Below are 41,247 nucleotides of genomic sequence, written 5' to 3' on the forward strand. Positions count from 1 at the left end.
AGCGTAAAGAGTACCGGAGGGGTATAGCTCAATTGGCAGAGCGTCGGTCTCCAAAACCGAAGGTTGTAGGTTCGATTCCTACTGCCCCTGCCACCTAGGTGGCGCCCCGAAAAGCCCATCGTTGACCCGATGGGAGGCTAAAAAAGCCCATCGTGACCCGATGGGCTTCGGCGTCTCAAGAAGACGCATTGAATTGAAGGCCGGAAGGCCGCAGGAAATCAGCCAAACATGGCCACTTCTCAAATCGAAACCGTGAGCACGGGTGCCGACAAGGCCAAATTGGCTGTGTCGGTGCTGCTGGCAGTGGGCGCCATCGTCGCGTTCTATCTGCTCGCGCGTCAAGGCTCGCTGGTGCAATGGGCTGCGCTGCTGGTCGGCCTGGCCGCGGCTGTGGGCGCGTTCGGCAGTTCGGAGAATGGCCGCCAGTTGTGGGCTTTTGGCCGCGACTCGTGGCGCGAGGTCAAGAAGGTCGTCTGGCCGGCCCGCAAAGAAGCAATGCAGATGACGGCTTACGTGTTTGCCTTCGTGGCAGTCATGTCCGTCTTCCTCTGGCTCACCGACAAGACGCTCGAATGGGTGTTTTTCGACCTCATTCTGGGCTGGAGAAAATAAATGACTGACGACGCTGTTGAAACCACGCCGAGCAGCCCGGAAGAGGAAAACACCTCCGTGCTGGCTCCTGCCGCCAACCCTGATTTGCGTTGGTACGTGGTGCATGCCTACTCGGGCATGGAAAAGGCCGTCGAACGCAACATCACCGAGCGCATCAACCGCGCCGGCATGCAGGACAAGTTCGGCCGCATCCTGGTTCCGACCGAAGAAGTGGTCGAAATCAAGAACGGCCAGAAGCGCACCACCGAGCGCCGCTTCTTCCCGGGCTATGTGCTGGTCGAAATGATCATGGACGACGAGAGCTGGCACCTGGTGAAGCACACCAACAAGGTGACGGGTTTTGTCGGTGGCGCCAAGAACCGCCCGGCCCCGATCTCGCAGAAAGAGGTCGAGGACATCGTCAGCCAGATGCAGCAGGGCACCGAGAAGCCGCGCCACAAGGTCGAGTTCACCGTGGGCGAATTCGTGCGCGTCAAGGAAGGCCCGTTCACCGACTTCAACGGCACCGTTGAAGACGTGAACTACGAAAAGAGCAAGGTCAGCGTGTCGGTCATGATTTTCGGCCGCGCGACGCCTGTGGAGCTCGAATTCGGCCAGGTCGAGAAGACCTGAGTCCTCCGGTCTCCGGACCGGAACCATTTCCGGCTGCGCGTTGTCCGACTCGGCGCGCGGCCTTGATCGAAGAGTCGTTTAACCCCGGGGAGCCGAGGCGAGAGCCAAGGCGATATCACCCGCAAGGAGCAAAAACATGGCGAAAAAAATCGTCGGCTTCGTCAAGCTGCAAGTACCAGCTGGCAAGGCCAACCCATCACCACCCATCGGTCCCGCACTGGGCCAGCGTGGTTTGAACATCATGGAGTTCTGCAAGGCGTTCAATGCGCAAACGCAGAGCTACGAGCCGGGTCTGGCGCTGCCGGTGGTCATCACCGCGTTCGCCGACAAGAGCTTCACCTTCATCATCAAGTCGCCCCCGGCTGGCGTGCTGATCAAGAAGGCGATCAAGCTGGACAAGGGCTCGGCCCGTCCGCACACCGACAAGGTCGGCAAGATCACGCGCGCTCAGCTCGAAGAAATCGCCAAGACCAAGATGAAGGACCTGACGGCCGCCGATATGGACGCCGCGGTTCGCACCATCGCCGGTACTGCCCGTTCGATGGGCGTGAATGTGGAGGGCGTGTAAATGTCCAAGATCACCAAGAAGCAAAAAGCGCTCGCAGGCAAGGTCGACAGCAACAAGCTGTACCCGCTGGCTGACGCCATCGGCCTCGTGAAGGAAGCCGCCACCGCCAAGTTCGACGAATCGATCGACGTGGCCGTGCAGCTCGGCATCGACGCGAAGAAGTCTGACCAGGTCGTGCGTGGCGCCGTCGTGCTGCCCAACGGCACCGGCAAGACCAAGCGCGTGGCCGTGTTCGCCCAAGGCGCCAAGGCTGACGAAGCCAAGGCTGCCGGCGCCGACATCGTCGGCATGGACGACCTCGCTGCAATGGTCAAGGCTGGCGACATGCCTTTCGACGTCGTGATTGCCGCCCCCGACGCAATGCGCGTGGTCGGTACGCTCGGCCAGATCCTCGGCCCGCGGGGCCTGATGCCCAACCCCAAGGTCGGCACCGTGACCCCGGACGTCGCCACGGCCGTGAAGAACGCCAAGGCTGGCCAGGTTCAGTTCCGCGTCGACAAGGCCGGCATCGTGCACGGCACGATCGGCCGCCGTTCGTTCGACACCGACAAGCTGCAGGGCAACCTCGCCGCGCTGATCGACGCTCTGGTCAAGGCCAAGCCGGCGACGAGCAAGGGCGTGTACCTGCGCAAGGTGGCTGTTTCGTCGACCATGGGTCTGGGTGTCCGCGTGGACACGCAAACCATTTCGGCGAGCTAAAGAGATTTGCCCGGCTCTGAAAAGAGCAGGGCGAATGTGGTGGGTCGCGGCAGCTTCGGTTGCCGCGAGCCATCCAAGACCGCTGGTGTGCAGGGCGCTGCACTTAATCGCCGGATCGATCCTTCCGGTATCCAGCGCAGATGGCGACCCCACTGCAAGGAATTTGATTTTTGTTCCGAAACAGTTGGTCGCTGCATGAAGCGCGATCCGAGGCCCTGGCCGAAGGTCGCATTAAAAGGAGTAGACCTTGAGTCTGAATCGCAGTGAGAAAGAAGCGGTCATCAGTGATGTGACCAGCCTCGCCGCTAAAGCTCAAACGCTCGTGATGGCGGAATACCGTGGCATCACGGTTGCCGATATGACCAAACTGCGCACCGAAGCTCGCAGCAAGGGTGTGACTCTCAGCGTGTTGAAGAACACGCTGGCACGCCGTGCTGTGGCTGGTAGCGCATTCGAAGTCGTCGGTGACCAGATGACCGGTCCGCTGATCTACGGCTTTTCCGAAGACGCAGTGGCCGCCGCCAAGGTGGTGGCCGACTTCGCGAAGACCAACGACAAGTTGGTGATTCGCGGCGGCGCGTTTGGCGGCAAGGTCCTGGACGTCGAGGGCGTGAAGCAACTGGCCAACATCCCTTCCAAGGAAGTGCTGTTGTCGCAATTGCTGGGCTTGATGCAATCCCCGATCTCTCGTACCGCTCGCGTGCTCGCGGCGCTGGCCGAGAAGCGCGGTGGTGGCGAAGCTGCACCCGCCGATGCACCGGCAGAAGCGCAGGCCGCTTGAGCCTTGCGTTTGAAATATTCAACCCAATTGTTAGGAAACAAAAATGGCATTCGATAAAGACGCATTTCTGACCGCGCTCGACAGCATGACGGTCCTGGAACTCAACGACCTGGTGAAAGCCATCGAAGAGAAGTTCGGCGTGAGCGCCGCTGCAATGGCTGCCCCCGCCGGCGCTGGTGGTGGTGCTACCGCCGCTGCTGCCGAAGAGCAGACCGAGTTCAACGTCATGCTGATGGATGCAGGCGCGAACAAGGTTTCGGCCATCAAGGCCGTGCGCGAAATCACGGGCCTGGGCCTCAAGGAAGCCAAGGACCTGGTGGAAGCCGCTCCCAAGGCTGTCAAGGAAGGCCTGTCGAAGGCTGACGCCGAAGCCGCCAAGAAGAAGCTGGAAGACGCTGGCGCCAAGGTGGAACTGAAGTAATTCAGACCCCCTAGAGGGCTGGAGGTGCCTGAAAAGGCCCTCCAGCCTTTGCCGCTTTCAGAGCGCACCCAAAAGACGCCGTCTCTATGCGTTTTTTGAGTGTCTTCTGACCCCGACTGCAGAAGACCCCTTGGTTCGGGCGATGTGCAACGCATCGCTGTCCGCCAACGGCTGGTAGTGGCCAGCCGCCAAGCAGTAGTGCCTCGGCATTGCTGACAAGTCGCTGAAGATCTCAAGCTCCGGAGCTCTCATGGCCCAATCGTCCGCGTACAGTTACACCGAACGCAAGCGCATCCGAAAAAGTTTCGGTAACCGCGACAGCGTCGTCGAAATCCCCTACCTGCTGCAGATGCAAAAGGACGCGTACACCGCGTTCCTGCAAGCCGGCATTCCGCCCAAACAACGCACCGTCGAAGGCCTGCAGGCCGCGTTCGACGCAGCCTTCCCGATCGTCTCGCACAATGGTTTTGTCGAGATGAAGTTCCTCGAGTACAACCTCGCGAAGCCGGCCTTCGACGTGCGCGAATGCCAGACCCGCGGCCTGACCTTCGCCTCGGCCGTGCGCGCCAAGGTCCAGCTCATCATCTATGACCGCGAGTCGTCGACGTCGCAGTCGAAGGTGGTCAAGGAAGTGAAGGAACAAGAGGTCTACATGGGCGAAGTGCCGCTCATGACCGAAAAGGGTTCGTTCATCATCAACGGCACCGAGCGCGTGATCGTCTCGCAGCTGCATCGTTCGCCCGGCGTGTTCTTCGAACACGACAAGGGCAAGACGCACAGCTCGGGCAAGCTGCTGTTCTCGGCCCGCGTGATTCCCTACCGCGGCTCGTGGCTCGACTTCGAGTTCGACCCGAAGGACATGCTGTACTTCCGCGTCGACCGTCGCCGCAAGATGCCCGTGACGATCCTGCTGAAGGCCATCGGCCTGAACCCGGAATCGATCCTCGCGAACTTCTTCGTGAACGACAACTTCCGCCTGATGGACAGCGGCGCGCAGATGGAATTCGTTCCCGAGCGCCTGCGCGGCGAAGTCGCGCGCTTCGACATCACCGACAAGTCGGGCAAGGTCGTGGTCGCCAAGGACAAGCGCGTCACCGCGCGCCACACGCGTGAGCTCGAGCAGTCGGGCACCACGCACATCAGCGTGCCGGAAGACTTCCTGGTCGGCCGCGTCATTGCCCGCAACATCGTCGACGCCGACTCCGGCGAAATCCTGGCCAAGGCCAACGACGAGCTGACCGAAGCGCTACTCAAGAAGCTGCGCACGGCAGGCGTGCAGGACATCCAGGTCATTTACACCAACGAACTCGACCAGGGCGCGTACATCTCGCAAACCCTGCGCATCGACGAAACGGTGGACGAGTTTGCCGCCCGAGTGGCCATCTACCGCATGATGCGCCCCGGCGAGCCGCCGACGGAAGATGCCGTGCAGGCCCTGTTCCAGCGCCTGTTCTACAACCCGGACACGTACGACCTGTCGCGCGTCGGCCGCATGAAGTTCAACGCCAAGGTCGGCCGCGACGAATCGACCGGCCCGATGGTGCTGACCAACGAAGACATCCTGGCCGTGGTCAAGATTCTCGTTGACCTGCGCAACGGCAACGGCGAAGTCGACGACATCGACCACCTGGGCAACCGCCGCGTGCGTTGCGTCGGCGAACTGGCCGAAAACCAGTACCGCACCGGCCTCGCCCGTATCGAGAAGGCCGTGAAGGAGCGTCTGGGCCAGGCGGAGCAAGAGCCGCTGATGCCGCACGACCTGATCAACAGCAAGCCGATCTCGGCCGCGCTGAAGGAATTCTTCGGTGCCTCGCAGCTGTCGCAGTTCATGGACCAGACGAACCCGCTGTCCGAAATCACCCACAAGCGCCGCGTGTCGGCCCTTGGCCCGGGTGGTTTGACGCGCGAGCGTGCAGGCTTCGAAGTGCGCGACGTGCACGTGACCCATTACGGCCGCGTGTGCCCGATCGAAACGCCTGAAGGCCCGAACATCGGCCTGATCAATTCGCTGGCCCTGTACGCCCGCCTGAACGAATACGGCTTCATCGAGACGCCGTACCGCCGGGTGGTGGATGGCAAGGTCACGATGGACATCGACTACCTGTCGGCCATCGAAGAAGGCAAGTACGTCATCGCCCAGGCCAATGCGGTGCTGGACAAGGACGGCAAGCTGATCGGCGACCTGGTCTCCGCGCGTGAAGCCGGCGAATCGATCCTGGTGGGGGCAGAGCGCGTCCAGTACATGGACGTGTCGCCCGCGCAGATCGTGTCGGTGGCCGCCTCGCTCGTTCCGTTCCTCGAGCACGACGACGCGAACCGCGCGCTGATGGGCGCCAACATGCAGCGCCAGGCCGTGCCTGTGCTGCGTCCTGAGAAGCCGATCGTCGGTACCGGTATCGAGCGCGTTTCCGCGGTCGACTCGGGCACCGTGGTCACGGCCACCCGCGGCGGTATCGTCGATTACGTCGACGCGACCCGCATCGTGGTGCGCGTGAACGACGCCGAAGCGGCTGCAGGTGAAGTCGGTGTGGACATCTACAACCTGATCAAGTATCAGCGTTCGAACCAGAACACCAACATCCACCAGCGTCCGATCGTCAAGCGCGGCGACAAGATCGCCAAGGGCGACGTGGTGGCCGATGGCGCATCGACCGACCTCGGCGAACTGGCTCTCGGCCAGAACATGCTGATCGCGTTCATGCCCTGGAACGGCTACAACTTCGAAGACTCGATCCTGATCTCCGAACGCGTCGTCGCGGAAGACCGCTACACCTCGATCCACATCGAGGAACTGGTGGTGATGGCTCGCGACACCAAGCTGGGTGCCGAAGAAATCACGCGCGACATTCCGAACCTGGCCGAGCAGCAGCTCAACCGCCTCGACGAATCCGGCATCATCTACGTCGGCGCCGAAGTGCAGCCGGGCGACACGCTGGTGGGCAAGGTCACGCCGAAGGGCGAGACCACGCTGACGCCTGAAGAGAAGCTGCTTCGCGCCATCTTCGGCGAGAAGGCTTCCGACGTGAAGGACACCTCGCTGCGTGTGGATCAAGGCTCGCAAGGCACCGTGATCGACGTGCAGGTGTTCACCCGCGAAGGCATCACGCGCGACAAGCGCGCCCAGCAGATCATCGACGACGAGCTCAAGCGCTTCCGCCTCGACCTGAACGACCAGCTTCGCATCGTCGAAGCCGACGCGTTCGACCGTATCGAGAAGCTCCTGACCGGCAAGGTCGCCAACGGCGGCCCGAACAAGCTGGCCAAGGGCACCAAGCTCGACAAGGCTTACCTGTCGTCGGTCGAGAAGTTCCACTGGTTCGACATCCGCCCGGCGGACGACGAAGTGGCAACGCAGCTCGAGTCGATCAAGAACTCGCTGGAGCAGACGCGCCACAGCTTCGACCTCGCGTTCGAAGAAAAGCGCAAGAAGCTCACGCAGGGCGACGAGCTGCCCGCGGGCGTGCTCAAGATGGTCAAGGTCTACCTGGCCGTCAAGCGCCGCCTGCAACCCGGCGACAAGATGGCCGGCCGCCACGGCAACAAGGGTGTGGTGTCGAAGATCGTTCCGGTCGAAGACATGCCTCACATGGCTGACGGCACCCCGTGCGACATCTGCCTGAACCCGCTGGGCGTGCCTTCGCGGATGAACGTGGGCCAGGTGCTCGAAGTGCACCTGGGCTGGGCCGGCAAGGGCATCGGCCAGCGCATCGGCGACCTGCTGCAGCAAGAGGCCAAGGTGGCCGAGCTGCGCAAGTTCATGGAGCAGCTGTACAACGGCTCGGGCCGCAAGGAAGACCTCAGCAAGCTGAGCGACACCGACGTGCTCGAAATGGCCGCCAACCTGCAGAGCGGCGCGACCTTCGCCACGCCGGTGTTCGACGGCGCCTCGGAAGAAGAAATCCGCGGCATGCTGAAGCTCGCCTACCCGGACGACATCGCCAAGCTCAAGGGCCTGACCGATACCCGTACCCAGGCGTACCTGTTCGACGGCCGCACCGGCGACCAGTTCGAGCGTCCCGTCACCGTCGGCTACATGCACTTCCTGAAGCTGCATCACCTGGTGGACGACAAGATGCACGCACGTTCGACCGGCCCGTACTCGCTCGTCACTCAGCAACCGCTGGGCGGCAAGGCGCAATTCGGCGGCCAGCGTTTCGGTGAGATGGAAGTGTGGGCGCTGGAAGCTTACGGCGCCGCCTACGTCCTGCAGGAAATGCTGACCGTGAAGTCCGACGACGTGCAAGGCCGTACCAAGGTGTACGAAAGCATCGTCAAGGGCGAACACACGATCGAAGCCGGCATGCCGGAATCGTTCAACGTGCTGGTCAAGGAAATCCGTTCGCTGGGTCTCGACATCGAGCTCGAGCGTTCGTAATCAGAAGAGGAAAGAGTCACATGAAATCGCTACTCGACCTGTTCAAGCAGTTCACACCCGATGAGCATTTCGATGCCATCAAGATCGGCATGGCTTCGCCCGAGAAGATCCGTTCGTGGTCTTTCGGCGAGGTGAAGAAGCCAGAGACGATCAACTACCGCACGTTCAAGCCCGAGCGCGACGGTCTCTTCTGCGCCAAGATCTTCGGCCCCATCAAGGACTACGAGTGCCTGTGCGGCAAGTACAAGCGCCTGAAGCACCGCGGCGTGATCTGCGAGAAGTGCGGCGTTGAAGTCACGCAGACTAAGGTGCGCCGCGAGCGCATGGGCCACATCGACCTGGCCGCGCCCTGCGCGCACATCTGGTTCCTGAAGTCGCTGCCGTCGCGTCTGGGCCTGGTGCTCGACATGACCCTGCGCGACATCGAACGCGTGCTGTACTTCGAAGCCTACGTGATCACCGACCCCGGCATGACCCCGCTGAAGAAGTTCGGCATCATGTCCGAGGACGACTATGACGCGAAGCGCAAGGAATACGGCGACGAGTTCGTCGCCAAGATGGGCGCCGAAGGCATCAAGGACCTGCTCGAAGGCATCGAACTCGACAGCGAGATCGAACGCCTGCGCGGCGACCTGACCGGCTCCGAAGTCAAGGTCAAGAAGAACTCCAAGCGCCTGAAGGTGCTCGAGGCCTTCCGCAAGTCGGGCATCAAGCCCGAGTGGATGGTGCTCGACGTGCTGCCCGTGCTGCCGCCGGACCTGCGTCCGCTGGTGCCGCTGGACGGCGGCCGCTTTGCGACGTCCGACCTGAACGACCTGTACCGCCGCGTCATCAACCGCAATTCGCGCCTGCGCCGCCTGCTGGAGCTCAAGGCTCCGGAAATCATCGCGCGCAACGAAAAGCGGATGCTGCAAGAGGCTGTCGATTCGCTGCTGGACAACGGCCGTCGCGGCAAGGCCATGACGGGCGCCAACAAGCGCGCGCTCAAGTCGCTGGCCGACATGATCAAGGGCAAGAGCGGCCGCTTCCGCCAGAACCTGCTGGGCAAGCGCGTCGACTACTCGGGCCGTTCGGTCATCGTGGTGGGCCCGACGCTCAAGCTGCACCAGTGCGGCCTGCCCAAGCTGATGGCGCTCGAGCTGTTCAAGCCTTTCATCTTCTCGCGCCTCGAAGCCATGGGCATCGCGACGACGATCAAGGCGGCCAAGAAGGAAGTCGAATCCGGCACGCCGGTGGTCTGGGACATCCTGGAAGAAGTGATCAAGGAACACCCGGTCATGCTGAACCGTGCGCCTACGCTGCACCGTTTGGGCATCCAGGCGTTCGAGCCGATCCTGATCGAAGGCAAGGCCATCCAGCTGCACCCGCTGGTTTGCGCGGCGTTCAACGCCGACTTCGACGGCGACCAGATGGCCGTTCACGTGCCGCTGTCGGTGGAAGCGCAAATGGAAGCCCGCACGCTGATGCTGGCCTCCAACAACGTGCTGTTCCCGGCCTCGGGCGAACCGTCGATCGTTCCTTCGCAGGACGTGGTGCTGGGTCTGTACTACACGACCCGCGACCGCATCAATGGCAAGGGCGAGGGCCTGATCTTCTCCGACATCGGTGAAGTGCAGCGCGCGCTCGACGCCAACGAGGTCGAGCTGACCGCCAAGGTTGCCGTGCGCATCACGGAGTACACCAAGGACAAGGAAACGGGTGAATTCACGCCGTCCACGTCGCTGGTGGACACCACCGTGGGCCGCGCACTGCTGTCCGAGATCCTGCCGAAGGGCCTGCCGTTCTCGAACATCAACAAGGCGCTGAAGAAGAAGGAAATCTCCAAGCTCATCAACGTCTCGTTCCGCAAGTGCGGCCTGAAAGAGACCGTCGTGTTCGCCGACAAGCTGCTGCAAAACGGCTTCCGCCTGGCAACCAAGGCCGGTATCTCGATCGCGATCGACGACATGCTGGTGCCTGCTGAAAAGCACGGCATCATCGAGCGTTCCGCCAAGGAAGTGAAAGAGATCGAGCAGCAGTACGTCTCGGGTCTGGTGACCTCCGGCGAGCGCTACAACAAGGTGGTGGACATCTGGGGCAAGGCCGGCGACGAAGTGTCGAAGGTGATGATGTCCAAGCTGTCCAAGCAGAAGGTCGTCGACCGCCACGGCAAGGAAGTGGAGCAGGAGTCCTTCAACTCCATCTACATGATGGCCGACTCCGGCGCCCGCGGTTCCGCAGCGCAGATTCGCCAGGTGGCCGGTATGCGTGGCCTGATGGCCAAGCCGGACGGCTCGATCATCGAGACGCCCATTACCGCGAACTTCCGCGAAGGCCTGAACGTGCTGGAGTACTTCATCTCCACCCACGGTGCCCGTAAGGGTCTGGCCGACACGGCACTGAAGACCGCGAACTCGGGTTACCTGACCCGTCGTCTGGTCGACGTGACGCAAGACCTGGTGGTGACGGAGCAGGACTGCGGCACGCACGGCGGCTACCTGATGCGCGCCATCGTCGAAGGCGGTGAAGTCATCGAATCGCTGCGCGACCGTATCCTCGGCCGCTCGGCTGCGGATGACGTGCTGCACCCGGAAAACCGTTCGGTGCTGCTCAAGGCCGGCGAGATGTTCGACGAAGACAACATCGAACTCCTCGAAGCCGAGGGCGTCGACGAAGTCAAGGTCCGCACCGCGCTGACCTGCGAAACCCGCTTCGGCATCTGCGCGACCTGCTACGGCCGCGACCTGGGCCGCGGCGGCCTGATCAACATCGGCGAAGCCGTCGGTGTGATCGCGGCGCAGTCGATCGGCGAACCCGGCACGCAGCTCACGATGCGTACGTTCCACATCGGTGGTGCGGCATCGCGTGCGGCAGTGGCCTCGAGCGTCGAAGCCAAGTCCAACGGCACGATCGGCTTCAACGCCACGATGCGCTATGTGACCAACAGCAAGAACGAGCTGGTGGTGATTGCACGTTCGGGCGAGATCGTCATCCATGACGAGCACGGCCGCGAGCGCGAGCGCCACAAGGTGCCGTACGGCGCGACCCTGGCCGTCAAGGCCGACCAGCAGATCAAGGCCGGCCACGTGCTTGCCAACTGGGATCCGCTGACGCGCCCGATCATTACCGAGTTCGCCGGCAAGACGCAGTTCGAGAACGTCGAGGAAGGCCTCACGGTCGCCAAGCAGGTGGACGAAGTAACCGGTCTGTCGACCCTGGTCGTGATCGACCCGAAGCGCCGCGGCGCTGCCAAGGTCGTGCGCCCGCAGGTGAAGCTCATCGACGCCTCCGGCGCCGAAGTGAAGATCCCGGGTACCGACCACTCGGTGACGATCGGCTTCCCGATCGGCGCCCTGGTGCAGGTGCGTGACGGCCAGGACGTGGGCCCCGGCGAAGTGCTGGCGCGCATTCCGGTCGAAGGCCAGAAGACGCGCGACATTACCGGCGGTCTGCCGCGTGTTGCCGAGCTCTTCGAAGCCCGTTCGCCGAAGGACAAGGGCATGCTGGCCGAAATGACCGGTACCGTGTCGTTCGGCAAGGAGACCAAGGGCAAGATCCGCCTGCAGATCACCGATCCGGAAGGCACGGTCTGGGAAGACCTCGTGCCGAAGGAAAAGAACATCCTGGTGCACGAAGGCCAGGTGGTGAACAAGGGCGAAAGCGTAGTCGACGGTCCGGCGGATCCGCAGGACATCCTGCGCCTCCTGGGTTCGGAAGAACTCGCGCGCTACATCGTGGACGAAGTGCAGGACGTGTACCGTTTGCAGGGTGTGAAGATCAACGACAAGCACATCGAGGTGATCGTTCGCCAGATGCTGCGCCGCGTCGTGGTCGACAACATCGGCGACACGAGCTACATCTCCGGCGAACAGGTCGAACGCAGCGAAATGCTCAACACCAACGACGCCCTGCGCGCCGAAGGCAAGATCCCCGCGACGTTCACCAACCTGCTGCTGGGTATCACGAAGGCATCGCTCTCGACCGACTCGTTCATCTCTGCCGCTTCGTTCCAGGAAACGACGCGCGTGCTGACCGAAGCCGCGATCATGGGCAAGCGCGACGAGCTGCGCGGCCTGAAGGAAAACGTCATCGTCGGCCGCCTGATTCCCGCAGGTACCGGCATGGCTTACCACCAGGCCCGCAAGGTCAAGGACCAGATGGACGAGGCCGAGCGCCGCGCCATCGCCGAATCGGAAGCTGCAGAGCTGGCCGGTTCGACCAGCGATGTCGACAGCACGGCCGACGCCAGCGAAGGCGCCGCGTCCGAATAACTGGTTAGCATCACCGGTCATGACCGGTATCCGACGCCCCCCGACCGCTTCCGGTTGGGGGGCGTTTTTCTTTGAGCTTTCCATGAGGCGTTTTCGTCGATGAGCGTATTGCCCGACTCGCTGGCCGGCTGGATCGCCACCGCGGTGCTGTTGTTCTGGTTCGTGGGCGCCTATAACCGGCTGGTGCGCTTGCGCGCGGCCGTGCTCCAGGCCTATGCCACGCTCGACGCGGCGCTGCGAAAGCAGCTCGACTTCGTTCAGGCCAGCATCACGGCCACGGCACCGAAGGAGGCGCCGCCGGACAGCCTGTCTTCATCCGTGGCGCCGCTGCAGGCCGCCACCACCCAGCTTGCCTCGGTACTCGGTGCAACCCGGCTGCGTCCGCTGGACCCGGGTGCCATGGCCGCGCTGGCCACGGCGCTGCAGGTGCTGATCAACGCATGGCAGCGTCAGCATCCGGACGCGGCGGTCACCGTGTTCGATGCGGACGGCACGCTCTCGCGGCCCGCGCCGCTGCTGTCGGCCGGAATCGGCGCCGAGGTCGCACTGCCCAGTGCGGTCGAGCCCATGGCATGGCCCGAGCCTTCGGCCTCGGCGGAAATTGCGCGCAGCCAGTTCAACGTGGCGGTAGGCCAGTACAACGCCGCGATCGTCCAGTTCCCGGCCCTGCTGGTGGCATGGTTGGTGCGATTGCGTCCTGCCGCGCCTCTGCTCTGAGGCCGGCTGCGCGAAGTCGTATTTTTTTCTTAAAGCCTGTGCGGCGCTGTGCGTCACGCGGGCCCGTTACCATCGCCCCAACTTGCCAGAACTATCTTCCGATCATCCAGGCGGCAGCGCGCCGCTGCTGCAACCGCCGTTGTGGCGCCAACTGCAATTGACAGCGGTGGCGCTCGCGTCGATTCGCGCCGGCAGCTCGGGCACCGTCGCCTTCGAATCCGTGGAGCCCGCCATGCGCCCCGGCGTGCAGGCGCTCGGCTTTCAGGTGCTGCGCTGGCTTGGCCGCGCCGAAGCACTGCGCCGCCACTTGGCCAAGCGCACGCCGCCGCCGCTGCCCGACGCCTTGCTGTGCACCGCGCTGGCGCTGGCCTGGGACGCGCAGCAGGCGCCGTACGAACCCTTCACCCTGGTCGACCAGGCCGTGGAGGCCGCCAAACGCAACCCGGCCACGCGCGCGCAGGCGAGTTTCATCAACGCCTGCCTGCGCCGCTTCCTGCGGGAGCGCGACGAGCTCGTGGCCGCGACCGACCATGAGCCGGTGGCGCAGTGGAACCATCCGCGCTGGTGGATCGAGCGCCTCAAGCGCGACCATCCGCGCGACTGGCAGCGCGTGCTCACCGCAGACAACGCACACGCGCCGATGACCCTGCGCGTGAACGTGCAGAAGATCACTGTTCCGGCCTATCAGCTGGCGCTCGAAGCGATCGGCCTGGAGTCCGTTCGCGTGGGTGCGTCCGGCCTGCAATTGGCGCGTGCCCGGCCGGTGCAACAGCTGCCCGGCTTTGCCGACGGCGATTGCTCGGTGCAGGATGCCGCCGCGCAAATGGCGGCGCCGCTGCTGCTCGAAGGGCTGCTGCCCGCCGACGGCGCCGCACCGCTGCGAGTGCTCGATGCCTGCGCCGCTCCGGGCGGCAAGACGGCCCACCTGCTCGAGGTGGGCGGCCCGGGTGCCATCGAAGTCACGGCTCTTGAGGTGGACCCTGTTCGCAGCCGCCGCATCGACGAGACCCTGAGCCGGCTTGGACTGACCGCTAAAGTAGTAGTGGCCGATGCCGCGCGCCCGTCCGCGTGGTGGGACGGCACGCCCTTCGACGCCATTCTGCTCGATGCGCCGTGCACGGCCTCGGGCATTGTCCGGCGCCACCCCGACGTACGCTGGCTGCGCCGCGAGAGCGACACGGGCCAGCTCGCGGTGCAGCAGGCCGCGCTGCTGGCGGCGCTCTGGCCCTTGGTCCGGCCCGGCGGCCGGCTGCTCTATTGCACCTGTTCCGTGTTCCGCGAAGAGGGCTCGCAACAAATCGATGCGTTTCTTGCGCACAACACCAACGCCCGATTGAAGGCATCGCCGGGCCATTTGCTCCCCCAAAGCGGGGCGAATGCCCGCGCCGTCCCGGACAATCCCTCAGGTGATCACGACGGCTTCTTCTACGCCCTGCTTGAAAAACGTCCCGGTTAAAACTTGGGCCCGGCGCGGCTTGGCGCGGATGGCGGCGCTGCTGCTGGCGGTGGTGATGGTCACGCTGCTGGGCTGGCTGCCCCTGACCGCTACGGCGCAAGGGCGCAACGGCCCTTCGGTCACCCAGATGCGCCTGGAGCAGGCGGACGACGGCGTGTATCTCACGGCGGCCGTGCAGTTCGAGCTGCCGTCGCTGGTCGAAGAAGTGCTCGACAAGGGCATTGCCATCTACTTCGTGGCCGAGGCCGAGGTCTTCCAGGAGCGCTGGTACTGGACCGACCGCAAGGTCGCCCAGGTCACGCGCCACATGCGGCTTGCCTACCAGCCGCTCACGCGCCGCTGGCGGCTCAATGTGTCGCCGGTGCCGATCACCGGCACCGGCGGGTTCGGCGTTTCGCTGAACCAGAACTTCGACAGCCTTTCCGACGCCATGGACGCCGTCAAGCGCGTCGGCCGGCTGCGGCTGGGCGACCTGGCCGACATCGGCGACGAGGCGCAGCACCAGGTCGTGTTCCGTTTCCGGCTCGACACCTCGCAGCTGCCGCGCCCGTTCCAGATCGGCGTGGTCGGGCAGGCGGACTGGAACATCGTCGCCGAGCGCAGCGCCAAGCTGCCGCTGGAGAAGCAGCGGTGAGCACCAAACCGCGCAGCGGCGCAGCGGCCACACCCGCCGCTCGCCGCTCGCGCGCGGTCCGCTGGGCCGTGGGCGTCGGCGCCGCGCTGGTCACCGCCATCGGCCTGGTGCTGATGTTCCTGCTGGCCCAGGCCACCAACAACCGCGCGCTGTACGAGCGTTACTACGTGCGGCTCTTCGGCATCAACGTGGTGGTGGCGGTGCTGCTGGTGCTGGTCATCGGCTGGGTCGCTTTTCGCCTGCTGCGGCGGCTGCGCCAAGGCAAGTTCGGCAGCCGCCTTCTCATCAAGCTGGCCGCCATCTTCGCGCTGGTGGGCGTGGTGCCGGGCGCGCTGGTCTATGTGGTGTCCTATCAGTTCGTCGCGCGGTCGATCGAAAGCTGGTTCGACGTCAAGGTCGAGGGCGCGCTCGATGCCGGCCTCAATCTTGGCCGTGCCACGCTCGATTCGCTCTCCGACGACCTGGCCGCCAAGACCCGCGCGGCCAGCGCGCAGCTTGCACAGGTGCCCGATGCGAGCGCGGGCCTCGCGCTCGAGCGCATTCGCGACCAGCTGCAGGCCAGCGATGTGGTGCTCTGGACGGGCACCGGCCAGCTCATTGCAGGGGCAGGCACCTCGCGCTTTCAGCTGAACCCCGAGCGGCCGACCATCCAGCAATTGCGGCAAGTGCGCGCGGACCGCGCCATCGCCCACATCGAGGGCCTGGACGAAACCGCGCCGCCGGGTGCCAGCCTGCCGCCCGCCACGGTGCGCGCCATTGCCATGGTGCAGCGCCCCGGGTTCGACTTCGACACCGCGCCGCGCTTTCTCCAGGTGACGCAGCCGCTGCCGCCGGCCGTGGTGGCCAATGCGCTTGCCGTGCAAGAGGCCAACCGCGAATACCAGGAGCGCGCGCTGGCCCGCGAGGGCTTGCGGCGCATGTACATCGGCACGCTCACGCTGAGCCTGTTCCTGGCCGTGTTCGGCGCCGTGCTGCTCGCGGTGCTGTTCGGCAACCAGCTGGCGCGGCCGCTGCTTGTGCTGGCGGAAGGCGTTCGCCAGGTGGCCGCCGGCGACTTGCGGCCGACCGCCGTGCTGCAAGGCAAGGACGAGCTTGGCGGCCTGACCCGCTCCTTCGCCGTCATGACCCAGCAGCTGGCCGATGCCCGCGGTGCGGTCGAAAAGACCATGGGCCAGCTCGACGCTGCCCGTGCCAACCTGCAGACCATTCTGGACAACCTGACCTCAGGCGTGATCGTGCTCGACGCCAAGGGCACCATCCTTTCGACCAATCCCGGCGCCACCCGCGTGCTGCGCGCGCCGCTGGCCGCCTATGAAGGGCAACCCCTCGCGCAGGTGCCCGGCCTGGCCGACTTTGGCAACAGCGTGCAACAGCAGTTCGACGAATTCCAGGTCGAGCGCCTGCAGCACGGCCTCGACCACTGGCAGCATGCCTTCGAGCTGCACGCCACCGGCACTGACCTGCCGCAGCAGGGCAGCGCCATCAACATCGTCGCGCGCGGCGCCGAGCTGCCCGGCGCCGCGCGGCTGCTGGTGTTCGACGACATCTCCGAAATTGTCTCGGCCCAGCGCGCACAGGCCTGGGGCGAGGTCGCGCGCCGCCTGGCTCACGAAATCAAGAACCCGCTCACGCCCATCCAGCTCTCCGCCGAGCGGCTGGAGATGAAGCTCTCCGGCAAGGTCGCGCCGCCCGAGCAGGCCGTGCTCGTCAAGTCGGTCAAGACCATCGTCGACCAGGTCGATGCGATGAAGCGGCTGGTCAACGAATTCCGCGACTATGCCCGCCTGCCCGCGGCCGACCTGAAGCCAGTCGACCTGAATGCGCTGCTGACCGACGTGCTCCAGCTCTACAGCGCCGAGAACGCGCCCATCGCACTGCGCTCCGAGCTGGACGAGCGCTGCCCGCCCATCCGCGGGGATGCGCAGCAGATCCGCCAGGTCATTCACAACCTGCTGCAAAACGCGCAAGACGCCGCCGAGGCCGCGGCCAGCAGCACCGGCAGGGCGGGCGAGGTCGTCATTCGCACCCGCCTGGGCGATTCGGGCCAGCGCGTGCGACTGACCGTGCAGGACAGCGGGCCCGGTTTTGCCGAGAACATTCTCAAGCGCGCCTTCGAGCCCTACGTCACCACGAAAACAAAAGGTACTGGTTTGGGGCTGGCCGTGGTCAAGAAGATCGCGGACGAACACGGCGCCCGCATCGAGCTTTCCAACCGCGTTGTCGATGGGGCTGTAGCGGGGGCGCAAGTCTCGCTATCATTCGCGCTGGCAGGCGAGTCGCAAACAGCGGTCGCTCACACCGAAGATTCGAAGTCTTCCGCCGCCTGAGCGCGAAAGAAATCCATTGCGCTCAGTCGATGGATCGGCTGGCGGACCATACACACCATTGCAGACACCGGCGCATACAACAAGCAGCACTCATGGCAAACATTCTCGTGGTCGATGACGAGCTGGGCATTAGGGACCTGCTCTTCGAAATTCTCAATGACGAAGGCCACAACGTGGAGCTCGCGGAAAACGCCGCCGAAGCACGCGCTGCCCGGCAGCGCGCACGGCCCGATCTCGTGCTGCTCGACATCTGGATGCCCGATACCGACGGTGTCACGTTGCTCAAGGAATGGTCCACCGCCGGCCTGCTGAGCATGCCCGTCATCATGATGAGCGGCCACGCCACCATCGACACCGCCGTGGACGCCACCCGCATCGGCGCCTTCGCGTTCCTCGAAAAACCCATCACGCTGCAGAAGCTGCTCAAGGCCGTGGAGCAGGGCCTCGCGCGCGAAAGCGCCAGGCGCGCGGCCGCGGGCGTCGTGCCGCCGGCCTCGGGCGTCAACCCGGCGGCTGCCATCACCACCACCGGCGACAGCCTGCTGCTCGCCTCGCTGGCTTCAGTGCCCGTGCCCGACGCCGGCCCGCAGTCGACCCAGAGCTTCGACCTGGACCGCCCGCTTCGCGATGCACGCGACGGTTTCGAGAAGGCCTACTTCGAATTCCATCTCGCCATGGAGAACGGCTCCATGACCCGCGTTGCAGAGAAGACCGGACTGGAACGCACCCATCTTTATCGCAAGCTCAAACAACTTGGCGTCGATCTTTCGAGAGGCCGCAGAAGCGCTGTATAATTTAAGGCTGCACACCAAGGCCCGGTAGCTCAGTTGGTAGAGCAGCGGATTGAAAATCCGCGTGTCGGTGGTTCGATTCCGCCCCAGGCCACCAGTATTCGTAAGGCGCTACAACTATCAAAGTTGTAGCGCCTTTTTCGTTTTATCCCCCCACGGGGTTCGCGCCTGTTGCTGAGGTCCCGCAGCGCCATTGCTGAGGTCGATCTACGCGCCGCCAGCCCAGACTCAGTGCTGCCGGCTCGAATAGATAGGCCGACTTTTAATGTGCGTGATCCAGGTGAGCACACGCCGGTACCCGATCACGATACCCGTCAAGCTGACCAGCAGCCCTCCCAGGCTGAAGACGATCAGCACGGCCTCCCGCAGGGCTGACGCGCGCAGCATCGCCGGCAGGTCCCAGCTGTGCAGGAAACTGAAAAGCCATCGGCCCACGCGCTGCGATCTGTCCGCGCTCAGCACTACGTCCCCGGTTCGCACGTCCAGGTACGCCCAGGTGTCGTGAGGATCGCCGAAGCGAAGCTTCACCACCGGCAGACCGCGCTCCGCGGCACCCATCATCGCTTCGGGCTGTCTCTCGTAGTAGTACGCGTCGTAGCGCTCGAGGTCCTCCTGCGTCAGGATGGGCGCGGCAAGCAGCCGCGTCGCCGCATGCACGAGGTCCGCCCGGGGCCATCGGTCGAGCACGCGATACCGATCCTTCTCCTGCACGACCAAACGAGTGTCGTTGGCGGCATTGCGCGCAAGAATGAACGGGCGGCCGTCGAGGACCCGCCATTCCAATTCGCTTGCAGCAAAGCGCGAGGCTTCCAGGAGCCTGAGGGCCTGTGCGACCGGAATATCCAGCCGCGCCGTCCCGGGAACATTTCCGCGGTACTGCGCCATGTCGGGACGGAGCCCCCTGGCATCGAAGATGCCTGCCGGGTTCATCGACATCAGGCCGCTGAAGATCCATGTGAAGACAATCGACGCGAAGGCCAGCCCCAGCACATGGTGCCAATGCAGATGGAACTCGCGGTAGGGAGAACGCGAGCCGGACTTGTAGCGGCCACTGAAGCGCCAGCGCCAGATGCCGGCCACGGTGCCCGTGACCGAGGTCAGAACGCACGCGGCGGACAGCACGATCACGATCCAGCTCCAGCCCGGGTCGATGGACCGGTCGCGGAACATGTAGGCCCAGTGCAGCCATGCGCCGACGTAGTTCCACATCCGCTGCGCGCGCGGTGCGTCCATCACGACCTGGCCGGTGGCGGAAGAAACGTACAGCAGCGTGTGCGCCGTGTCGTCCATCTCGACGACATGCAGCGGGCGGTGTGCATCGAGGCCGCGCGAGTGCGTCCATCGGTCCTCACTGACGAGGCCCACGTATTCACCTTGGCCGCCGCCGACGAAGAGCCGCGCTGCGTTCAGCGCCGAACCGGCATTGGCCGGTGGCACCGGCTTTCCTTCGGCCGCGTCCACCAGCAGGTACTTGCCCTCGGCCGTGCGGACGCGGTAAGCCGGCCTTCCACTCACGCGGGTCAGGACGACCTCGTGCGCGCGTCCGCTTGCGGCGGCCGCGGACAGCGCCACGCCGACCGGCACGCAGCACCGCGCGGGATCGAGCGCGGGCAGTGCCCGCATCCGCTCCCACGGCGTGAGCTTCGGATAACCCACGAACAGCATCACCACACCGCTCACAAACCAAAGTGCCATCAGCACGCATGCCCCTACGCCCGTCCAGCGGTGGACGAGATAGGTCAGGCGCTTCATGCGCTTGCCCAGCGACATCTTGAAGCTCCCGTGCTCAGAACCGGTGATGGGCGGTCAGCTCGACCCGGCGCCCCTCTCCGACGAACCACTGCGTGTTGGTGTAGTACGCCGTCGTGTAGTAGCGCTTGTTGAAGAGATTGAAGCCGCGCAGCGTCACTGTGGTGTCGGGCGTGACCTGCCACCGGAGCGCCAGGTCCGTCGTGGTGTAGGCAGGCAACGTCAAGGTGTTGGCGTTGTCCGCATACCGCTTGCCCACGTAGCGCAGGCCGGAGCTCAGCGTCCATTTCGGCAGGAAGTTCCAGCTCACCCACACATTCGCAAGCCGCTCGGGCACATCGGTCGGCACATTCCCCGCGCGCGAAACGGCAATGCCCCCCGCGGTTTCCGAGAAGTCGTCGTACCGCGCGCGCAGCACGGCCGCGTTGGCATCCAGCTGCCAGCCGGCAGCGAAGGCCATGGCGACGTTGGCTTCGAGGCCCCGCGACGAGCGCTGGCCGACCTGGATGCGCTGTGCCGGATTGTTCGGGTCCCGCGTGACGAGGTTGTTCTTGGTGATGTGGTAGGCCGCCAAGCTCCATTCACCGCGCTGGTCCCAGAACGTCTGCTTCACGCCGACTTCGGCCTGCCTGCCAGCGGAGAGATCGAACTTGCTGTTCGCCGGCGACAGCATGAGCAGCCCGCTCACCGGGTCCGCGGCCTTGGCGTACTGCGCGTACAGCGCAAGGTTCGGGACCATCTCGAACACGGTCCCGATGCGCCACCCGGTGTGGGAGAAAGACCTGTCGAACGCCGCCGTGCCGGCCACCAGATCGCGGCGCGAGATGCGCGCGTGGTCGTGGCGCAGGCCCGCGACGAGGGACCATCGATCGCTCAGTTCGAGCCGGTTCTCCGCGAACACCGCCGATTGCCTCGCTTCGTTGCGGTAGCGGGGAATGAAGGGCACCCCGCTGACGAAGTAGCCAGGAATCGGGTTCAGTGGGTCGACGGACGGCGACGAGCCGACGTAGGTGTTGTTCGTGTGCGTGAATGAGCTCGAGTTGATGTCGAACCCCACGGAAGCCTGGTTGTTCAGGCCGAACAGAGTGCCCTTGAAAGTCGCATCGGTCGTGTTCCCCGTTTGCGACTGGTCGTGCCGGATCTGCGTGTTGCCGGACCGGTCGATCAGGCCTGTTCGCGGGTTGTAGGCATACGACTCCGCGTTGCGCCAGTAGCGCTGGCTGTCGATGCGGTACAGGCGGCTTCGCACCGTGGTATCCGCGCTTGGCGTCCATTGCGCCGCCAGCTCGGTCCAGTGGTCCCGGTACTGGATGGTGCTGTCGCCGACGTTGTAGTTCTTCTCGCGCAGTGCCGGGAGCTGCTGCCCGTTGACCAGCGGTGTTCCGAAGTAGCGCATCGGGTTCTGCCTGCCCTGGGCATGGCTGAGCCGCAGGCTGAACTCGGGAGAGACCTTCAGTTGAACCGCGCCCGAGAAGGTCCGGTTGCGCGAATCGCCCCTGTCCACCCAGCTGTCGGAACGGTCGCCGCTGACATCCAACCGGTACGACAGCCTGTCGTTGATGGCCCCGCCGCTGCCGAAGCCGAGTCTTTGCGTGTTGTCGGTTCCGATGGTGGCTTGCACCTCGTTCTCGATGGGACCACGGTGGGGCTTCTTGGGGATCACGTTGACCACGCCGCCGATGGCGCCGTCGCCGTAGATGACCGATGCCGGCCCACGAAGAACCTCGATGCGATCGATCGACCAGGTGTCGAACGGAAAGGTCACGCCGACGCCGCCGTACTGGCGCGTGCCGTCGTACAGCCGCATCACGGAGGTCGAATCGGTGAATCCGCGTGCGGCCAGGGAGGAGCCTCCGTTGCCGGGATGGGCCAGGCTGCTGATGCCGGTCGACCGCGTGATGGCGTCGGCCACGTTCGCATCGCCGCGCTGCTCGAGTTGCTCGCGCGTGATGGTGCCCACGCTCGCCGGTGTCTGGAATGGCGTAATGCCCAGGTTCGAACCTGTTGCGACGGGCGCGCCAAGGCCGCTATCGTGGGTGGCAGTGACCGACACGACGGGAAGCGCGGGTTGTTGTTCGTCCGCGGCATGGGCCGGCGTGGCCAGCCAGGGAAACGCCGCGCCCAGCGCGAGCGGAAAAATGGTCTTCTTCATGGATGCTCTCTGCGGCGCCCATCGGGGTGCCGGCTTGTCTGCGGAAACGAAAGAGGCTGCGCGCGCCGCAAGGGTCTGAAGACCGGTGCAGGCGTCACGCGCGTCGGAAGCTCGATCGGGTCAGCAGAGAGCGGGAGGGCCGCGCGCGGGCAACGGCGCGGCGGTGGCTGCGGCGAGACGCGCGGCCGGAATCGACTGGACCGCGTGGCCCAGCGGCAAGATGCCAGGGAGATCGGCCGCGTGCGCCACGGGCGGCGGTGCGCCGGTCAGCACGCACATCGGGCAGTCGAGGTGACTGGCGCCGAGCTCGCGTGCGCCGTCATCGGTCTGCACAACGACCTTGATGGCGCCCGCAGCCGAACACACCAGTTCCATCTCTTGTGGATGGACCATGGGCGATGCCACTGCCACGCCCAGCGACAACACGAACCAGGCCAGCACGAAGCGGACGAGATTGCGGACATGACGCAGGGCAGGCATGCGCTGGATTATGAGTCAGGTGAAAGACTGGTCGGAACGGGTTGAGGGAATTCCGCGCGGGCAAGTGGGATGCCCGCATTTCCTCAATACCGGAATGTCTGTGGCACTTCACTCCCGGCTGCCAGGCGCTCTCGGTAGAAACAACCGAAATACGCAGCCCATCCCTTCGGCGCTATAGAGCGAGACCCGCCCACCGTGGCGAGCAGCCACGGTCTTGACGAACGCAAGGCCGAGCCCGGCGCCGTGACTCCGGCCGCCGCCATGGTCACCGCGTTCAAACGGCTCGAAGACCGCGGCTTGCCGATCTGCCTCGATGCCGGGCCCCTGGTCTTGGATGCGGACTGCCCAGCAATCCCCGTGCAGCTCGATGGCGCACCCGATCGTCGAACCGGGCGGAGAGTGTTTGATGGCGTTGTCCAGAAGGTTGTCGATTGCGCGCGAGACCAGGTCGCGGTCGATGCGGCAGAAAGCTCTGGTTGCGCTGCTTGGGTCGAGCACCACCTGAATCTGATTGCTTGCATGCGCTTCCCAAGCGTCATCGATGCATTCGTTCAGAAGAGCCGGAAGGTTGCGCAGTTCAATCCGGTAGGGCTGCGATCGTGCACGCGCCAGTTGAATGAATCCCTCCGATAACGCCAGCGCCTTGTGCGCATGCCGGGCGATCCGTTCCCGCAGCTGCGCTGCGGTCATGGCCGCGGGGTCGTGCCGATTGAGTTCAAGCAGGGTGACGATGGCTGTCTGCGGCGCGCGAATGTCGTGGCTCAGAAAGTGGATTGCATCGTCATGCTGGCGCTGGGCCCGCCGCAGTTCGCTCACGTCGACAAGGCTGAAGATCCACCCGGCATGTTGTCCATCAATGCTGAGCGACGGCGCATGTTTCACCAGCAGATCGCGGTCTGCCTGATCCCGTGCCTGCACCGCGCCGGCAAGGGGGTGGCGCGCCAACGAGGCTGGCGTGGCCACAGGCTGGTTGTCGTCGACAGACCGCACCTGCTGCATGAGCTCAACGATCGACAGGTTCTGCAACGCTTCGGCCGAGTCCGCGTTGAAATAACGTGCCGCGGCCGCATTGGCCAAGCGTATGTCACCGTGCTTGCCGCATACGAGCGTCGCATCTGGCAGGTTGTCGAGGCTGTCGCTCACCAGTTGATGGACGTTGCGCAGGTGCTGTGCGGCAACCGCAAGTCCCTTGATGCGCCGGTCGAGGAAGTCGCCGGACGAATGCATTTGCATCGCAGGCACTTGCGCGATGCTCGCGCTTGCGCGCAAGTGTGCGGACGCCTCAATCAGGTACCTTGTCGCTGCGTTCAGTCGGCCCCAGCTCCACAAGGTGTATGCCGTGCCCAGGCCCAGCATTCCCGCGGCGGGAGCGAACTGCAAACGGAACGCAACGGTGCCGATTCCAGAGACCACCAGCAATGCCAAGGCCAGCGCGCCGGTCATCAGCAACGCGGAAACCGGTTCGAGAACAGCCATGCCGACAAAGGCAAGCAATACCATCGATGCGTTAACGCCCGTGTTCAACCAAGGTGGAGCGTTCGTCACTTCACGACGGTCCAGCAGGCTGTCCAGGATGTTGGCGTTGACTTCAACGCCCGGCATCAAGCCGGCGTCGTCGGTCGCAGGCGTTTCATAGAGGCCACCCAGCGACGCGGCGGTGGTGCCCACTAGAACATACTTGCCGCGAAACGTGCCCGGCGGAACCGTCCCCGCGAGCACATCGATGTACGAGATGCGCCGGAAGTGCCCGGCCGGTCCGGCGAACGGCACCATCAGTTTGTGCGAGCGCTCCCAATCGAGCCACTTGCCGGAGGGCGGCGTGTGAAGGTGGTCCTCTCCTTCCGGACTGCCAGGCAAATCCTTGGAGAAGCGTGACGGGTCGCCCACCCGAAGCACTGCGAGACTGAAATGGTCCATCTCGAAACCTCGCAAGCCTTCGCGCAGATAGATCTTGCGCAAGAGGCCGTCATCGTCCACAGGCAAGCGGTCCAGCCCCACGCGGTTTGCACTCGCCACAAGCGGGCACACAGGTTGCAGGGTCAGTGGACTGCCACCTTCGTACATCTGGATCGGCAATACGACCTTCCCGCTCTGCTCCAGCGCCGCCGCCAGTGCCCTGCTGTCTTCAACAGAATGGGGGTCCGACTCCGAGATCGGAATGTCGAAGCCGATCGCAAGCGGCGCGTCTTTCGTGAGGCGCTCGATCAACGCGGCGTGAGTCGACCGGCGCCAGGGCCAGCTTCCCAGCGCCGCAATACTCCGTTCATCGACAGCCACCACGATCACGCTGCTTTTGCGCACATCGCGGCCTTGCAATGCGACGAGCGCGTCCTGCCAGACGCGGTTCGGCTGTCGCACGACTCCCAGTGCATCCAGTCCCAATACCAGCATGAGCGCAAAACCCGCGAGGCCCGCCCATCGGATCCAGCGCCTGTACCGGTGTCGGGCGTGAGTGTTCGGGTTGGAATGCCCAGGCCGACGCGCGTGCATATCCATGCCTGCATACGGCCAGAGGTACTCGGGTATCGGCGCTTTCAACAGCCTTCAGCTCCCGCAGCCATCGGCAACCCATGGTCGACCCTCCGAGAGGCGCTAGAACGGTGCGTGAAATGCACCTCAAAGGGGAGTGGGTGGTTCAAATTCGGCCATCAGTCTTGTATGCAAGACTGGAAGATTCAGGGGTGTACGGCAGTCGTGCAAGCTGCGTGCCACTTGGGATGTGCTGCTGTTGGGTCAGCTCGGCTGTGTCGCTCAGACACGAGCTGCAAGGGCTTGGAGGGGGTGAGAGTCCCAGTGGAATCGTGCTATGGAGAAATCAGGCCGCGCAAGCCATCTTTCCAATGTCTGCTCTAGGGGCCCGGACGGCCTCCAGGCGATAGCCCTGGCCATAGACCGCCGTCAGTCGAAAGCCGTTCTCCGGCCGCAATCCCAATACCGTTCTAACCCGAGAAATATGTGTATCCAGTGAACGTGACATCAACTCAGTGCCGGCTGGATTGTTGGTTTTCCATATGGTTTCCAGCATGTGCCCGCGCGAGAGCAGTCGACCGAGGTTTCGGAACAGAAAGAGTGCCAAGTCGAATTCCCTTTGCGTCAGCTGTACGGGATTGCCGTCGATCTCGAGCTGCGTCAGGGCGGGAATGAACCGGTAGCGGCCCCAGATTTCCTCTTCGGTCCGAACCTGTGCATAGGAGCGGCGCAGCAGCGCTCGCACACGCGCGGTCAGCTCACCGACGCCCACGGGCTTGCTCATGAAGTCGTCCGCGCCAAGCATCAAGCCTTCGACGATGTCGCGCTCGTCTCGCCGGTTGGTCACGAAAAGGATCGGGATGTGCTCCGTCACATTGGCCCTTACCCATCGCACGATATCCAGCCCTGATATGCCGGGGAGTTCCCAATCGAGCACCAGCAAATCGAAGGACTCGCGGCGCAGTTCATTCACCAATGCAGCACCGTCCGTGAAGAGGTGGCACTGATGGTTCATCGCCTTCAGGATGCTCTTAATCAGGTCAAGCTGGTCAGTATCGTCGTCAAGAGCTGCGATTCGCATGATTTCGGTTGCTTCGATCGGGTTGCGGATGCAGGAAGCGCGCACGCAGCCGGGCGCTTGCTGATGCAATTTTAGGTAGCAACCAATTTCAAGCCGCGGACCAAAACTCAAAAACTGTCAAATCCGGGCGCGTCGGAAACGCGCGTGTCCGCGGCGCTGGATGCTGCGCTTCTCGGAAGTGCGAAAACTTCCGGAGATCCGCTTGGGATGCTCAGCAATTGTCAAAAGTCTGGACGGGCATTCGTCTGTTCTCTAGCCTCGCACCGAGTTCATTGGATGACCTGCCGGTCAGTTCTCGGGCAGTCATGAAAAAGATCAGTCGCGCGAGCCGGAAGCCGCCCAAACCAACGCGGCCGAGCCAGGGCTTAGCGCCGCGGAAGATAAGGCGCAACGGACGAGTTTGCCCAACCCGCCGCCGCTTTGACACGGGTTGCAGCATCACATGATTTTCAGAGACGACAGTGGTGGATTCGCGTTTTCCTGCGACGACGCGAAGATGTCCGTCTGCACCAGCACGTGGAACAAGCGCCTTGCGCAAATTGCACGCGTCACCGGTCCCGTCCTGATCATGACCGGGTCTCTTCCGGACCCGGAATACATTTCTCAAACCTTGGGTAAGCGCCCGCGAGACATCTTCATCATTGCCAATGTGGACGCGCAAAAGGAAGCGCGGATGCTCAAGCGCCGCTTCCCCGGGATACGCATCGCGCTGCACAGCAACAACAACGCCAAACTTGTGCTCGTGGCGCCGGACACGGTCTGGGTTTCCAGCGCCGACTTTGGCAAGACAACGCGGATAGAGTCCGCTGTCGGCCTGCACTCGAGGGTCGTGTTCAATAAAACACGGGAGTCGTTCTTCAACCGGATATGGGCGAAGGCGACCGAAATCGTTTGAATCGTTCCATGGATTCGTGTGTTCGGAATGGCGTGCTCGAAGCGCGCAGTAGCAGGCGACGCGCGGTTCCACATCGGCGTAGCAAACCGCATCTCCCTCGGCATCTGTCCGGAGACATCCGTGATCCGGCCGGCGCTCGCGGGCCGTTGCGGGTTTATCCCTAGATCCCACCCCTCAAGTTTCCGCGACCGCCTGCCGATATCCCTGGATACCTGGCCTCCGCACCGGCGGCCGTCACGGAAAAGCACATGCGCAATTGGAAGATCGGTGCCCAGCTGGGCATGGCATTCGGGATCGTGTTGCTGTTGATGGCGACGGCGCTTGCCATTGGCATTGCATGTCTGCACGACATTGCGGCCGGCGGCGGCATCGCCCCGGAGCTCGCACGTCGTATCGAGTCGACTCGGAGCTTCATGCTGGGCTTCGGATTCGCCGCGGTGGTGGCCGGCGTCGGCGGCAGCATCTGGCTCTCGCGCAGCATCATGCAACCGTTGGGTGAAGCGATCTTCATCGCCGAGACGGTGGCCTCGGGCGACCTCAGCAAGGAATTCGAGACCGAGCGCGGCGGGGATTTCGGGCGGTTGTTGCGTGGCATGGGCGAGATGGAAGACACGCTGACCGACGTGGTAACGCGCATCAAGGCATCGACCGACTCGATCGTGGTCGCATCGGGGCAGATCACCGCGGGCAATCACGACCTGTCTTCGCGCACCGAGCAGCAGGCCAGCTCGCTCGAAGAGACGGCGGCTTCGATGGAAGAGCTCACCTCCACCGTCAAGCAGAACGCCGACAACGCAAAACAGGCAAATCAGCTGGCGCTCTCGGCCTCGGAGGTTGCGGTGAAGGGGGGAGGCGTGGTCAACCAGGTGGTCAACACCATGGCCTCGATCAATGCCTCGTCCAAGAAGATCGTCGACATCATCGGTGTGATCGACGGCATCGCGTTCCAGACCAACATCCTCGCGCTCAATGCTGCAGTGGAAGCCGCGCGTGCCGGCGAGCAGGGCAGGGGCTTTGCGGTGGTCGCTTCCGAGGTGCGCAACCTTGCGCAGCGTTCGTCTGCGGCGGCCAAGGAGATCAAGGGCCTCATCGAAGACTCGGTGGGCAAGGTCGACGTGGGCAGCGCGCTGGTGAGTGAAGCCGGCAAGACCATGGAAGAGATCGTGGGCAGCGTGAAGCGCGTGACGGACATCGTCGGCGAAATCACGGCGGCGAGCCACGAGCAGGCCCAAGGCATCGAGCAGGTCAACCAGGCCATCGCGCAGATGGATCAGGTGACGCAGCAGAACGCCGCGCTGATCGAGGAGGCCGCGGCGGCGGCGCAATCGCTGCAGGAGCAGGCGGGCAGCCTGTCGCAGGTGGTGGCCACCTTCAAGCTCGACGAGGAGGATGACGAACCTGCGGCGGCACCACCTGTGCAGGTGCGGCCTCTTGCCCGGCCGGTGCGCGTGATTCAGCTGGCCCGGCGCACAGCTGAGTGACGCCACGCGTCACTCTTTCTTTCAAGATGCAACGCTGCACTGCGCCTACGCGAATGTGGGCATCACCCTACAGAAGAACAGCCGCAAAAAATTAAGGTGACCGATAGCAGGGTCGGCGGACGACGTCGAGCCCTCGCGCAAAGGAAACCGAATGACTGTCGAGATGTTCCGAATGCCAGCGGCTGCCGGCGCGCATGGAACACGCCCTTCGCAAATCTCTTCTGCGGGGGCGTAGCCTTGGACTCCGCATCCAGACCCGTGGAGCAGCGTGCGCTCCGCGTTCCGCTGCGTTCTTCTTCCGCCTCCATCACGCTGGAGGCGGACCTGAGCTTGCCCGCCGCATGCAGCGGCATCGTGCTGTTTGCGCACGGCAGCGGCAGCAGCCGCTTCAGCCCGCGCAACCGCCAGGTTGCCGAAAGCCTCAATGCGGCAAAGCTGGCCACGCTGCTCGTCGACCTGCTGACGCCCGACGAGGAAGCCGAGGACGAACGCACGCGCGAGCTGCGCTTCGACATTGCCATGCTGGCCGATCGGCTGGTCGGGCTGACCGATTGGCTGCGCAGCCATGAGCAAACCGCCCGCTTGCGAATCGGCTACTTCGGCGCGAGCACCGGTGCCGGTGCCGCGCTGGTGGCCGCAGCGCAGCGGCCCGATGCGGTGGATGCAGTGGTGTCTCGCGGCGGCCGCCCGGACCTGGCCGGCGCGTCATTGGAGCGCGTGCGCGCACCCACGCTGCTGATCGTCGGCGGCAACGACGGGCCGGTGATCGACATGAACTGGCAGGCCGCTGCGGCGCTGCGCTGCGAGAAGCGGCTGTCCATCGTGCCGGGTGCGACACACCTGTTCGAAGAGCCCGACGCGCTCGGCGCCGTTTCCACATTGGCTCGCGACTGGTTCAAGAGCCATCTCAACCAACCCAGGAACCACGCAAAGGAGTAACGCGAAATGAGCGGCAAGTCACCAGGGCATCAGAAGTGGCCCGATCACAAGGTACGCGAAGAACCGGTTGAACAATCGATGGAGGTCGAAGTCGAAGGAGCCATCGTCGCCAGCTCGAAGAACGTCATCAAGGTTGTCGAAGACAAGTCGCCGGTGCGCTACTACTTTCCGCGCGCCGACGTCCGCCTGGAGAAGCTGAAGCGCTCGCAGACCACCACCGAATGTCCCTTCAAGGGCCATGCGAGCTACTACAGCCTGAACCTGGGCGAGCGGCAACTCGACGATGCCGTGTGGGCGTACGAGGATCCGTACGACGAACACCAGGCGCTGAAAGAGCGCGTGGCGTTCTACGACGACAAGTATCCGGAGATCCATGTCCGCCCGAAGAGCTGAGCCGATGGGACAACGCTCCCGCTGTAGTTCAACGGACAGAATGCGGCCTTCCGAAGGCCGAGATCCAGGTTCGATTCCTGGCGGCGGGGCCACGTGTGTGCGGCAAGATTTGCCGCACAACTCGCAGCGGCCCGCCCCGCGCACCAGCGCACGGCCGCGGCAATCATCGAGTCGCCCCAGACAAGCGCCCCGACGGGCACCACGCTTGCCGCACACCTGCCAACGATATCGAGAAGGAGCCCCCTATGCCATCAGCCGGCACGTCCGTGAAAGCACCGCATCCAGGAACACAAGGCGCTGCCGGCACCCGGTTGCATGGCAAGGTCGCGCTGGTCACCGGCGCGGCGCAGGGCATCGGGAAGGGAATCGCCTTGCGGCTTGCGCAGGAAGGCGCGGACATCGTCCTGCATGTGCGGCACGACGATGAACGTGCGCGCGAAGCCGCTGGAGAAATCGGCGCCTTGGGCCGTGCCTGCGAGGTCGTTCCCGCCGACCTCGCCGGCACCGCCGCTGTAGAGCAGTTGATGCAGCGCGCGCTCGCGCGTTTTGCGGCGATCGACGTCCTCGTCAACAACGCAGGCATCGAGCGGCATGCGGGCTTCCTTGCAGTGAGCGAAGAAGACTACGACGCCGTGCTCGATGTGAACCTGAAAGGTCCGTTCTTCCTGACGCAGGCCTTTGCCCAGGCGCTTGCTTCAACAGGCCGGCCCGGCAGGATCATCAACATCAGCTCGGTGCACGAGGAGCTGCCCTTCCCCAATTTCGCGGCCTACTGCGCAAGCAAGGGCGGCTTGAAGATGCTGATGCGAAACATCGCGGTCGAGCTCGCGCCGCTCGGCATCACGGTCAACAATGTTGCGCCGGGCGCAATTCGCACGCCCATCAACGCCGATCTGCTGGGCGAGTCTGAAAAGCTGCAGCGGCTCATAGGCCAGATTCCCCTCGGCCGCATGGGCGAGCCGGGCGATGTGGCGGGCGCCGTCGCCTTCCTGGCGTCGGACGATGCCAGCTACATCACCGGCAGCAGCCTGGTCGTGGACGGCGGGTTGCTGTGGAACTACCAGGAGCAGTGACGGGAGCAGTGTGCCCGTGGGCCGCACTAGCGGCGGTTGTTCAGCACCACCAGCTTCGAAAGGCCGAACAGGTTGACCGGCTCGACGCTCAGCACCTGCCAGTCATGGGAAAGTATCTGCTCGTCATATCTGAAGTCGGAGCGAAACCCCACGTGCTCGGCCGCCGAGTGAACGGCGCGCTCCAGAAGCCACCACAGCTTGCTGCCGCTGAAGTGGTTGAGCACCACGATGGTTCCACCTGGCTTGCACACGCGGCGGATCTCGCGCACGAGTTCGGCCGGCCGCGGCGTCACGGACAGCACATAAGGCACGGTCACGCAATCGAAAGCGCCATCGGGAAAGCGCATGCGCTCGGCATTCATGTGCTCGATGCTGATGTCGTGGTGCGGCAGGTGGGCCGCGCGCTCCCGCGCGCGGTCGAGCATGTCATGCGAGAGATCGATGCCCACGATCTTGCATTGGGGCGGATAGCCCGCCAGCGCCAAGCCGGTCCCCACGCCGACTTCGAGCAGCGATGCCGGCTGCAGCATGCGAACGACCTCCGCCATGCGCTTGCGCCCGGGCTCCAGCACCTGGCCGAACAACGTGTCGTACAGCGGCGCGAGCCGGTCGTAGGTACGTGCGACGCCGGCCTCCGACACCGGTGCTTGCGGTTGCGAGCGATCGTCGTCGCGCGTTGCGCCATGGTCACCGGATCGTGCTCTGCTTTCCGTCATCTTTTTCAGTTCCTGGGTGGGCGGAGTTCCGCCTGGTTACGCTTCCGGCGTACACGGCAAGCGGGGTGCCCGGCGCGGGGCAGAGTTTGCGGGCATGCGGGTTGCCTCGAAGCGCCCTGGCACGGCAAGAGAGGCCGATTGCACGCCGAGGATTTTTCGATGACCCAGAATATCAACAACCCTGCGCCGTCTCCCTTATCTCCCCGCTCCCGCAAGGGCCACAAGAGCCATGCGGAGCACGAGGGCGACGAGGCGCCGCCAGGCACGGCCCAGACCGCCGAGGGCATCTGTCCGCGCTGCGGCGGCTCGGGGCAAGCCGGCAATGGGCCTTGTCCGGACTGCGATGGCACCGGCACGGTGACCGTGAACGTCGGCGACGCCTGAAGCCCTGGCGCGAGTCGCTCGCCTGCAGAAGCTGCGCGAGCACTAGCCGCCCGGAGCCTCCCGGCACTGGGCGACGGACGCCAGCAGATCGGCCGGATGCAGCATGGCCGCGCGCGCCTTTCGCGCGGTGTCGTATTGATGCAGCGCAGCCCGCAGCCGCGGCTCTGTTGTGAGCGCATTCCATACCTGTTCGAGAGAAGCGGGCGATGGCAGCTCGCCTGCAAGGAGCTGGTGCGCGAAGGCGAGGCTCGCGGGCTCCCCAAGCAGCACGGCCTTGCTTGCCGCGCTCAACAACGGTGGATACGCTTCGGGCGGCTGCCGAGCAGCAATAGATCACGTGCGGCGGCAATGAGTCGCCGTCGGGCTGCAGCCGTTGCAGCGATGCGCCATGGATGCGCGCGACCCCATCGACAGATGCAAAGGCGTAGGTCGTCTCGGAGCGTGCCTCCGCCAGGCGCCGCAAGCCGCGCAGCAAGCGCGAGAAATCGGCTGTGGCAGCAGCAGGGGAGGCCTTGATCTCTGCAAGAAGAACGAGTTCGTCGCCGTCGCCCGTGCTGCTGCGCACCATCGCGGCGTCCCATTCTTCCTTGGCCTTGCTTGCCTCGCCCGGAAAAGCGGGAGGGTTCCGAAGGCTCTGCACGACGCGATAGTTCGCAACACCTTTTTCACGCTGATTCAGCGCATCCGCAATCTTGCGGAGCGCCTGCACGCCGGTTTCCTCGGCATCCTCGCCCCGGCGGGCCGACGTGCGCCCCTTGGCGAGGGCGGCATGGCTGCCGGCCATCGGCCCCTGGCGTTCGCAAAGCGCCTGGTAGCGCCGCACGGCATCCATGTGCAGCAAGCGGCTGCCGCGCACCAGCCGCTCCAGAGCAGGGTTGGAAAGAATGGCTCGCAGCGCGGGATGCAAGTTTTGCTGTGCAGAGAGATTTCGGGCTAGCAGACTCTCGATGGCGCGCGCGAGCTCTTCCCATGAGTCCCCCGCCGCCAAGCCGTGCAACCGCGCCAGTGCGTCGCGCACTTCATCGGCCGGCATCTTCCGCAACTTGCCCGGATGCGCGATGGCATTCGTCGCTGCCCTGATGGCACGCTGGTCGGCCTCTCGCTGCCTGGACAGCTCCGCGTGTTCACGAACCGCCGGGTCCTGCACCTGCATCACCAGTGCCTGGAAAGCCGGGTCCCCGCCTTCGGCCGCCAGCGCCTTGCGGATCAGCTGCGCCAGCGCCTCGGTAAAAAGCGACCGGACGGAAACCGGCGGCGGCACCTCAAGCTCCTCCTGCCCGATGCGAACGGCCTCGATCGCAAAGGCCAGGGCCGCATCCGTGCTGCTTGCCGCGGCCACGCCCGCATCCGCCGGCAAGGGCGGCATGCGGTACCTGCGCGGCGCGGCGTGCAGGGCGGCCAGAAGAAGGGTGTCGGAGTGCTGCAATTCGGTTTCAGGCTTTTGCCGCGAGTTCGGGTGGAGCATCGCATGCCTGCAGAAGCCACGCCGCGGGCATGCGGTTTGCCGATGATTCCGGCATGACGAAGAACACCGAACAGTGGCACCGCAAGCTCGACGAACGGGCGGCCGAGCTCGAGTCCGAATTGAGGACCGCCAAGGCCGATGAAGCCGAGGCGCCCACCCGAACCCCGCACGTGCAAGTGCCGGACACGGTCGATGCAGCCGAAGAGCGGCTCCGCGGCGCGCTGCGAAGCGCCGAAATGGATCGCGACGTTGCCGAGCTCCGCGACATCGAAGCCGCCAGGGAGCGGCTGCGCAACGGTGAATTTGGTACCTGCGTGGACTGCGGCGCGCAGATTCCGGCCGAAAGGCTCAATGCCATGCCGGCCTCGGCCCGCTGCGTCGAATGCCAGGAGCGCTACGAGCGCACGCACCCCATCGAAATCCGCCTGCCGCCGGCGCTTTGAACCCAAGGCCGGGGCCAGTCAAAAGTACAAGCGGCGTCCCGCAAGGGACGCCGCTCGGCACTTCAAGAAGAAGCGTGCAACGGGCTCAATAGTCCATGCCGCCCGCCGGCATGGCCGGAGCCTTCTCGGCGGGCTTGGGCAGTTCCGCCACGGTCGCGTCCGTCGTGAGGATCAGGCCCGCGATCGACGCCGCGTTCTGCAGCGCGGTGCGGGTGACCTTGGTCGGGTCGACCACGCCGATCTGCACCAGGTCGCCGTATTCACCGGTCGATGCGTCGTAGCCGTAGTTGCCCTTGCCCTCGAGCACCTTGGAGACGACCACAGAGGGCTCCACGCCCGCATTGGCCACGATGGCGCGCAGCGGTGCCTCGAGCGCGCGCAGCGCAATGCGAATGCCCGCGTCCTGGTCGGCGTTGGCGCCCTTCAGCTCGGTGATGGCCGCACGCGCGCGCAGCAGCGCCACGCCGCCGCCGGGCACGATGCCTTCCTCGACGGCCGCACGCGTGGCGTGCAGCGCATCGTCGACGCGGTCCTTCTTCTCCTTCATTTCCACTTCGGTTGCGGCGCCGACGCGGATCACCGCCACGCCGCCCGCGAGCTTGGCCACGCGCTCCTGCAGCTTCTCGCGGTCGTAGTCGCTGGTGGCCTGCTCGATCTGCGCCTGGATCGACTTCACCCGCGCATCGATGAGCGCCTGGTCGCCCGCGCCGTCGATGATGATGGTGTTCTCCTTCTGCACTTCGACGCGCTTGGCGCGGCCCAGGTCTTCGAGCGTTGCCTTGTCGAGCTGCTTGCCGGTTTCTTCGGAGATCACCGTCGCGCCCGTGAGCACCGCAATGTCCTCGAGCATTGCCTTGCGGCGGTCGCCGAAGCCCGGCGCCTTGACGGCCGCCACCTTCAGCACGCCGCGCATGGAGTTGACCACCAGCGTGGCAAGCGCTTCGCCCTCGACCTCTTCGGCCACGATCAGGAGCGGCTTGCCGGCCTTTGCGGCGGCTTCGAGCACCGGCAGCAGTTCGCGGATGTTCGAGATTTTCTTGTCATGCAGCAGCACCAGCGGATCGTCGAGATGCGCCACCTGCTTCTCGGGGTCGTTGATGAAATAGGGGCTCAGGTAGCCGCGGTCGAACTGCATGCCCTCGACCACGTCGAGCTCGTTCTCGAGCGACTTGCCGTCTTCCACGGTGATCACGCCTTCCTTGCCGACCTTCTCCATCGCGTCGGCAATGATCTTGCCGATGGCTTCGTCGGAGTTGGCAGACAACGCCGCCACCTGCGCGATTTCCTTGCCCGTGGAGATGGGCTTGGAAAGCTTGCGCAGCTCTTCGAGCACCGCGGCCGTGGCCTTGTCGATGCCGCGCTTCAGGTCCATCGGGTTCATGCCCGAGGCCACGTGCTTCATGCCTTCCTGCACGATGGCTTGCGCGAGCACGGTGGCGGTGGTGGTGCCGTCGCCCGCGACGTCGGCCGTCTTGGAAGCCACCTGCTTCACGATCTGTGCGCCCATGTTCTCGAACTTGTCGGCAAGCTCGATCTCCTTGGCCACCGACACGCCGTCCTTGGTGATGGTGGGGGCGCCGAAGCTGCGCTCGAGCAGCACGTTGCGGCCCTTGGGACCGAGCGTGACCTTCACCGCATCGGCAAGGATGTTGACGCCCGCGACGATGCGCTGGCGGGCGTTGTCATGGAACCTGACGTCCTTGGCTGTCATTTTTTCATCACTCCTTTCACAACGGGTTTCTGGACATCATCAGGCGACGCGCTTCAGGCCGCCGCGTTCGCCGGTGTCGACAACCGCGAGCACATCGTCCTCGCGCATCACCAGCAGTTCCTCGTCTTCGACCTTGACCGTCTGCCCCGCGTACTTGGCAAAGAGCACCTGGTCGCCCGCCTTCAGGTGCAAGGGGCGCAGGGTGCCGTCCGCAAGCAGCTTCCCTTGGCCCACCGAGAGCACCTCGCCCTGTTCGGGCTTCTCCGCGGCGGAGTCGGGAATCACGATGCCGGAAGCCGTCTTGCGCTGCTGTTCGATCCGCTTGACGATCACCCGGTCGTACAGAGGATGAAGTTTCATGTTCAATCTCCTAAGCGATACAGGTCATCAAAAAAGTTGAACCGGCACCGAGAAATGCCGGCGCGCGAGAGCTATGGGCTGGCGGCCAGCGCTTCAAGAGGCCGCGCCGCAAATTTTTTTGTGACGATTTTTTTCAGCCGCCGCCAAGCAGGATGCGGTCCGCACGGCCCAGCCGGTAGACAGTGCGGCGCGCCGCATCGTCGCCATGCAGCGGCTGGGGCATCACGGGGCAGGGCAGCGGGCGCCCGCCGCTCTCGTCGAGCGTGTCGTCGCCATCGTCTTGCACTTCGGCCCAGATGCCGCGCTTGCGCGGGCGGAACAGCCAGCGCAGGTAGCCCCGGTGCGCGGCAAGCCGCATCAGCTCTTCGCGGTCGGGCGCATCGGCCATGACGTGGCCGTTGTCGCTGTCGTCGTCTTCGTAGTAGCCAAAGGCGCGTCGGCCGTCGCTCACTTCGGTTGCGGGCGCGCCCAGCCGCCACCATGCCGGCCGCTCCAGCCGCTCGACGTCCCAGGCGCCGAGCTGCCACGCCGCCTCGAGCAGCGATTGCTCGAGCGCGTCGAATGCATCGAGCACGCCCGGTGGCATGTCGAACTGCGCCATCCATTGCGGCACCGGCCGTGCGGGCAGTTCGAGGCCCGGCAGATGCAGGGGCGTCTGCCGGAAGAAGCCGTGCCAGTGCAGGGACAGCAACGCAGGCGCTTCTTCACGGGCCACGGCGGTCACGGTCACCGCATACAGCGGCAGCCGCATCGCGTCGGACTGGTCAGCAACGGTTTCGAGAATGTTCATCAAGAGACCTCCAATGCAACGCAAAAAAATCTAGAACAAGCCGGCGCCGGCTGCAAGCGGCGAACGCCGCAGGGGCGCTTTTGAATGCTCTTGAAATTAAAAACAGCCGCATCAAAATTACAGCCCGGATGCCTCGCGCCTCCGTTTCTTCGCCCTCATTCCTTGTTCATTCATTTCCTCCCGAGGAGACTGTCTTGACGATGAAGATCGCGCAGATCGCACCCCTCTACGAAGGCGTTCCGCCGCGGCTTTACGGCGGCACCGAACGGGTCGTCGCCCACCTGGCCAACGCGCTTGTCGACCAGGGCCACGAGGTCACGCTTTTCGCTTCGGCGGACACCCAGACCCGGGCCCAGCTGGCCCCCATGCGCGCGCAGGCCCTGCGCCTGGACCCTGCGCCGCTGAAGTCCGACCTGGCCAGCCACCTGAGCATGCTTCACGAAGTGCGGCGACGAGCGCACCAGTTCGACGTGCTGCATTTCCATGTCGACCTGATGCACTTTCCGTTCTTCGAGGACATGGCGGGCCGCACGCTCACCACGCTTCATGGCCGGCTCGACATTGCCGATCTGCCCGGCGCCTACATGCGCTGGAGCCGCTATCCGCTGGTCTCCATCTCGCGCCACCAACGCAAGCCGCTGCCTTTTGCCAACTGGTTCGCAACCATTCCCCACGGGCTGGACGAAACGCCCTATGCCTTCCAGCCCAAGCCTGACGGATACCTGGCGTTCCTGGGGCGCATCGCGCCCGAGAAGCGGCCCGACCGCGCCATCGAGATCGCGAAGAAAGCGGGGCTCCCGCTCAAGATCGCGGCCAAGGTCGATGCGGCCGATGCGAGCTACTTTGCGCAAAAGATCAAGCCGATGCTCGACCATCCGCTGGTCGAATTCATCGGCGAGATCGGCGATGCCGATAAGGCGAAATTTCTCGGCGGTGCGCGTGCGCTGCTCTTCCCCATCGATTGGCCGGAGCCCTTTGGCCTGGTCATGATCGAGGCCATGGCTTGCGGCACGCCGGTGATCGGGTGGCGCTGCGGCTCGGTGCCCGAGGTGATCGAGCACGGTGTGAGTGGTCTCATTGTCGAAGACGAGTCGCAAGCGCTGGAGGCGGTGCGCGCCATCGGCAAGCTCGACCGGCACCGCGTGCGCGAGGCGTTCGAAAGCAGGTTCTCCGCGCATGCGATGGCAAGTGCCTACGTGGAGCAATACAAGCGGCTGATCGGCGGTGGAGTGCTTCCGCCGCAAGACCATGTCTATCACGAGGCGGCCTGAGCGATGAGCGTTGAAGTGCCTGCTGTCGATCAGGCCGAGCCGGCCACCGAACGCGCGGTGCAGCACGCGTTCGTGCTCAAGGAAGGCGACACCTATTTTGTGATGGACGGCCACGGCGACGTGGGCGGCGGTGTGGACGGGCTCTTTCACGACGACACGCGCATGCTGTCGACATTCGTGCTGCGGCTCGACGGCGCGCGCCCGTCGCTGTTGTCCAGCGGGGTCAGCCAGGACAACGTTTTCTTCACCGCCAATCTCACCAACCGTCCGCTGCCGGTGCTCGGCTCGACATCGATGCCGCAGGGCGTGATCCATCTGGAGCGCAAGCGCTTTCTGTGGGGCGCGCGGCTGTTCGAGCGCATCCGGCTCGTCAACTACAGCGACCAGCCCGCGCAGGCGCCGCTCACGCTGCAGTTCGGCGCCGACTTTCGCGACATGTTCGAAGTGCGCGGCCAGCAACGCGCACGGCGCGGCGACATCGGCGCACCCGAGGTCACCCCTCAAGGCGTGGTGCTGCGCTACCAGGGGCTCGACACGGTCACGCGCCTGGCCTGCATCGACTTTTCGCAGGTGCCGCAGCGCCTCGATGCGGGCACCGCCGCATTCACCGTGCCGCTTGCAGCGCACGGCGAGTGGACGCTCCACATCGAAGTGGGCACGGAGCCCGGCACGCCCAACGCGGCGCGGTTCCGCGAAGCCGGCGTGCTTGCGCGATGGCGCATGCGCGCACGCCAGCGCCGCGGTTCGCGCCTGCAGGCTTCGGGCCGCTTGTTCCAGGCCTGGCTCGACCGCTCGCGCGCCGACCTTGCGCTGCTCACGACCGACCTGCCCACAGGGCCGTATCCCTACGCGGGCATTCCATGGTTCTCCACGCCGTTCGGGCGCGACGCCATCGTCACGGCTTTCCAGACGCTGTGGATCGACCCGAGGCTGGCGCAGGGCGTGCTCGAATTTCTTGCGGCACGGCAGGCGCACCAAACCTCGAGCTTTCGCGATGCCGAGCCCGGAAAAATCATGCACGAGACCCGCAAGGGCGAGATGGCCGCGGTCGACGAACTGCCCTTCGGCCAGTACTACGGCGGGGTCGACACCACGCCGCTTTTCGTGGCCCTGGCAGGTGCCTATGCGCGACGCACGGCCGACCGCGCCACCATCGCGCACATCTGGCCCGCGCTATGCGCCGCTTGTGAGTGGATGGAGCGCAACATGGCGCGCCACCCCGATGGCCTGCTGGCCTACCAGCGCGGCGAAGCCAGCGGTCTTGCCAACCAGGGATGGAAGGACAGCCACGACTCGATCTTCCACGCCGACGGCCGCACGCCCGAAGGGCCGATTGCACTGGTCGAGGTGCAAGGCTATGTCTATGCGGCGTTTCTCGCGATGTCGTCCATGGCCGAGTGGCAGGGCGACTCCGGCGCCGCCCGTTGGCGTCAACGAGCGGAAGCCATGCGCGAAGCGGTCGAAAGCCGCTTCTGGCTCGACGACCTGAAGTTCTACGCGCTGGCCATCGACGGCGCCAACCAGCCCTGCCGCGTGCGTGCCTCCAATGCGGGGCATCTGCTCTTCACGGGCCTGCCGGGCGAAGAGCGCGCCTTGTCCGTGGGCCACCAGCTGCTGTCGTCGGCCTTTGCATCCGGCTGGGGCATTCGAACCTTGCCGACGGAGGCGGTGCGCTTCAACCCGATGTCGTATCACAACGGCTCGGTGTGGCCGCACGATGTGGCGCTGTGCGCGGCCGGGCTTGCGCAATACGGCGAGCGCGACGGTGTGGTGCGCATCCTGGACAACCTGTTCGAGACCGCCTCCCACTTCGGCATGCGCTTGCCCGAGCTGTTCTGCGGCTTCGACCGCCAGCCTGGGCAGTCACCCGTGGCCTACCCGGTGGCGTGCCTGCCGCAGGCGTGGGCGGCGGGGTCTGTGTTCATGCTGCTGCAAGCCTGCCTGGGCCTGCAGGTGGACGGCGTCCGGCGCGAGGTGAAGATCGTGCAGCCGCATCTGCCCGCGGACATCGACCAGCTGCACGTGCAAGGGCTGCAGGTGGGGAGTGCGCGGGTCGACCTGCACTTTCAGCGGCTCGAAGAACGGATCGTCGTGGTCGCGCAATCGGCGCCCGGCACGCCCAAGGTCCACGTCAACCTGCAGCTTTAACCCCGCGTTTCGAAGCCGGACGCCTGGCTCATCTCCGAAGGTTTGTAGATCTTGTGCTGCGCGGTGGGGCCGCCGGCGTCTGCCACCACCAGCAGGCGCCAAAGCGGCTCGCGCGCGGAGCACGCGTTTTCTTCGGGCGTGAGGTGGAAGTTCGGCGTTGCCGTGGAGGTGCCCTTCACGGCAACCCTGAGAAGGGTTGCGCCTTTCGCGTTCGACACCTCGATGTCGTAGCCCAGCTTCTGGCCGGCCACGTCCTCGGCGTTGTAGCCGTAGCCCTTGAAGTGGCCCATGACATACGCCATGGCGGCAGCCTGAACCTCTTCTGCCGAAGCCGGCTTTGTCGCCTCGGGCTCTGCTTCGACCGCGGCCGGAACGCCGCCGCGCGCCTTGGCGGCCTGCATGTCGGCTTCATCGGGAACCCAGCCGCGCGGGCCGCGCACCAGCACCGCCAGCAGCTGCTCGGGCTCCCAGCTTGCAACGTGCCATTCGGAGTCGTCGCGCACGCGGGTGGACACCTTCGCGCTCTTGTTGCTTTCGAGTTCGGCAATGGCAACCCGGTTGGTCTGCACGACCGCGCGGAAGCCCTGGCCCGCGTCGAAGGTGCGCTTGAGCAATGCAAGGCGGTCCTTGGCGCGCAGGACCTGGTTGGGCGTTCGCGCGCCGCCGCCCGGTCGGTGCTGCGTGTCGAGCGATTCAAGATAGAACCAGCGCCCGCCCGCACCCACGTGCACGTACTCCGCCCAGATGGTGGCAATGACGTTGTCGCCCGTGGCCATCCAGGCGTACTCGAAGGGCTTGTCGCGCGCGTCGAACACGCCCATCTTGGCGACGATTTCAACCGGACTGAGCCGCGGTCCTGACAGGCGCATCTCATCGATGACGGCGAGTACGCGGGGGTCGACTTCCTTGTCCATTCAGCGGGCTTCTGGCGAGTTTGGGGGGTGGGAGTATGCCGCATCGACGGCCGGTCGGCGGCCATCGACGGCGGCGATGGCTGCGCTAGA

General features: G+C 64.8%; 35 protein-coding genes and 3 tRNA genes. 27 read left to right on the forward strand and 11 right to left on the reverse strand.

Annotated features, from left to right (window positions below; genetic code table 11):
• Window positions 1–17 precede the first annotated feature (17 nt).
• From EJI00_RS23730 to EJI00_RS23800, 15 genes are all read left to right on the forward strand, one after another.
• Window positions 18–93, forward strand: a tRNA-Trp gene (locus tag EJI00_RS23730).
• A 135-nt stretch (window positions 94–228) separates the two neighbouring features.
• The gene (gene secE / locus EJI00_RS23735) at window positions 229–612 is read left to right on the forward strand and encodes a preprotein translocase subunit SecE (protein WP_126749933.1); all 384 of its coding nucleotides are present in this window, start codon (window positions 229–231) and stop codon (window positions 610–612) included.
• Window positions 613–1,224, forward strand: a complete 612-nt coding sequence (gene nusG, locus EJI00_RS23740; RefSeq protein WP_126749934.1) for a transcription termination/antitermination protein NusG — start codon at window positions 613–615, stop codon at window positions 1,222–1,224.
• Between the two features lie 136 nt (window positions 1,225–1,360).
• Complete coding sequence (gene rplK, locus EJI00_RS23745) at window positions 1,361–1,792, forward strand: 50S ribosomal protein L11 (protein ID WP_028258525.1); 432 nt, start codon at window positions 1,361–1,363, stop codon at window positions 1,790–1,792.
• Window positions 1,793–2,491: a 50S ribosomal protein L1 gene (rplA, locus tag EJI00_RS23750; protein WP_126749935.1), complete on the forward strand. Its 699-nt coding sequence runs from the start codon at window positions 1,793–1,795 to the stop codon at window positions 2,489–2,491.
• A gap of 247 nt (window positions 2,492–2,738) precedes the next feature.
• Window positions 2,739–3,272: a 50S ribosomal protein L10 gene (gene rplJ, locus EJI00_RS23755; RefSeq protein ID WP_126749936.1), complete on the forward strand. Its 534-nt coding sequence runs from the start codon at window positions 2,739–2,741 to the stop codon at window positions 3,270–3,272.
• A gap of 43 nt (window positions 3,273–3,315) precedes the next feature.
• Entirely contained in the window at window positions 3,316–3,693 is a 378-nt protein-coding gene (gene rplL / locus EJI00_RS23760) for a 50S ribosomal protein L7/L12 (protein ID WP_126749937.1), read from the forward strand.
• 250 nt (window positions 3,694–3,943) lie between these two features.
• On the forward strand, window positions 3,944–8,068 hold the full coding sequence (gene rpoB, locus EJI00_RS23765) for a DNA-directed RNA polymerase subunit beta (RefSeq protein ID WP_126749938.1): 4,125 nt from the start codon (window positions 3,944–3,946) through the stop codon (window positions 8,066–8,068).
• Between the two features lie 20 nt (window positions 8,069–8,088).
• On the forward strand, window positions 8,089–12,318 hold the full coding sequence (rpoC, locus tag EJI00_RS23770) for a DNA-directed RNA polymerase subunit beta' (RefSeq protein ID WP_126749939.1): 4,230 nt from the start codon (window positions 8,089–8,091) through the stop codon (window positions 12,316–12,318).
• A 99-nt stretch (window positions 12,319–12,417) separates the two neighbouring features.
• A complete protein-coding gene (locus tag EJI00_RS23775; RefSeq protein WP_126749940.1) occupies window positions 12,418–13,035 on the forward strand; it encodes a lema family protein in 618 nt (205 codons plus the stop codon).
• A gap of 127 nt (window positions 13,036–13,162) precedes the next feature.
• Entirely contained in the window at window positions 13,163–14,491 is a 1,329-nt protein-coding gene (rsmB, locus tag EJI00_RS23780) for a 16S rRNA (cytosine(967)-C(5))-methyltransferase RsmB (protein ID WP_126749961.1), read from the forward strand.
• A 28-nt stretch (window positions 14,492–14,519) separates the two neighbouring features.
• Window positions 14,520–15,125: a DUF4390 domain-containing protein gene (locus EJI00_RS23785; protein ID WP_185868197.1), complete on the forward strand. Its 606-nt coding sequence runs from the start codon at window positions 14,520–14,522 to the stop codon at window positions 15,123–15,125.
• The gene (locus tag EJI00_RS23790; protein ID WP_126749942.1) at window positions 15,122–17,452 is read left to right on the forward strand and encodes a sensor histidine kinase; all 2,331 of its coding nucleotides are present in this window, start codon (window positions 15,122–15,124) and stop codon (window positions 17,450–17,452) included. The genes EJI00_RS23785 and EJI00_RS23790 overlap by 4 nt, the downstream gene beginning before the upstream one ends.
• 92 nt (window positions 17,453–17,544) lie before the next feature.
• Window positions 17,545–18,246, forward strand: a complete 702-nt coding sequence (locus tag EJI00_RS23795) for a response regulator (protein WP_126749943.1) — start codon at window positions 17,545–17,547, stop codon at window positions 18,244–18,246.
• 18 nt (window positions 18,247–18,264) lie between these two features.
• Window positions 18,265–18,340: transfer RNA gene (locus EJI00_RS23800), tRNA-Phe, on the forward strand.
• Window positions 18,341–18,471: 131 nt separating this feature from the next.
• Here the strand turns inward: EJI00_RS23800 and EJI00_RS23805 are convergent.
• From EJI00_RS23805 to EJI00_RS23825, 5 genes are all read right to left on the reverse strand, one after another.
• Window positions 18,472–20,013: a PepSY domain-containing protein gene (locus EJI00_RS23805; RefSeq protein ID WP_126749944.1), complete on the reverse strand. Its 1,542-nt coding sequence runs from the start codon at window positions 20,011–20,013 to the stop codon at window positions 18,472–18,474.
• A 16-nt stretch (window positions 20,014–20,029) separates the two neighbouring features.
• On the reverse strand, window positions 20,030–22,144 hold the full coding sequence (locus EJI00_RS23810; protein ID WP_185868198.1) for a TonB-dependent siderophore receptor: 2,115 nt from the start codon (window positions 22,142–22,144) through the stop codon (window positions 20,030–20,032).
• A gap of 120 nt (window positions 22,145–22,264) precedes the next feature.
• A complete protein-coding gene (locus EJI00_RS23815; RefSeq protein WP_126749945.1) occupies window positions 22,265–22,624 on the reverse strand; it encodes a hypothetical protein in 360 nt (119 codons plus the stop codon).
• A gap of 108 nt (window positions 22,625–22,732) precedes the next feature.
• Window positions 22,733–25,015, reverse strand: coding sequence for a CHASE2 domain-containing protein (locus EJI00_RS23820; RefSeq protein WP_185868199.1), 2,283 nt, complete (start codon window positions 25,013–25,015; stop codon window positions 22,733–22,735).
• Between the two features lie 424 nt (window positions 25,016–25,439).
• Window positions 25,440–26,174 (reverse strand): response regulator transcription factor, encoded by a 735-nt coding sequence (locus tag EJI00_RS23825; RefSeq protein ID WP_126749947.1) that lies wholly within the window; start codon window positions 26,172–26,174, stop codon window positions 25,440–25,442.
• Between the two features lie 442 nt (window positions 26,175–26,616).
• Here EJI00_RS23825 and EJI00_RS23830 point away from each other — a divergent pair, with 442 nt between their 5' ends.
• The 6 genes from EJI00_RS23830 to EJI00_RS23855 all read left to right on the forward strand — a co-directional run bounded on the left by EJI00_RS23830 (window position 26,617) and on the right by EJI00_RS23855 (window position 30,955).
• Window positions 26,617–27,069, forward strand: a complete 453-nt coding sequence (locus tag EJI00_RS23830; protein ID WP_126749948.1) for a hypothetical protein — start codon at window positions 26,617–26,619, stop codon at window positions 27,067–27,069.
• A 248-nt stretch (window positions 27,070–27,317) separates the two neighbouring features.
• The gene (locus EJI00_RS23835; protein WP_126749949.1) at window positions 27,318–28,550 is read left to right on the forward strand and encodes a methyl-accepting chemotaxis protein; all 1,233 of its coding nucleotides are present in this window, start codon (window positions 27,318–27,320) and stop codon (window positions 28,548–28,550) included.
• A gap of 258 nt (window positions 28,551–28,808) precedes the next feature.
• Window positions 28,809–29,489 carry a dienelactone hydrolase family protein gene (locus EJI00_RS23840; RefSeq protein WP_409514042.1) on the forward strand — a complete coding sequence of 227 codons (681 nt, stop codon included), beginning with the start codon at window positions 28,809–28,811 and terminating at the stop codon, window positions 29,487–29,489.
• 6 nt (window positions 29,490–29,495) lie between these two features.
• On the forward strand, window positions 29,496–29,882 hold the full coding sequence (locus tag EJI00_RS23845; RefSeq protein ID WP_126749951.1) for a DUF427 domain-containing protein: 387 nt from the start codon (window positions 29,496–29,498) through the stop codon (window positions 29,880–29,882).
• Between the two features lie 17 nt (window positions 29,883–29,899).
• Window positions 29,900–29,974 (forward strand) — tRNA-Arg (locus tag EJI00_RS23850).
• A 153-nt stretch (window positions 29,975–30,127) separates the two neighbouring features.
• Window positions 30,128–30,955 carry an SDR family NAD(P)-dependent oxidoreductase gene (locus EJI00_RS23855; RefSeq protein ID WP_126749952.1) on the forward strand — a complete coding sequence of 276 codons (828 nt, stop codon included), beginning with the start codon at window positions 30,128–30,130 and terminating at the stop codon, window positions 30,953–30,955.
• 26 nt (window positions 30,956–30,981) lie between these two features.
• Here the strand turns inward: EJI00_RS23855 and EJI00_RS23860 are convergent, their stop codons facing one another.
• On the reverse strand, window positions 30,982–31,671 hold the full coding sequence (locus EJI00_RS23860) for a class I SAM-dependent methyltransferase (RefSeq protein ID WP_126749953.1): 690 nt from the start codon (window positions 31,669–31,671) through the stop codon (window positions 30,982–30,984).
• A 159-nt stretch (window positions 31,672–31,830) separates the two neighbouring features.
• Here EJI00_RS23860 and EJI00_RS23865 point away from each other — a divergent pair, with 159 nt between their 5' ends.
• Window positions 31,831–32,055, forward strand: coding sequence for a hypothetical protein (locus tag EJI00_RS23865; RefSeq protein WP_126749954.1), 225 nt, complete (start codon window positions 31,831–31,833; stop codon window positions 32,053–32,055).
• A 42-nt stretch (window positions 32,056–32,097) separates the two neighbouring features.
• Here the strand turns inward: EJI00_RS23865 and EJI00_RS25495 are convergent, their stop codons facing one another.
• Window positions 32,098–32,346 carry a hypothetical protein gene (locus EJI00_RS25495; protein ID WP_260590830.1) on the reverse strand — a complete coding sequence of 83 codons (249 nt, stop codon included), beginning with the start codon at window positions 32,344–32,346 and terminating at the stop codon, window positions 32,098–32,100.
• 97 nt (window positions 32,347–32,443) lie between these two features.
• Here EJI00_RS25495 and EJI00_RS25500 point away from each other — a divergent pair, with 97 nt between their 5' ends.
• Genes EJI00_RS25500 through EJI00_RS23875 form a run of 3 tightly spaced genes read left to right on the forward strand, consistent with a single transcriptional unit; the run spans window position 32,444 to window position 33,963 of the window.
• The gene (locus EJI00_RS25500) at window positions 32,444–32,992 is read left to right on the forward strand and encodes a hypothetical protein (RefSeq protein ID WP_260590831.1); all 549 of its coding nucleotides are present in this window, start codon (window positions 32,444–32,446) and stop codon (window positions 32,990–32,992) included.
• 54 nt (window positions 32,993–33,046) lie between these two features.
• Window positions 33,047–33,577 (forward strand): hypothetical protein, encoded by a 531-nt coding sequence (locus EJI00_RS25505; protein WP_260590832.1) that lies wholly within the window; start codon window positions 33,047–33,049, stop codon window positions 33,575–33,577.
• Window positions 33,574–33,963, forward strand: a complete 390-nt coding sequence (locus tag EJI00_RS23875) for a TraR/DksA family transcriptional regulator (protein WP_260590833.1) — start codon at window positions 33,574–33,576, stop codon at window positions 33,961–33,963. The genes EJI00_RS25505 and EJI00_RS23875 overlap by 4 nt, the downstream gene beginning before the upstream one ends.
• Window positions 33,964–34,048: 85 nt before the next feature.
• Here the strand turns inward: EJI00_RS23875 and groL are convergent, their stop codons facing one another.
• From groL to EJI00_RS23890, 3 genes are all read right to left on the reverse strand, one after another.
• Window positions 34,049–35,674, reverse strand: coding sequence for a chaperonin GroEL (groL, locus tag EJI00_RS23880; protein ID WP_126749956.1), 1,626 nt, complete (start codon window positions 35,672–35,674; stop codon window positions 34,049–34,051).
• 39 nt (window positions 35,675–35,713) lie between these two features.
• Window positions 35,714–36,034 (reverse strand): co-chaperone GroES, encoded by a 321-nt coding sequence (gene groES, locus EJI00_RS23885; RefSeq protein WP_126749957.1) that lies wholly within the window; start codon window positions 36,032–36,034, stop codon window positions 35,714–35,716.
• 133 nt (window positions 36,035–36,167) lie between these two features.
• Complete coding sequence (locus EJI00_RS23890; protein WP_126749958.1) at window positions 36,168–36,824, reverse strand: diguanylate cyclase; 657 nt, start codon at window positions 36,822–36,824, stop codon at window positions 36,168–36,170.
• 200 nt (window positions 36,825–37,024) lie between these two features.
• Between EJI00_RS23890 and EJI00_RS23895 the strand changes: the two genes are divergently transcribed.
• Both EJI00_RS23895 and EJI00_RS23900 read left to right on the forward strand, forming a co-directional pair.
• The gene (locus tag EJI00_RS23895) at window positions 37,025–38,095 is read left to right on the forward strand and encodes a glycosyltransferase family 4 protein (protein WP_126749963.1); all 1,071 of its coding nucleotides are present in this window, start codon (window positions 37,025–37,027) and stop codon (window positions 38,093–38,095) included.
• 3 nt (window positions 38,096–38,098) lie between these two features.
• Window positions 38,099–40,243 (forward strand): amylo-alpha-1,6-glucosidase, encoded by a 2,145-nt coding sequence (locus tag EJI00_RS23900; protein WP_126749959.1) that lies wholly within the window; start codon window positions 38,099–38,101, stop codon window positions 40,241–40,243.
• Here the strand turns inward: EJI00_RS23900 and EJI00_RS23905 are convergent.
• Window positions 40,240–41,157 carry a protein NO VEIN domain-containing protein gene (locus tag EJI00_RS23905; RefSeq protein ID WP_126749960.1) on the reverse strand — a complete coding sequence of 306 codons (918 nt, stop codon included), beginning with the start codon at window positions 41,155–41,157 and terminating at the stop codon, window positions 40,240–40,242. The genes EJI00_RS23900 and EJI00_RS23905 overlap by 4 nt on opposite strands.
• Window positions 41,158–41,247: the final 90 nt, after the last annotated feature.

It is taken from the genome of Variovorax sp. DXTD-1, from assembly GCF_003984625.1.
Classification (GTDB): Bacteria; Pseudomonadota; Gammaproteobacteria; order Burkholderiales; family Burkholderiaceae_C; genus Variovorax.

Excerpts from the sequence above, each read along its gene's own strand:
- secE (WP_126749933.1), top strand. The coding sequence starts at position 229 with ATGGCCACTTCTCAAATCGAAACCGTGAGCACGGGTGCCGACAAGGCC.
- nusG (WP_126749934.1), top strand. The coding sequence starts at position 613 with ATGACTGACGACGCTGTTGAAACCACGCCGAGCAGCCCGGAAGAGGAA.
- rplK (WP_028258525.1), top strand. The coding sequence starts at position 1,361 with ATGGCGAAAAAAATCGTCGGCTTCGTCAAGCTGCAAGTACCAGCTGGC.
- rplA (WP_126749935.1), top strand. The coding sequence starts at position 1,793 with ATGTCCAAGATCACCAAGAAGCAAAAAGCGCTCGCAGGCAAGGTCGAC.
- rplL (WP_126749937.1), top strand. The coding sequence starts at position 3,316 with ATGGCATTCGATAAAGACGCATTTCTGACCGCGCTCGACAGCATGACG.
- rpoB (WP_126749938.1), top strand. The coding sequence starts at position 3,944 with ATGGCCCAATCGTCCGCGTACAGTTACACCGAACGCAAGCGCATCCGA.
- rpoC (WP_126749939.1), top strand. The coding sequence starts at position 8,089 with ATGAAATCGCTACTCGACCTGTTCAAGCAGTTCACACCCGATGAGCAT.
- EJI00_RS23775 (WP_126749940.1), top strand. The coding sequence starts at position 12,418 with ATGAGCGTATTGCCCGACTCGCTGGCCGGCTGGATCGCCACCGCGGTG.
- EJI00_RS23785 (WP_185868197.1), top strand. The coding sequence starts at position 14,520 with ATGGCGGCGCTGCTGCTGGCGGTGGTGATGGTCACGCTGCTGGGCTGG.
- EJI00_RS23795 (WP_126749943.1), top strand. The coding sequence starts at position 17,545 with ATGGCAAACATTCTCGTGGTCGATGACGAGCTGGGCATTAGGGACCTG.
- EJI00_RS23805 (WP_126749944.1), bottom strand. The coding sequence starts at position 20,013 with ATGTCGCTGGGCAAGCGCATGAAGCGCCTGACCTATCTCGTCCACCGC.
- EJI00_RS23810 (WP_185868198.1), bottom strand. The coding sequence starts at position 22,144 with ATGAAGAAGACCATTTTTCCGCTCGCGCTGGGCGCGGCGTTTCCCTGG.
- EJI00_RS23815 (WP_126749945.1), bottom strand. The coding sequence starts at position 22,624 with ATGCCTGCCCTGCGTCATGTCCGCAATCTCGTCCGCTTCGTGCTGGCC.
- EJI00_RS23820 (WP_185868199.1), bottom strand. The coding sequence starts at position 25,015 with ATGCTGGTATTGGGACTGGATGCACTGGGAGTCGTGCGACAGCCGAAC.
- EJI00_RS23825 (WP_126749947.1), bottom strand. The coding sequence starts at position 26,174 with ATGCGAATCGCAGCTCTTGACGACGATACTGACCAGCTTGACCTGATT.
- EJI00_RS23830 (WP_126749948.1), top strand. The coding sequence starts at position 26,617 with ATGATTTTCAGAGACGACAGTGGTGGATTCGCGTTTTCCTGCGACGAC.
- EJI00_RS23835 (WP_126749949.1), top strand. The coding sequence starts at position 27,318 with ATGCGCAATTGGAAGATCGGTGCCCAGCTGGGCATGGCATTCGGGATC.
- EJI00_RS23845 (WP_126749951.1), top strand. The coding sequence starts at position 29,496 with ATGAGCGGCAAGTCACCAGGGCATCAGAAGTGGCCCGATCACAAGGTA.
- EJI00_RS23855 (WP_126749952.1), top strand. The coding sequence starts at position 30,128 with ATGCCATCAGCCGGCACGTCCGTGAAAGCACCGCATCCAGGAACACAA.
- EJI00_RS23860 (WP_126749953.1), bottom strand. The coding sequence starts at position 31,671 with ATGACGGAAAGCAGAGCACGATCCGGTGACCATGGCGCAACGCGCGAC.
- EJI00_RS23865 (WP_126749954.1), top strand. The coding sequence starts at position 31,831 with ATGACCCAGAATATCAACAACCCTGCGCCGTCTCCCTTATCTCCCCGC.
- EJI00_RS25500 (WP_260590831.1), top strand. The coding sequence starts at position 32,444 with ATGGATGCGCGCGACCCCATCGACAGATGCAAAGGCGTAGGTCGTCTC.
- EJI00_RS23875 (WP_260590833.1), top strand. The coding sequence starts at position 33,574 with ATGACGAAGAACACCGAACAGTGGCACCGCAAGCTCGACGAACGGGCG.
- groL (WP_126749956.1), bottom strand. The coding sequence starts at position 35,674 with ATGACAGCCAAGGACGTCAGGTTCCATGACAACGCCCGCCAGCGCATC.
- groES (WP_126749957.1), bottom strand. The coding sequence starts at position 36,034 with ATGAAACTTCATCCTCTGTACGACCGGGTGATCGTCAAGCGGATCGAA.
- EJI00_RS23890 (WP_126749958.1), bottom strand. The coding sequence starts at position 36,824 with ATGAACATTCTCGAAACCGTTGCTGACCAGTCCGACGCGATGCGGCTG.
- EJI00_RS23895 (WP_126749963.1), top strand. The coding sequence starts at position 37,025 with ATGAAGATCGCGCAGATCGCACCCCTCTACGAAGGCGTTCCGCCGCGG.
- EJI00_RS23900 (WP_126749959.1), top strand. The coding sequence starts at position 38,099 with ATGAGCGTTGAAGTGCCTGCTGTCGATCAGGCCGAGCCGGCCACCGAA.
- EJI00_RS23905 (WP_126749960.1), bottom strand. The coding sequence starts at position 41,157 with ATGGACAAGGAAGTCGACCCCCGCGTACTCGCCGTCATCGATGAGATG.